This window comes from Streptomyces sp. AA1529 (assembly GCF_000280905.1).
Classification (GTDB): Bacteria; Actinomycetota; Actinomycetes; order Streptomycetales; family Streptomycetaceae; genus Streptomyces.
This window is the reverse complement of record NZ_ALAP01000103.1, coordinates 56,765-114,435: the sequence shown is the minus strand read 5'-3', so window position 1 is coordinate 114,435 and position 57,671 is coordinate 56,765. Positions and strand designations below refer to the sequence as shown.

46 protein-coding genes and 1 pseudogene are annotated in these 57,671 nt (G+C 70.1%); 15 read left to right on the top strand and 32 right to left on the bottom strand.

The features are described from left to right. Positions 1-293: 293 nt before the first annotated feature. The 3 genes from A949_RS0130575 to A949_RS0130565 all read left to right on the top strand — a co-directional run bounded on the left by A949_RS0130575 (position 294) and on the right by A949_RS0130565 (position 3,725). Entirely contained in the window at positions 294-1,016 is a 723-nt protein-coding gene (locus tag A949_RS0130575) for a class I SAM-dependent methyltransferase (RefSeq protein ID WP_051019703.1), read from the top strand. Between the two features lie 54 nt (positions 1,017-1,070). Beyond that, entirely contained in the window at positions 1,071-2,303 is a 1,233-nt protein-coding gene (locus tag A949_RS0130570; protein ID WP_019359874.1) for a cytochrome P450, read from the top strand. 249 nt (positions 2,304-2,552) lie between these two features. Next, positions 2,553-3,725, top strand: coding sequence for a nitric oxide synthase oxygenase (locus tag A949_RS0130565; protein ID WP_019359873.1), 1,173 nt, complete (start codon positions 2,553-2,555; stop codon positions 3,723-3,725). Between the two features lie 123 nt (positions 3,726-3,848). Here A949_RS0130565 and A949_RS0130560 read toward each other — a convergent pair whose 3' ends face one another. Continuing rightward, complete coding sequence (locus tag A949_RS0130560; protein ID WP_019359872.1) at positions 3,849-4,424, bottom strand: rhodanese-like domain-containing protein; 576 nt, start codon at positions 4,422-4,424, stop codon at positions 3,849-3,851. Between the two features lie 79 nt (positions 4,425-4,503). On the opposite strand from A949_RS0130560, the gene A949_RS0130555 reads away from it, so the two are divergent. Continuing rightward, positions 4,504-4,791 carry a metal-sensitive transcriptional regulator gene (locus tag A949_RS0130555; RefSeq protein ID WP_019359871.1) on the top strand — a complete coding sequence of 96 codons (288 nt, stop codon included), beginning with the start codon at positions 4,504-4,506 and terminating at the stop codon, positions 4,789-4,791. 77 nt (positions 4,792-4,868) lie between these two features. Here the strand turns inward: A949_RS0130555 and A949_RS0130550 are convergent, their stop codons facing one another. The 8 genes from A949_RS0130550 to A949_RS0130510 all read right to left on the bottom strand — a co-directional run bounded on the left by A949_RS0130550 (position 4,869) and on the right by A949_RS0130510 (position 12,254). Then, the gene (locus A949_RS0130550; RefSeq protein WP_019359870.1) at positions 4,869-5,612 is read right to left on the bottom strand and encodes a sulfite exporter TauE/SafE family protein; all 744 of its coding nucleotides are present in this window, start codon (positions 5,610-5,612) and stop codon (positions 4,869-4,871) included. Then, positions 5,609-5,974: a rhodanese-like domain-containing protein gene (locus A949_RS0130545; RefSeq protein WP_019359869.1), complete on the bottom strand. Its 366-nt coding sequence runs from the start codon at positions 5,972-5,974 to the stop codon at positions 5,609-5,611. The genes A949_RS0130550 and A949_RS0130545 overlap by 4 nt, the downstream gene beginning before the upstream one ends. Positions 5,975-6,073: 99 nt before the next feature. Then, entirely contained in the window at positions 6,074-7,432 is a 1,359-nt protein-coding gene (locus tag A949_RS0130540) for an MBL fold metallo-hydrolase (protein ID WP_019359868.1), read from the bottom strand. 319 nt (positions 7,433-7,751) lie between these two features. Then, a complete protein-coding gene (locus A949_RS0130535; RefSeq protein ID WP_019359867.1) occupies positions 7,752-8,339 on the bottom strand; it encodes a class I SAM-dependent methyltransferase in 588 nt (195 codons plus the stop codon). 550 nt (positions 8,340-8,889) lie between these two features. Further along, positions 8,890-9,255, bottom strand: coding sequence for a hypothetical protein (locus A949_RS0130525; RefSeq protein ID WP_019359865.1), 366 nt, complete (start codon positions 9,253-9,255; stop codon positions 8,890-8,892). Between the two features lie 623 nt (positions 9,256-9,878). Beyond that, positions 9,879-11,150 carry a sigma-70 family RNA polymerase sigma factor gene (locus A949_RS0130520; RefSeq protein ID WP_019359864.1) on the bottom strand — a complete coding sequence of 424 codons (1,272 nt, stop codon included), beginning with the start codon at positions 11,148-11,150 and terminating at the stop codon, positions 9,879-9,881. A 49-nt stretch (positions 11,151-11,199) separates the two neighbouring features. Then, complete coding sequence (locus A949_RS0130515) at positions 11,200-11,571, bottom strand: YciI family protein (protein ID WP_019359863.1); 372 nt, start codon at positions 11,569-11,571, stop codon at positions 11,200-11,202. Between the two features lie 41 nt (positions 11,572-11,612). Further along, positions 11,613-12,254: a DUF998 domain-containing protein gene (locus A949_RS0130510; protein WP_019359862.1), complete on the bottom strand. Its 642-nt coding sequence runs from the start codon at positions 12,252-12,254 to the stop codon at positions 11,613-11,615. Positions 12,255-12,403: 149 nt separating this feature from the next. On the opposite strand from A949_RS0130510, the gene A949_RS0130505 reads away from it, so the two are divergent. Further along, positions 12,404-12,829 (top strand): hypothetical protein, encoded by a 426-nt coding sequence (locus A949_RS0130505; protein ID WP_019359861.1) that lies wholly within the window; start codon positions 12,404-12,406, stop codon positions 12,827-12,829. A gap of 210 nt (positions 12,830-13,039) precedes the next feature. Here A949_RS0130505 and A949_RS39425 read toward each other — a convergent pair. The 5 genes and pseudogenes from A949_RS39425 to A949_RS35130 form a co-directional block, all read right to left on the bottom strand. Next, positions 13,040-13,303 (bottom strand): annotated as a pseudogene (locus A949_RS39425) (IS5/IS1182 family transposase); the annotation flags it as partial. A gap of 118 nt (positions 13,304-13,421) precedes the next feature. Further along, positions 13,422-13,931 carry a phenolic acid decarboxylase gene (locus A949_RS0130495; protein ID WP_019359859.1) on the bottom strand — a complete coding sequence of 170 codons (510 nt, stop codon included), beginning with the start codon at positions 13,929-13,931 and terminating at the stop codon, positions 13,422-13,424. Between the two features lie 42 nt (positions 13,932-13,973). Then, positions 13,974-15,008, bottom strand: a complete 1,035-nt coding sequence (locus tag A949_RS0130490; RefSeq protein ID WP_237735946.1) for an acetylserotonin O-methyltransferase — start codon at positions 15,006-15,008, stop codon at positions 13,974-13,976. Positions 15,009-15,035: 27 nt separating this feature from the next. Continuing rightward, complete coding sequence (locus A949_RS39420; RefSeq protein WP_019359857.1) at positions 15,036-16,442, bottom strand: O-methyltransferase; 1,407 nt, start codon at positions 16,440-16,442, stop codon at positions 15,036-15,038. Between the two features lie 212 nt (positions 16,443-16,654). After that, positions 16,655-18,202: an HAL/PAL/TAL family ammonia-lyase gene (locus tag A949_RS35130; protein WP_432106774.1), complete on the bottom strand. Its 1,548-nt coding sequence runs from the start codon at positions 18,200-18,202 to the stop codon at positions 16,655-16,657. Between the two features lie 887 nt (positions 18,203-19,089). On the opposite strand from A949_RS35130, the gene A949_RS0130475 reads away from it, so the two are divergent. Further along, positions 19,090-19,461 carry a hypothetical protein gene (locus A949_RS0130475; protein WP_037708295.1) on the top strand — a complete coding sequence of 124 codons (372 nt, stop codon included), beginning with the start codon at positions 19,090-19,092 and terminating at the stop codon, positions 19,459-19,461. A 139-nt stretch (positions 19,462-19,600) separates the two neighbouring features. Here the strand turns inward: A949_RS0130475 and A949_RS0130470 are convergent, their stop codons facing one another. Beyond that, positions 19,601-20,311, bottom strand: a complete 711-nt coding sequence (locus A949_RS0130470) for a TetR family transcriptional regulator (RefSeq protein ID WP_019359854.1) — start codon at positions 20,309-20,311, stop codon at positions 19,601-19,603. An 83-nt stretch (positions 20,312-20,394) separates the two neighbouring features. On the opposite strand from A949_RS0130470, the gene A949_RS0130465 reads away from it, so the two are divergent. From A949_RS0130465 to A949_RS0130455, 3 genes are read left to right on the top strand one after another with little or no spacing between them, the layout of a single operon-like run. Continuing rightward, a complete protein-coding gene (locus tag A949_RS0130465) occupies positions 20,395-21,351 on the top strand; it encodes an ABC transporter ATP-binding protein (RefSeq protein WP_019359853.1) in 957 nt (318 codons plus the stop codon). Continuing rightward, positions 21,348-22,976, top strand: coding sequence for an ABC transporter permease (locus A949_RS0130460; protein ID WP_019359852.1), 1,629 nt, complete (start codon positions 21,348-21,350; stop codon positions 22,974-22,976). Before A949_RS0130465 ends, A949_RS0130460 begins: the two co-directional genes overlap by 4 nt. Before the next feature lie 21 nt (positions 22,977-22,997). Continuing rightward, a complete protein-coding gene (locus tag A949_RS0130455; protein ID WP_019359851.1) occupies positions 22,998-23,480 on the top strand; it encodes a nitroreductase family deazaflavin-dependent oxidoreductase in 483 nt (160 codons plus the stop codon). 80 nt (positions 23,481-23,560) lie between these two features. Here the strand turns inward: A949_RS0130455 and A949_RS0130450 are convergent, their stop codons facing one another. The 12 genes from A949_RS0130450 to A949_RS0130395 all read right to left on the bottom strand — a co-directional run bounded on the left by A949_RS0130450 (position 23,561) and on the right by A949_RS0130395 (position 44,279). Further along, positions 23,561-24,025: a hypothetical protein gene (locus A949_RS0130450; protein ID WP_019359850.1), complete on the bottom strand. Its 465-nt coding sequence runs from the start codon at positions 24,023-24,025 to the stop codon at positions 23,561-23,563. A gap of 319 nt (positions 24,026-24,344) precedes the next feature. Further along, entirely contained in the window at positions 24,345-25,310 is a 966-nt protein-coding gene (locus A949_RS0130445; RefSeq protein WP_019359849.1) for a 1-acyl-sn-glycerol-3-phosphate acyltransferase, read from the bottom strand. A 152-nt stretch (positions 25,311-25,462) separates the two neighbouring features. Beyond that, complete coding sequence (locus A949_RS35125) at positions 25,463-26,815, bottom strand: aromatic ring-hydroxylating oxygenase subunit alpha (protein WP_078565576.1); 1,353 nt, start codon at positions 26,813-26,815, stop codon at positions 25,463-25,465. A 95-nt stretch (positions 26,816-26,910) separates the two neighbouring features. Then, positions 26,911-29,619 (bottom strand): PEP/pyruvate-binding domain-containing protein, encoded by a 2,709-nt coding sequence (locus A949_RS0130435; protein WP_019359847.1) that lies wholly within the window; start codon positions 29,617-29,619, stop codon positions 26,911-26,913. A 19-nt stretch (positions 29,620-29,638) separates the two neighbouring features. Further along, entirely contained in the window at positions 29,639-30,727 is a 1,089-nt protein-coding gene (locus A949_RS0130430; RefSeq protein WP_019359846.1) for an SAM-dependent methyltransferase, read from the bottom strand. A gap of 11 nt (positions 30,728-30,738) precedes the next feature. Beyond that, positions 30,739-31,560 (bottom strand): thioesterase II family protein, encoded by an 822-nt coding sequence (locus A949_RS35120; protein ID WP_051019701.1) that lies wholly within the window; start codon positions 31,558-31,560, stop codon positions 30,739-30,741. Beyond that, the gene (locus A949_RS0130420) at positions 31,547-32,620 is read right to left on the bottom strand and encodes an NAD-dependent epimerase/dehydratase family protein (protein WP_037708258.1); all 1,074 of its coding nucleotides are present in this window, start codon (positions 32,618-32,620) and stop codon (positions 31,547-31,549) included. Before A949_RS0130420 ends, A949_RS35120 begins: the two co-directional genes overlap by 14 nt. A 2-nt stretch (positions 32,621-32,622) precedes the next feature. Then, positions 32,623-39,408, bottom strand: a complete 6,786-nt coding sequence (locus A949_RS36975; protein WP_019359843.1) for a type I polyketide synthase — start codon at positions 39,406-39,408, stop codon at positions 32,623-32,625. Positions 39,409-39,423: 15 nt separating this feature from the next. Then, the gene (locus tag A949_RS0130410) at positions 39,424-41,022 is read right to left on the bottom strand and encodes a D-alanine--poly(phosphoribitol) ligase (RefSeq protein ID WP_019359842.1); all 1,599 of its coding nucleotides are present in this window, start codon (positions 41,020-41,022) and stop codon (positions 39,424-39,426) included. A 26-nt stretch (positions 41,023-41,048) separates the two neighbouring features. Next, the gene (locus tag A949_RS0130405) at positions 41,049-42,953 is read right to left on the bottom strand and encodes an aminotransferase class I/II-fold pyridoxal phosphate-dependent enzyme (protein WP_019359841.1); all 1,905 of its coding nucleotides are present in this window, start codon (positions 42,951-42,953) and stop codon (positions 41,049-41,051) included. Beyond that, a complete protein-coding gene (locus A949_RS0130400) occupies positions 42,950-43,213 on the bottom strand; it encodes an acyl carrier protein (RefSeq protein ID WP_019359840.1) in 264 nt (87 codons plus the stop codon). The genes A949_RS0130405 and A949_RS0130400 overlap by 4 nt, the downstream gene beginning before the upstream one ends. 64 nt (positions 43,214-43,277) lie before the next feature. Beyond that, positions 43,278-44,279 carry a beta-ketoacyl-ACP synthase III gene (locus tag A949_RS0130395; protein WP_019359839.1) on the bottom strand — a complete coding sequence of 334 codons (1,002 nt, stop codon included), beginning with the start codon at positions 44,277-44,279 and terminating at the stop codon, positions 43,278-43,280. A gap of 352 nt (positions 44,280-44,631) precedes the next feature. Between A949_RS0130395 and A949_RS0130390 the strand changes: the two genes are divergently transcribed. The 6 genes from A949_RS0130390 (at position 44,632) to A949_RS0130365 (ending at position 50,012) form a co-directional block, all read left to right on the top strand. Then, on the top strand, positions 44,632-44,877 hold the full coding sequence (locus tag A949_RS0130390; protein ID WP_019359838.1) for an acyl carrier protein: 246 nt from the start codon (positions 44,632-44,634) through the stop codon (positions 44,875-44,877). Beyond that, complete coding sequence (locus A949_RS0130385) at positions 44,874-46,103, top strand: beta-ketoacyl-[acyl-carrier-protein] synthase family protein (protein WP_019359837.1); 1,230 nt, start codon at positions 44,874-44,876, stop codon at positions 46,101-46,103. Before A949_RS0130390 ends, A949_RS0130385 begins: the two co-directional genes overlap by 4 nt. Before the next feature lie 45 nt (positions 46,104-46,148). Continuing rightward, positions 46,149-47,039 (top strand): DUF6206 family protein, encoded by an 891-nt coding sequence (locus tag A949_RS0130380; RefSeq protein ID WP_019359836.1) that lies wholly within the window; start codon positions 46,149-46,151, stop codon positions 47,037-47,039. Further along, positions 47,026-47,811 (top strand): 4'-phosphopantetheinyl transferase family protein, encoded by a 786-nt coding sequence (locus tag A949_RS0130375; protein ID WP_019359835.1) that lies wholly within the window; start codon positions 47,026-47,028, stop codon positions 47,809-47,811. Before A949_RS0130380 ends, A949_RS0130375 begins: the two co-directional genes overlap by 14 nt. 17 nt (positions 47,812-47,828) lie before the next feature. After that, a complete protein-coding gene (locus A949_RS35110; protein ID WP_019359834.1) occupies positions 47,829-49,001 on the top strand; it encodes a hypothetical protein in 1,173 nt (390 codons plus the stop codon). 360 nt (positions 49,002-49,361) lie between these two features. Then, a complete protein-coding gene (locus A949_RS0130365; RefSeq protein WP_019359833.1) occupies positions 49,362-50,012 on the top strand; it encodes a helix-turn-helix transcriptional regulator in 651 nt (216 codons plus the stop codon). A gap of 90 nt (positions 50,013-50,102) precedes the next feature. Here the strand turns inward: A949_RS0130365 and A949_RS0130360 are convergent, their stop codons facing one another. The 5 genes from A949_RS0130360 to A949_RS0130340 form a co-directional block, all read right to left on the bottom strand. Beyond that, on the bottom strand, positions 50,103-50,420 hold the full coding sequence (locus tag A949_RS0130360) for a hypothetical protein (protein WP_019359832.1): 318 nt from the start codon (positions 50,418-50,420) through the stop codon (positions 50,103-50,105). 57 nt (positions 50,421-50,477) lie between these two features. Beyond that, the gene (redW, locus tag A949_RS0130355) at positions 50,478-51,644 is read right to left on the bottom strand and encodes an L-prolyl-[peptidyl-carrier protein] dehydrogenase (protein ID WP_026005183.1); all 1,167 of its coding nucleotides are present in this window, start codon (positions 51,642-51,644) and stop codon (positions 50,478-50,480) included. Beyond that, the gene (locus tag A949_RS0130350) at positions 51,634-54,489 is read right to left on the bottom strand and encodes a beta-ketoacyl [acyl carrier protein] synthase domain-containing protein (RefSeq protein ID WP_019359830.1); all 2,856 of its coding nucleotides are present in this window, start codon (positions 54,487-54,489) and stop codon (positions 51,634-51,636) included. The genes redW and A949_RS0130350 overlap by 11 nt, the downstream gene beginning before the upstream one ends. 40 nt (positions 54,490-54,529) lie before the next feature. Continuing rightward, the gene (locus A949_RS0130345; RefSeq protein ID WP_272944217.1) at positions 54,530-55,282 is read right to left on the bottom strand and encodes an AfsR/SARP family transcriptional regulator; all 753 of its coding nucleotides are present in this window, start codon (positions 55,280-55,282) and stop codon (positions 54,530-54,532) included. Between the two features lie 742 nt (positions 55,283-56,024). Next, entirely contained in the window at positions 56,025-57,533 is a 1,509-nt protein-coding gene (locus tag A949_RS0130340; protein ID WP_106428952.1) for an FG-GAP-like repeat-containing protein, read from the bottom strand. Between the last annotated feature and the right edge of the window lie 138 nt (positions 57,534-57,671).

Genomic DNA, 57,671 nt, shown 5'->3' with positions numbered 1-57,671 from the left:
AGAATGACCCCGGGGCGCCTGCGGTGCCCTGACCCGCTTCCCGCCGAAGCCGACCCGCGTGTGATCTACCTCATACGCCCGGGTCGGAGATTTCGCATAGCGTGTCCAGCCGGTGACGGCAGATGCCGACGTTCGGTGCCTATCCGCCCTGTTCTCGCTCCGTTTCCGCCTCATTTCCATCCCACTCCGGCCTTCGGGAGCCGTACTCCTCCCACTCGACCGATTCCGCGCGGCCAGCGCACCATCCGAAAGCGGAGCGTCTCCCGTCCGACCCTGAGGGACGTGCAAGGTTCATGTCAGAAAGCAATGCCCGGCACAGCGCTCTCGAGATCCTGGAAAAGCAGCGGCAGTTCGACCTCACCCTGGCGGAGATCGACGACATCGAGGGGTTCGATGCATCCCTCGGGGTGGAGACGGGCAAGCCGGTTGAGCCCTGGGAGGTTCTGGAGGCGGACGACCGCACCCTGGAGAACAATTCCCGCTATTCCCCGACGCCGGTCCGGACCGTGCGCGCCGCGCTCGCCGCGACCGCTGTCCGGCACGAGGAGATCTCCTTCGTCGACTTCGGCTCGGGCAAGGGACGCGTGCTGCTCATCGCCGCCGAGCATCCCTTCAAGCGGGTCATCGGGGTGGACTTCTCCTCCGAGCTCTGTGCGACGGCCAGGGAGAACGTCGAGCACACCGTCCGGAACCCGCCGGCGCACCGGAGCCCGATCGAGATCCACCACCAGGACGCCCGCGAGTTCGCCATCCCCGACGACGCAGGGTTCTTCTACTTCTACGAGCCCTTCTCGGCGGCCGTCGCCGCGGCAGTACTCGACAACATCGAGGCGTCACTCGCCCGGCTCCCACGCGACGCGGTGCTGTGCTTCGTGGGATCGAGCCTCCTGCCCGAGGTGGAACAGCGCGGCGTATGGGCGCAGTCGGGCGACACCCTCGCCTCACCGGATGCCGACTACTACAGCACCCGGCTCTACACCTACACGAACGGCTCCGCAGGAGGGCGCCCCGGGTAGGGGCCTTCCGGCGCAGCTCCGCAGCACCTCCGTACCGAAGGCGAGTCACCCTGCATGTCCAGCCTCATCACGCCCGATTCCGGTGCTCTGGACACACTGGATCTGGCCGATCCGCGCACGCACGCCGAGTATGACCTCACCCAGGTGTGGCAACGGCTGCGGAAGGAGCAGCCCTTCTACAAGCACCGGCCGGTGGGCGGGTCGGAGGGCTTCTGGGTCGTCACGCGGTACGAGGACGTCTCCACCCTCTACCGCGACACCGCGCGCTTCACCTCCGAGAAGGGGAATGTGCTCACCACGCTCCTCATGAGCGGTGACTCGGCGGCGGGCATGATGGCCGCGGTGACGGACGGTCCGCGCCACAACGATCTGCGCAGGATCCTGCTCAAGGCGTTCTCGCCGCGGGTGCTCACCGGGGTGGTGGAGAACATCCACGCGGCCGCCCGGCAGTTGCTGCTCGACGCCGTCGCGCGGGAGGAGTGCGACTTCGCGCGGGACGTGGCCGCGCACATCCCGCTCAACGCGATCTGCGACCTCATGGCAGTGCCCCAGGCGGACCGTCCCTTCGTACTGGAGTGCACCGAGGCGGCGCTGGGATCGGACGGGGCGGCCCAGTCCCCCGCTGTCGCCTGGCAGGCACGCAACGACATTCTCGCCTACTTCGAGAAGCTGGCCACCGAGCGCCGGAAGAACCCCGGTACGGACGCGGTCAGCATGCTCGCCACCGGCACCCTCGAGGGCAAGCCGCTCACGATGGACGAGATCGTCGTCAACTGCTACAGCCTCATCCTCGGCGGCGACGAGACCAGCCGGCTCTCGATGACGGGTGCCGTAGCGGCGTTCCTCGAACACCCGGATCAGTGGCGTGCGCTGTTGAAGGGCGAGGTGGAGGTCTCCACCGCCGTCGAGGAGGTCCTGCGCTGGACGACGCCCGCGATCCACTTCGGCCGGTCCGCGCTGGAGGATGTTCCGGTCGGCGACCGGGGGCAGGAGATCAAGGCCGGCGACATCGTCACTCTCTGGAACAACTCGGCCAACATGGATGAAGAGGTCTTCGCGGACCCGGGCCGCTTCGACCTGGCCCGTACCCCGAACAAGCACATCGCCTTCGGCTACGGGCCGCACTTCTGCCTCGGCGCCTACCTCGGGCGCGCCGAGATCGCGGCCATGCTCACCGCGCTCCGCGACATCGTGGCCACGATCGAACCGAACGGGGAGCCCCGCCGGGTCTATTCGAACCTGCTGTCCGGCATGACCAGCCTTCCGGTGGTCCTGCGCCCCGCCTGACCTCCGGGGGATGCGCCCCGGCCGCCCGCCGCCCACGAGGGCGTCCGGCGCCTCCGGGGCACCCGCGGCGAAGCCGCGCGCCGGCGACGGCCCGGTGCGCGGGAACTGAACACCGACATGTCGGTTTCCGGGACCTCCGGCCTCCCGGCCCGCTGGACAGGGGCGTTAACCTCTACCTTTGCTCCCCGAGGCCGCAGTCGGCCGGCTTCGCCTGCGACATGGGCGGCCTCCGCCCCCTGTGAGGTACCCGTGCACTTCGATGCCTGTCCCGTAGCGGCGTCCTCCGCCGCCTCCGGCCTCCCCGGACCGTCCGGGGGCCCTGTCGCCGACCGGGACGAGGCGGAGGAGTTCCTCCACCAGTTCCACGCCGAGCACCCGGCACTGCCGATTCCGCTCGGCACCCGGCTGCAGCAGGTCCGGGCCGCCATCGACGCGACCGGCAGCTACTGGCACACCCCGGAGGAGCTGACCTGGGGAGCTCGGGTGGCGTGGCGCAACTCCGCCCGCTGCATCGGACGTCTGTACTGGCAGAGCCTGCGGGTGCTGGACCGCCGGAACGCGCACGCGGCCGAGGAGATCCACCACCACCTCACCGATCACCTGCGCCAGGCCACCAACGGCGGCCGCATCCGCCCCGTGATCTCCGTCTTCGCGCCCGACACGCCCGCACGTCCCGCGCCTCGGGTCTGGAACGACCAACTCGTCCGGTACGCGGGCCATCGCCGTGCGGACGGCAGCGTGCTGGGCGACCCGGTGAGCGCCGACCTGACGGCGGCGGTGCGGCGCCTGGGCTGGCAGGGCCCGGAGGGGATGTTCGACGTGCTGCCGCTCGTCGTGGACACCCCCGGCGACAAGCCCCGGCTCTTCGACCTCCCGCCCGACACGGTTCTGGAGGTCCCGCTGCGGCATCCGGACTGCAGCCGGATCGACCAACTCGGCCTGCGCTGGTACGCGGTTCCGGTGATATCCAGCATGCGGCTGCGGATCGGCGGCGTCGACTATCCCCTCGCCCCGTTCAACGGCTGGTACATGGGCACCGAGATAGGCGCCCGCAACCTCGTCGACGAGGACCGCTACAACCTGCTGCCCACGGTGGCCGCCTGTCTGGGCCTCGACACCAGCAGCGAGGCCACGCTCTGGCGGGACCGCGCGGTCGTCGAGATCAACGTCGCCGTACTGCACTCCTTCCAGGCCGCGGGGGTGCGCATCAGCGACCACCACACGGAGTCCCGCCGCTTCCTCGCCCACCTCGCGAAGGAGGAGCAGCAGGGCCGTACCGTCACCGCGGACTGGAGCTGGATCGTTCCTCCGGTCTCCGGTGGCCTCACTCCGGTCTTCCACCGCTACTACGACGAGGTGGAACAGCGCCCCAACTTCCATCCGGGGGCCGACCTCTCCGCCCGGATGCGGGACACCGCCTGAGGGGACGTCCGGTCTGCCGGCCGCCGACCGGGCCGGCTCTCCTCCGGTCCGTCCGCCGGCCTGCTCGCCCGGCCCCTGCCGGTTCCCCGCCGGGCCGGAGGCGCCGTGGCCGCGGAGCGCGGCTCAGCGGTTGCGGAGTTCGGCCAGGGTGGCGTCGAGGTCAGCGGCGCGGGGGCGGTTGTGGGGCAGCTTCGCCAGCAGGGCGGCCATGCCGCAGGTGTTGGTGAGGGCCGAGAAGACCAGCCCGGCGGCGATACCGGCGGAGAGCAGTTGGAAGGCCGGGTGGACCAGCAGACCGAGGAGGAGGCCGAGGAGGACGACCGTTCCCGCGGTGAAGCGGACCTGCCGCTCCATGCCCCAGGTGGCGCCGCCGGCGCCCTGCGGGCGGTGCAGGTCGTGGCCGTCGGCGGCCCAGGCGCCGGTGCCGCCGGAGAGGGTGGCGGTCTCGATGCCGTTCTCGGCGAGGATCCGGCAGGCGTTCTCGGACCGGGCGCCGGACGCGCAGACCACCAGGATGTCGCCGCGGTCGGCCGCGTGGCGGATGTCGGGCAGGGCCCGCGGGATCTGGTCGAGGGGGACGTTCAGCGCGCCGGGCAGGTGCCCGCCGGCGTATTCGCCGGGGGTGCGGACGTCGATGACGGTCAGCTCGTGCAGCCGGGTGCGGGCTTCTCCGGTACCGAGGGCGGTGGGCGTGGTCATGGCAGATGTCATCCTTTTCTTTCGGTGTGCCCCCTCGGGGCAGTATATTACCCGTGGGGGTATTTTATGAGGAGTGCTGATGGAGCTTGATCTGGCGGCAGCGGAACTGAAGTCGGTCCTCAACCGGCTGCGCCGGGCGCAGGGCCAGATCTCCGGGGTGATCCGGATGATCGAGGAGGGGCGGGACTGCGAGGAGGTCGTCACGCAGCTGGCGGCCGCGTCCCGGGCACTGGACCGGGCCGGGTTCGCGATCATCGCCACCGGGCTGCAGCAGTGCCTGACCGACATGGAGGACAGCAGCCGCTCCGGAGAGGACCGGGACGAGATGCGCGCCCGGCTGGAGAAACTCTTCCTCTCCCTGGCCTGACCCGACCGCCCCGGGGCCGCCGCCCCGGGCCCGTGGGTGCCGAGCCGTCCACCCCGGATGCCCGGCGGCCCACGCGCTCAGACGATCACGTCCACGAGCATGAAGGCCGCCACCGCCAGCAGGACGAAGGCGAAGATCCGTTGCAGGGAGCGGCCGGTGATCTTCGTGGCAAGGCGTTTGCCGTCCCAGGCCCCGAGGATCGCGGCTCCGGTGAACGGGGCGATCACCTCCCAGCGCAGGTCCCCGCCGCCGCCCGCCCGCGCCGTCAGTGCGGCCAGCGAGTTCACGGTGATGACCAGCAGGCTGGTGCCCACGGCCTGCTTCATCCGCAGCCCGAGGACCCCCACCAGCGCGGGGACCGCGAGGAACCCGCCGCCGACGCCGAGGAATCCCGTCACGGCTCCCAGACCGGCGCCGGCCCCCGCCGCTCCGGCGGGACGTGTCCGCTCGGGCGGCTCGGAGTCCGAGGGCCGCAGCATGCGCAGGGCGGCCAGCGCGGCGACGACCGCGAAGGCGGTGGTGAGTGCGGCTGCCGGGAGGCGGCCCGCGGCGGCCCCGGCCAGGAACGCCGGCACGATTCCCGCGGCCGCGAACAGCGTCCCGGTCCGCCACACGACGTTGCCGTCCCGGGCGTGGACGTACAGGGCGGTGGCCGAGGTCGCGGTGACGATGATCAGGCTGGCGGTGGTCGCGGACGCCGGTGAGAACCCCAGCAGATAGATCAGCGCCGGGACGGCGAGCACGCTGCCACCACCGCCGAGTGCTCCCAGGGCCAGGCCGACGACGGCCCCGGCGATCAGGGCGACGATCAGGAGGCTCACGCTATCGAGCCGGTGTTCCCGCGTTCGTCGACGACCGGGAGCCCGGCGGCGGCCCACGCGTTCATGCCGCCCTCGACGTCCACCGCGTCCGAGTTCCGCTCGGTGAGCAGCTTCGCGGCCTGCTGGGAGCGGTGCCCGCTGCGGCAGATCACCACCAGCGGACGGCGCTGTGCGGCCGCGGGCAGGTCCGCACCCGCGGCCAGCCCGGTCAGCGGGGCGTGCACGGCACCCGGGGCGTGCCCCGCCTTCCATTCGGACTTCTCGCGCACGTCCAGCAGAACCGCTTCAGCCCGGTCCCCGGCGGTGCGGGTACGGGCCTCGTCCACGGACAGGCGCGGTGCGCTTCTGCGGAAGAGGAACATCGTCGATGTCGCCTTTCTCGTTCGGGTTCCCGGTCGGGTTCTCGCCGGGCTCTCGTTTCGGGTGCGGAACGGGGCCGGGCCGTCCGAGCCCTGCGCGTCTCAGCCGCTGACGACGGCCAGTCCGGCCTCGACGGCCGCGTCGAAGCCGTCGTCCACGGCAACGACCCGCCGCCCCGCGGCGTCCAGCAGCGAAGCTGCGACACCGGCGCGCATGCCACCGGCGCAGTGCACCCAGACCGTTCCGTCGGGCACCTCACCGAGCCTGTTGTGCACCTCGTGGATCGGAATGTGGACCGACCCGGCTATCCGTCCCGCGGCGCGCTCGGAGTCGCGGCGCACGTCGAGGACGACGACGTCCCCCTCGTCCCGCGCCGCCAGTTCCGCGAACGTGGCCCGGGGGAAGGAGGCGGGGCTCTCCCCGTCGCGAAGCCAGGCCGCAGGGCCGCCGGTCGCCGCGGAGGCGGGCCGGTCGATGCCGACACGGACCAGTTCCCGCTGCGCGGCGGCCAGTTGCTCCGCCGATTCCGCGAGCAGGGTGACCGGCTTGCCCCACGGAATCATCCAGGCCAGATACGTGGCGAGCTTGCCCTCCGCCTCGAAGTTGAACGAGCCGGCGACATGGCCTTCCGCGAAGGCGACCCGGTGGCGCAGGTCGACCACCCACTCACCCGCCGTGAGCCGCGCGGCGATCTCCTCCGGGTCCGCGACCGCGGGCCGGGTCAGATCGACGGGGGCAGGCCCCTGGGCATTGGCGGGGCCCATGTGCGCGTAGTAGGCGGGCACGTCCTCCAGCCCGGCGAGCAGCTCGGCGACGAAGGTGTCCGCGTCGGAGGTGAGGGCCGTGTTGGCGGCCTTCTCCGTTCCGATGGTCGTGGTGTCGCCGTCGGCCTGGGCGGAGGAGCAGAAGCTGCCGAATCCGTGCGTGGGCAGGACCGCGGTCTCATCGGGCAGGGCGTCGGCGAGACGGTGGGCCGAGGCGTGCTGGGCGTGCGCCAACTGCTCGGTCAGTCGCGGCTCGACGAGGTCCGGGCGGCCGACGGTGCCGATGAGGAGGGAGCCGCCCGTGAACGCGGCGACCGGGCGTCCCGCTTCGCCGAGTACGTAGGCGGTGTGGTGCGGCGTGTGTCCCGGTGTGGCCACGGCCGCCAGCGTCAGGTCCGGGTCGATGTCGACGGTGTCCCCGTCGGCGACCGGGATCCGGGGGAACGAGACCCGCGCACCGGCCGGGACGAGATAGTCGGCTCCGGTGATCCGGGCGAGCTCCAGGCCGCCGGTGACGTAGTCGTTGTGGATGTGCGTCTCCACCACGTGGGAGATGCGCACTCCCCGCCGGGCGGCGGCCGCCAGCACCTGGTCGATGTCGCGAGGCGGGTCCACCGCCACTGCCGTTCGCGTCCCACCTGCGAGGTAGCTGCGGTTGCCCAGGCCCTCGATCTCGATCGTGTCGACGAAGAACACCGGGGTACTCCTTTCCCGAGAAAATTACCCCCGTGGGTATGCCGATCAGCGTAACACTCGTACCCCCCCGGGTATATTCCGCAGCGGCCCGGCACCTCCGCCACCGAGCGGCACGGCCGCCGGGTACCCGGGGTGAACCGGAGAAAGAGGCCGGGCCGGGACCGCCCGCCGGCGGCGGGGCCCGGTGACCCCGGAACGGCACCCACACCCGCCGGCGGCGACACGGGAGGAGCGACTCACCGCAGACATTTCATGCTCATGTCAATCAATGACCGGGCCCGCCGAGAGGCGGCGGGCGCGGCGGAACTTTCGGGCCACCTCACCGGCGGACGGCGCGGACCACCGTGTCCAGGGCCTCGGCCCCGCCCACCGGGCGGCGTGCGACCTCCGACGTCACGACATCGGCGCACGGTTCCCAGGCGGCCTCGACTCCCTCCACGCTGGACAGCACCTGCGGATCCTGCGGTCCGCCCGTCCCGTGCTCGAGATTGGCCACGTCGTGGCCGACCAGCAGCAGGGTGCCGCCGCGCCGGGCGGCCCGGCACGCCAGGGCGAGCACCGGCGCCATGTCCCGCGGAGGCAGTTGCAGGTAGGAGAGGAGAACCAGGTCGTACGCGGCCTCTTCGGCCGCGTACCGGGTGACGTCGGCCTCCACGGCCCGCACCTGCGCCCGCCGGCGGTCCGCTGCCTCGGCGATGCGCCGGACGGCGACAGGCGAGAAGTCGACGGCATCCACCCGCCACCCGCGTCCGGCCAGCCACAGGGCATTGCGGCCCTCCCCCGCGGCCAGATCCAGCGCCCGGCCCGGCGCCAGCCCGGCCGCCTCCCGGGCCACCCACCGGTTGGGCTCGGCCGGCCACAGGCGCTCCGCCGCCCTGTACCGCTCGTCCCAGGCATTCGCGTCCACGTCTCTCCTCCTCCCGGCGACCGGCAGCCGGCCCCGAGCCACGCTGTCCGCCGGGCGCGCCCGCCTCCTGCCGCCACGTTACGTGTGCCGCCGCCGGACGACGCCGGCACCACACGCCGACGGCTCCGGCGCCCACCCGGTGCGGGCCGGTCGGCACGGACTGCCCCGAACGCGTCGGCCGGTGGTGAACGCGCGGCTCTCGCGCGCCACGGCCTCGGGGTTCTCCTCCGTCGGCCGGTGCCCCGCTTCGGGGATCTCGACGGCGCGGGTGACGCCGGTCAGCATCGGCGACAGGGTCGGGCGGGTGGCGGCGAGCGAGCCGGTCGCGGTGAGGAGCAGCGTGGGGGGTGCGCGGGAGCGGCTGCGCTGTTGTCGCGCTCGTCCCGGTCCGCCTGCGGCGTCCGCGCCGCAGGCGGACCGGGTGGGACGGGGCTGCCGGGGGGCCGGGCGTCACGACGTCCGGGAGGGCACCGGGGCTCCTCCGGCCCGGGTGGGCGGCACCGCCGGTGACCCGCCCCCGCGGGCCGGGCCACCGCCGCTCTCGGACTGGTCAGCCGACGAGCAGATAGCTGGTGCCGTAGCCCTGCGGATTGCATGGGCCCCGGTAGCGCCGGTCGGTGTCGGTGTACGAGAAGCCCGACGGGACGGTGCAGGCCCAGATACCGGTGCGGGGCTCGCGCAGCCGGTAGGCCGTTCCGTAGCCCTGCGGGTTGCAGGCTCCGCGGTAGCGCCGGTCGGTGTCGTCGTAGGTGAATCCCGAGGGCACCGTGCACGCCCAGATACCGTCGGCGGGGTCGACGACGTAGTAGCTGGTGCCGTAGCCGCTCGGGTTGCAGTCCCCGCGGTAGCGCCGGTCGGTGTCCGTGTAGGTCTTGCCCGCGGGCACCGTACAGGCCCAGAAACCGGACGCGGACACCCGCGGCGCCTCAGCACCGGCGGACGGCGCGGACGCGGCGGCTGCCGCAGGTGTCGCCGCGAGCCCCGCGAGAGCCATTGCGGCCACACCGGCGGCTGCGGTGACGGCTCTGCGTAATCTCGTTCCCATCATCGAAATCCGACTCCTCCTGATGTCGCCCGGGGAGCACGACCGGCAGCTCGGTGCACTGTGACGGGGTGTCGCAGTCGCCGGTCGCCGAGCGCGCTCATCGTCACACCGCGGCACGGGGCGGACAACGCACCGCCTGCACCCACCCGGCCGGTCCGGCCATTCTGCGAAGGTCCGGTGAAGGACTCCTGTGCACAGCGTGACGGCGGCACCGTGGCTCCCCCTCGCCCCGGAGGGAGCCGACGGGGTCAGAATCCGGCCACCCGACGGCGCGCAGGACGGCCCCAGCAGCCCCCGCATCCGGCCGGAACCCGCTCGCGACCGTCTCGGCACTCTTGACCCGGCTTCCGGGCGGTCGCCATGTCACGGGAAGGCGCCACCGGCCATCCGGGGGCTCGTGTCACGGCGCCGCTCCGGCTTCGGGGACCGCGCGCCGTGCCCGGCAGCGCCGAACCGGTGCCGACGGCGGCGGGAGACTCGGCGGGTCGGACCGGTCAGATCAGCTGGTCGGCCTCGTCGAGCAGGTAGCGGCGCTCGACCTGGTTGTCGGTCAGGGCTGCCGCCTCGCGGTACAGGAGCGCGGCAGCGGCCGAGTCACCTGTCATCTGCACCAGGTGTGCGCGCACCGCGCGTTCCCGTTGCCGGGTGAGCGGAGCCCGGTCCAGCCCGTGGCGCCGGTTGAGATCGTCGAGCAGCGCCAGCCCGCGGGCCGCGCCGAAGGCCCGGGCCACCGCGACCACCCGGCTCAGCCGCACCGGCGCGGTCGGGGTGAGGCGTTCGAGCCACAGATACAGCATGGCGATCTGCGGCCAGTCCGTGCGCTGCGGAGCCGCGGCGGCGTGCAGGGCGGCGATCGCCGCCTGGAGCTGGTACGGCCCCGTCTCGCCACGGCTCCAGACTCCGTCGATCAGCTCGGTGCCCTCCTGGATCAGAGAGCGGTTCCATCGGGTCCGGTCCTGTGCGTCCAGCGGCAGCAGCCGGCCGTCCTCGCCGGTACGGGCGGCGCGCCGCGACTCGGTGAGCAGCATCAGCGCCAGCAGCCCGGTCACCTCCGCGTCGTGCGGCACGGTGGCCGCCAGCTTCCGGGTCAGCCGGATCGCCTCGGCGGTCAGGTCGAGGCGCGCGAGTTCGTCGCCGGCGGAGGCCGCGTACCCCTCGTTGAAGATCAGGTACAGCACCCGCATGACAGCTTTCATACGGGTGGGCAGGTCGGCGGCGGTGGGTGCGGTGAAGCGCGCTCCGGCCCGGGTGAGCTGCTGTTTGGCGCGACTGATCCGCGTCCCCATGGTGGCCTCGGAGGTTCCATGGGCGTGCGCGATCTCGACGGTCGTCAGGCCGCCGACCGCGCGCAGGGTGAGTGCCACCTGCGAGGTGTGGCTCAGCGCAGGGTGGCAGCACAGGAGCAGCAGGGTGAGGCTGTCGTCGGTCTCCTGCGGGGGACCCTCCCGGCGACCGGTTTCCCCCATGGCCAGTTCGGCCCTGCCCGCCTCCCGCTCGCGGCGGTGCCGGGCCCGCTCGGAGCGGAGCAGGTCGACCATCCGCCGGTAGCCGATCCGGATGAGCCAGCTGCGCGGATCCTCCGGTACGCCGTGGGTCGGCCATGTCCGGATCGCCGCCAGCAGCGCTTCCTGTACCGCGTCCTCGGCCGTGTCGAAGCGGCCGAAGCGCCGCACCAGTGCACCGAGGACCTGGGGTGCTTCGGCACGCAGCAGGCTCTCGACGTCGGTGGCCGCGTTCGGCCCACCGTTCACCGGGCCGCCGCCCATCGGCCCGGCCCGGCGCGCTGACGCACCGGGCGAGGCGGGGACCCTCCGGTCATGCCGTGAAGTCCTCGCCCATGACCGGCCGGATCTCGATCGGCTCGCCCAGTACCTCCACGATCCGCGAGGCGATCTCCACTGCCCGCTCCCGGTCGACCACGTCGATCACGGCGAAGCTGGCCAGAACTTCCTTCAGCTCGGCGAACGGCCCGTCGGTCGCCGTCGTGCCGTCCGGTGTCCGGTGGACCGTGGTGCTGACCGCCGGGTGGCCCAGGCCCTCGGTGCTGAGGAGTTCACCGGTGTCGAGCAGCTCCCGCTCGAATCTCCGGTAGACGGCGAACGCCGCCAGGGCCTCCGGGGACGGTTCCTCCGCGGTCGCGGCATCCCAGGCGGCGGCCGACGTATAGCCGAGCAGCAGGTACTTCATCGCGGTTGCCTTTCGCTCTCGTCCAGTGATGGTAGAACGGCTCACGGGGTGCGCCGCAGTGATGTGGCGACGACGGTCGTCCAGGTGAAGGCGACCAGGCCGTTCACGGCGATCTGGACGCTCATGTGCTCCTGTGACATGGGCAGGAACAGAATGAGTGCGGCGACGGCGTTCAGCACGGCCGGAAGTGCCGCACGGCGGCGCGCGCACCGCACCGCCAGCACGGCGGCGGCGACGGCGAGCGCGGTGAAGGCGACGGCGGCCGAGGCCGAGTGCGCGATGCTGTGCCAGGACATCTCGGCGACCGGCCGGTCCGGGGTGCCCGGCGGGAAGCCGTTCTCCGGGTCCATGGTGAAGGCCCCCGCGGCGATCAGCCCGGCACCGAAGATCCCGACGCAGACCGGCACCGCCCGCCGCCCGACTCCGTCGTGGAGCGTACGTCGGATGCCGACGGCCAGAGCGAGGCCACCGAGGCCCGCGAGCACGAACGTGGCGATCTGGATCCAGCCGAGACCGCCGGTGGCGAGCTGGCTGATGGGGTGCCGGGTGATGTCGAAGCCGGTACGGGTGAGCATCTGGATGACGGCGGACGCGGCGAAGACCGGCCCGGCGAGGGCTCCGGCGACCAGCAGACGGTCCGGGTTGCGGGCGGTGGTGACAGCGGGGGCGACGGGGGCGGTCATGGCTTCCTCCTTGACGGGTCTCGCGGACACCTCGTCGCCGGGGGCGGGATCTCGACACGGCACTCGTGTGACCTACCTCACCGGCGCTCGGCGTCGAGGACGGAGGGGCGGCTCCGAGGTGACCGCAAGACCCCATCGAGGAGGACGAGATGTCTGAGACCATTCCGCCGAGCGCCGAGCTGCGGGCCCTGGACCGCCTGGTCGGCACCTGGGCGGTCACCGGCGGAGCAGAGGGAACCGTGCGGTACGAGTGGATGCCCGGCCGGTACTTCCTGATCCAGCACGTGGAGCTCACACAGTTCGGCGAGCCGGTCACCGGCATGGAGCTGATCGGGAACCTGCGCCCGTTCGGTGAGCCGACCGGTGCGGACGTCGTGTCGCGGTACTACGACTCGACCGGCAACACGTTCGACTACGTCTACGAACTGGTCGGCGACAAGCTCACCATCTGGGCCGGCGCGAAGGGCAGCCCGGCCTACTTCGAAGGAACGTTCAGCGCCGACGGCACCACCGCGACCGGCGACTGGGTCTACCCCGGCGGAGGCGGATACACCTCGACCATGACGCGGATCTGACCCCCGGCACTCCGCACGAGCGGACCGGTGCATCGGCGACGCTCCCGAGCGGACCGTCGTCATGCGCCGCGCTCGCCGAGGTCCCCTCGATCCGGTCGGCCTGCGGCCCGCAGGCGGAGCCGACCGCATCCGGAATCGTGGAGTTGCTGGACCCGCCCCGTGGGAGCGTGCGGCTCAGATGTCGTGGACCGTACCGGGCAGCTCGGGTGAAGCCGAGACGGGGACGAGAGCGGGCAGGCACTCGACCGCCTCGGTGACATAGCGGTAGGCCCTCGTGGGGCCGACGCCGAACCCGGCCGCGAGCTGTGCATACGTGTGGCCCATCCATGGATGAGCGAGAGTGGGCGGGGTTCGGCGGCCGGCGCTCAGGTGCCGCCACCGGCAGCCGGTCGCACGGCGGTGCCGCCGCAACTGCTGCATGAGGAAACGGAGGGTGGAACTGGACGCGTCGACTCCGGACGGGTAGACAAGCACGTGAAGCCTCTGGTGAAGATGGTTCTCTTGGTCGAAAACCCATCTGCCAGGGGCTTCACCCGTCTGTCAGCCCAACTGGTCGACACTGCCCGCGGGCTGGGAAAGGCTCACCGGCTGATCACGCCGGATTCGCGGCGTCAACGGGGCCAGTGATAACGGCCTCGTTGTTCGCTCCCACATTCTCGATGGTCGTTATCCGGGCGAACTCGGATACGACGTGAATGGGGTAGGTGGGCCCCTCGTCGCGATAGGCGAACATCCGAGCCAGATGGTCGTTCTGGAAGAGAACGGTGCGCTGGGGGTACTCTCGTACCCAATGCGGGAAGAAGATGACACCGTGTGAGACACGCTGCTCAGGTACCAGGGTGACACAGACGGATGTACCGGTGGGCTCATTCCAGGAAATCTTGTAGATCCCTTCGGCGAGAGCCACCAGATCGACTTCCTGATCCTTGACCCATCGGCCTCCGACCATACCGCTGTGGACCCGGTAATCGATGGTCGTCTCGTTCTTCACGTACATCTCGTAGCACCATCCGTTGGAGTAGGTGTACACGAGTCGCCGGCCAACGATGCTGTCGACGGCATGGGTGAGCTGCGCATCAGCAGAGGGCATCATTTCCTCCATCGGTACCTGTCCTCGGCCCACTCCGGAGAGCGGATTTCGGGTCTATGGCTTGCGTGCGACCACTCCTGCGTTGGCCGCCGGTGCGCTGATGCGGATGACTTCGACATCCGCGAAGCCGATGCCGATGAGCCACCGGGTGAGCTCGGAAGCCGTGAAGCCGCGCCCCCAGGTCTCCACCTGCATGGCCAAACCCATCAGCGCCGCGTCCAGGGGACCGTCCTCGGAATCGTTGATCAGCAGTTCCGAAATGACAATTTTCCCGTTTGGCGGGAGAGCGGAAAAACACTTGCGCAGAAGCCTGCAGCAGTCAACATCGCCCCAGTCATGCAGAATCGAGGAGAGCAGTACGGTGTCGAATCCGCCAGGAAGTTCCGAGTCGGCGAAGAAATCACCGACGACAGTGTTGATGCGGTCACCGAAACCGGCACGTGCGATCTTGTCTTCGGTCAATCGGCACACGTGGGCCAAGTCGAACACTGTCGCGCGCAGATGCGGATTCATACGGCACAGTTCGATGTCCCATGCCGCGCCACCTCCACCGATGTCGAGCAGAGCATGCGAACGGGTGAGATCGATCCAAGGGCCGAGTTCGCGGGCGGTAATGGTGGAGACGGCTGTCATGGCTTCCCAGAACGATTCCAGCATCACGGGATCGCCATTGTCGAAGAGTGAGCTGTTCTGGTCGGGATCCCAACAGGTGGGACGGTTCTCGATCAGAGCCGTCTTCAGTTCCATCCAGCCCTGGTAGTCGTGCTTGTCGACCATTTCCACCCAACCGCCGAAGTACGTGGGTCGGCTGCGTACCAGATACTGGTCCGAGAGCGCGGTGTTGAAGCATCGCTCTCCATTGCGGTCCACCAGGCCGAGCGCGGCACACGCAATGAGCAGGGACCGGGCGGGTCGCGGTGGGAGATCGAGTCGACGGGCCAGGTCGGTGGTGGTGCTGCCCGGGTGGGCGGCAAGATCTCCGAAAATATCCAGTTCCAGTGCAGTGCTCAGAGCCTTCGAGGCCCAGAGGCCCGAGCTGAGTTCCATGATGCGCTGCGGCCCTGCGGCTTGGTTCGGCTGGTCGTCCACGGTAGTCCCCCGGTAGGTCAGGAGGCGTCAGGCCTCGCATTTTCGGGCGAGCGTCAGGCCGTCGGCGATGGGAAGCATGACGTTCTCGACGCGGGTGTCCGCTTGCACGTGTGCGTTGAAGGAGCGGATCGCCTGCGCGTTGCCGGTGGCATGCGGATCGGCGGCCTCGCCGGTGTAGAGAACGTTGTCTGCCATGAGTAGACCGCCGGGACGCATCCGGGGGACCAGCTCATCCCAGTAGTCCCGGTAAGAGGGCTTGTCGGCGTCGATGAAGGCGAGATCGAAACTCGGACCGTTGGGAAGTGCTCGCAGGGTGTCCGAAGCAGGCCCCAGGCGCAGGTCGACACGATCGGCGACTCCGGCTTCCTCCCAGGCCCGCTGCGCCACGTCGGCCCATTCCCGGGAGATGTCGCAGGTGGTGACCCGACCGCCGGAACGTGTCCCCAGAGCCAGCGCGAGAGTGGAGTATCCCGTGAAGGTTCCCACCTCCAGGATGTCGCGGGCCTCCGTCAGCCGAGCGACCAGCGTGAGGAACGTGGCCTGCTCATGGGGTATCCGCATCTCAGCAGCCGTGCCCAGGGCGGCCGTACGGTCGATGAGGCTTTGCTGGGTCTCGGTGGGGGGAGTCGTGTGAGCGACCAGATACCGCTGAAGCCGAGGGGTTATGGTCACGGTCTTGCTGCCGTTGCCGGTAGAACTCATTGCCTCTCCCAACGGAGTACGACCAAGGATCGGACGGCTGTGTGGCCTGATGAGAAAGTGGGCCAGTTCTTCCAGACGGTCGGTTCCGGCAGCCGAGAGGGCTTCTCCTGCCTGCCGGAAACGCGGGGGCAGATGTGGGGGCGATGTACCGTCGTGCAACCCGTGATGAGCGATGTCACAGAGAACTTGAGCAAGCCGCCGAACAGCCTGGGCAACGAAACCTTCCCAGCACACAGGCCGACGTCGGACTTGGAAATAGGCATCGATGAGGTCGCGTTCGTGATCCGTGGGATCCTCGCCCGCCTGCTTGCCGGCTCGTTGCAGGAGCGACTGCCCATCAGGGACAAGTTTCTCGGCCACGCCCATGTGAACGGCATGGTTGAGCTTGACCGCCTTCGTGAGAGGTGCGGAGAGCTGAGTGGTCTGACCGGTCCGCATCTTGCGCACCAGCTGGGGAAGCCTGATGTGGTCCCGGTGCCATTCGCCGCTGAGCGCCGGGTGCCAGGCGGCCATGTCGGCCCGCACAGTCGCCGCGTAGCGTTCTGCCGAGCAACTGCCGGTGTACAGGAGCAACAGAGTGTAGATGTCATACAGCCGTGCTGCCCGGTCAAGCATGTCGGCGTCCGGAACGCAGAGGGCGTCCTCCAGCGTCTGTCGCAACAGGCGCCACACGACGAAGGCCAGTTGATGGCCGACAAGCCAGCGGTAGCGGATGCGATCATCGGGGGCCACGGGTGGTGGGAACCTTTGAGGAGTGCATCCGCGCGATGCGTCGGCGACGGTCTGAAGGTCGCCCTCGATTCGCTCTGCGGCCCGGCCGCAGGTGGGACCCGGACAAGGACGACACTCGGAAAAGTCCTCCTCGGGCATGGGCAGAACCAGCAAGTCCCTGCCGCTGGGCCTGCGGCCATGGGCCGCCTGGGCACCGATGGGCCCCTTGAGCGTCAGATCTCGCATGACACGAACTCCTCCTCGCGCAGGTATTCGTGGCCGATGTCGTCGAGGAGAGCAGCAGCACGACGCACGTCCTCGTCCAGGGGACGGTCGGACGTCACCGGCGGAATCTCCTCACAGACCCGGGTCAGAATCTCGGCGCAGGCTGCAGCAGTCGGCCGACGGCCGCCCACATCGACCGCTTGACGCAGGGCGACAGCCACCGAGCCGTGCAGCAGGCGCAGCATGCCCACCGTCTCCAGTGCGTTCAACGCTGCCTGCGTACCGAAAGGGATCACGTCCTGGTTGTGGAGATTGGTCGGTAAGCTCTGGACCGATGCCGGCGTGGCGGTGCGGCGCATCGTGGCAACCATCGCCGTGGCAGCCAGCTGCACGCCCTGCAGCCCATGCTGGCGGCCTGGTCGGTGCGCCAGCATGGGCGGCAAGTTGCCGTTGCGCTGGGGGTCCACCAGCAGATCCAGCTGCCGCTCTGCGAGGTTCCCGAGCTGAACGGCTGTCAAGGTGAGGAAATCGGCGCTGAATGCAGCTGGTTGGCCGAAGAAGTTGCCGCCGTGGGCCACCATGTCCTGCTCAGCGAAGAACAACGGGTTGTCACTGATGCTGTTGATGTCTTGCTGTGTGACGGCCGCGCAGTGCTCCAGGCCACTGGCTGCAGCACCGATGAGCTGGGGAGCGCAGCGAATGCTGTAAGGCTCCTGCAACGCCCGGGTCCCGCTGGGCACCAGGCCTTTCAGCAGGCGACGCAACTGGTCACCGACCAAATCGGTGCCCCGGTGACCGAAGGCGTCCAGCAAGCGAGTGTCGACGAACGCCGGGGAACTCCCCAGGACGTCCACAAGCAGCGCCACCAGCATCAATGCGTTCCGAAGTGACCGCCGCATCGACGTGACAGCAAGGCCGCAGGCCGCCGCGGTGAGGGATGTGCCATTGACCAGCGCCAGTGCATCCCGACCGTCGAGTTCCAGAGGCTCCAGGCTCATGCGCGCGAGGCCGTCTGCAGCACCGACGCGCTCGCCCCCCGTGTAGAGATAGCCGTGCCCTTGCAACGCACGGGCCACATAAGCAAGCGGAATCAGATCACCGCTGGCTCCGAGCGATCCCACGCGAGGTACTGCCGGAGCAACGTCCGTCGAGAGAGCGTTGACCAAGCCTTTGACAACGTCCAGGGAAATCCCGGAACGGCCTTGGCTGAGCGAGCGCAACCGCACCAGCATCGCCGCTCGCACCACCGGTGAATCCAGCTCAGCGCCCTGTCCGGCGACGAGGTGGTTGAGCACGTTCTCGCACTGATCCACGGTGCTGTCCTGCCCCGGAAAGCGAACAAGCGGTCCGAAGCCAGTTGATGCCCCATACACCGGCCGGCCACTGTGCAGGCAGCGGAGGACGAACTCGCGACATGACAGAATTCGGTCACGAACTGCGTCGTCGAGTGTGATCTCCATGGGCTCGCGCGCCCGTTCCAGATCGTGTAATTGAAGCTGCGAGCCGATTACCAGAGGCAGTTTCCCGGACCGAGATCCATGTATGTCCGTCGTCACACAGACTCCCTTCACGAGGTATCGACGCCTTGGCCCGAGTGCAGTGGCTGCGCGAAGCAACACACGCTGGAAATTCATCTCATGGCCTCGTGGACAGGGGCCCGATTCCAGCGGATCTCTCCTCACCCGAATGCGATCTCGGAGGGATGAGAATTGGCGCACTCTTCCCGAGGCACTCCCATCAGGAGGAGTCACCCGGCGGCGTGTCTCCTGACGTGTTGTGGCCATCGTGTACAGATCGGCGGTCGACAGGAAGAGCGGTAGAGCTGCTGCGGTGTGAACGCGTTGAACGCATTCCTTCACCGGGGCTGCGCCTTCCGGGCCGCGAGCGCCTTCGAGGACGCCGTGCAGGAGGTCCGACACGCGGGCAAATCCTCGCGCCGTTTCGTGCGCGTCACGGAACGCCCCGCTGTCCGGGGTCGGTTCTTGCACCTCAGAAGCAGCTTCTACCGGCCGATGCGTGGCTTCCTCTTCACCGCCTCTGCGGAAGCATTTTCTCCCCGGATGGGCATCCGACGCTGCAGTGCCGCCGAGGCCCCTGTGAGCCGAGAACACCTCCACCGTCGACTTGCCGAAGGGCGCCTTCGGCAAGGGCTGTCGTCCTGCTCACTGCGATGCTCTGACCGGCGGAGGCGGATACACCTCGACCATGACGCGGATCTGACCCCCGGCACGCCGCACGAGCGGACCGGTGCATCGGCGACGCTCCCGAGCGGACCGTCGTCATGCGCCGCGCTCGCCGAGGTCCCCGTGCTCGGCCCGATCGGTCCGCGGGCCCGGCCGAGGAGGCGGGAGCCGGCCACATCCGGAAGCGTGCGGCTGCCGCACCCACCCCGTCGACTACCGTGTGGGCCGCCTTGATCGATACACCTCAAGAGGTTGATGTCATGCCCACCGCCAGGTTTTTCTTCGACGCGGGATCGGGCGGTGCCCTCTGGGCGGCCACGCCCGAGGACAGGGAATCGTGGGGGTACTGCATCGAGCTGGACCGCCTGCCGATCAGCCGCGATCTCCGTGACGACCTGAGCAGGCTGACAGCGCGCTACGACACGTCGCTGAACTGGGACCGCCCCACGGCCCCGGGGCCGTGGCGGGAAGCGGAGTGTCAGCACTTCAACGAGGCGGTGCACCGAGCGCTCGGCCGCCTTCGCACCGAGCTCGGCCCGGAGTGGGAGATCCACGACGCGTTCCTCGCACTCCACGAGGATCCGGACCTCGACCGCTACCTGGCCGACCCTGCCGGATTCGCACGCAGCTGACCCCGCGGAACGCAGATGCGACACCTCGCGGATGCACGTCCCCGGTACCGGTGCCCCCGACGCCACGACGGGGCGGTGCTCCCTCCCCGCTCCGCACGACCACTCTCCACCGTCTCAAAACTATCTCATAAAGAGGTCTTTACTTTTTGAGATGCCGGTACACCGTGGCGCGGGACACACCGAGCCGTGCGGCGATGGAGTCGACCGTGTGCTCACCGGATGCGTGCAGCCGGCGGGCCAGGGCGGCATTCGCCTCGCTCACCGCCCTGGGGCGCCCGCCACGTGCCCGTCGGGCGTCGGGCGCGGCCTCCGGGAGCAGTCGCCAGGCGCCGGCGAGCAGGTGACCCCGAAGCTCCTCGTTGGAGAGCTGCGGCATGAGCGCGACAGGGTCGGTGACGGCCGAGACGGCCTGCGCGACGGCGATGCGCTCGGGGATCCCCGCGCCTGCACCGGCCCCCACCTCGATGCCGTACTCCATCGTCCGCAGCAGCCGGCTGAAGGAGTCCGAGGGCGTGGCGGGCAGCTCCCGCAACAGGGTGACCAGGGTGTTCCGGTACCGCAGGAACACTTCGAGCCACCCCGTCACCAGAGTGCCGCGCACGGCCGCGATCCCCCCGGCCTCCTGCTGGTCGAGCGCGTCGGCCAGCACCTGCTCCAGTTCGCTGGTCATGGGATCCAGCAGGTCACCGAGGATCTGCGCCTTCGAGGAGAAGTGGTAGTACAGCGCCGCCTTGGTGATCCCCACGCGGTCGGCGACCTCCTGCAGCGCCGTCGCGTGGTAGCCGCGCTCGACGAACAGCTGTTCCGCCTCGTGCAGGATCCGCTCGCGCGTGGTCGTCCGCTGGTCCATTTTCCGTTCCCCTGCTTACCTCTGGTCAGTTATACGCTACGCTCCACTTACCAGAGGTAGGCAGAACGGCAAGGAGCTTTGCAATGCTGACCAACGTCCCGTCGCCGGGTGGTGATCCCGGTGTCGCGATCAGTATCCGCGACCTGGTGAAGACTTTCGGGGACACGACGGCCCTCGACCGTCTCCGGCTGACGGCCCGCTCCGGGGAGGTCCACGGCTTTCTCGGGCCGAACGGTGCCGGCAAGTCCACCACCATCAGGGTTCTGCTCGGACTGCTGCGCAAGGACTCCGGCCAGGCCACTCTGCTCGGTGGCGACCCGTGGAACGACGCGGTCGAACTGCACCGGCGGCTGGCGTACGTGCCCGGCGACGTGAATCTGTGGCCCAACCTGACCGGTGGCGAGGCGATCGACCTGCTGGGGTCCCTGCGCGGCGGGCTGGACGACAGCCGCAGGCGAGACCTCCTGGAGAAGTTCGCGCTCGACCCGAGCAAGAAGCTGCGGACCTACTCCAAGGGAAACCGGCAGAAGGTCGCCCTGGTGGCCGCGTTCTCCTCCGACGTGGACCTCTACATCCTGGACGAGCCCACGTCCGGACTGGACCCGCTGATGGAGGCCGTCTTCCAGGAGTGCGTCCAGGAACTCCGCCGAGCCGGCAAGACCATCCTGCTCTCCAGCCACATCCTGGCCGAGGTCGAGAAGCTGTGTGACCGCGTGAGCATCATCCGGGAGGGCCGCACGGTCGAGTCGGGCACCCTCTCCGAGCTGCGTCACCTCACCCGCACCTCGCTCAAGGTCGAGACCGAGACACCCCCTGCGGACCTCCGGTCGCTGTCCGGGGTGCACAAGCTCACCGTGGCGGGACACCACGCCGAGTTCGAGGCGGACACCGCCCGGCTCGGTGAGATCCACCGCCATCTGGCCTCGCTCGGTGTCCGCTCGCTGACGAGCGCTCCCCCGACACTCGAAGAGTTGTTCCTGCGGCACTACGGCGACCAGTCGGCCGACCAGCCCGCCGAGACGGCGGTCGGTGCACGATGAGCGCGCTCACGGGTACCGGTGTACTGACCCGGCTGGCGCTGCGGCGTGACCGCCTCCGGCTGCCGCTGTGGGTGGCGGGCCTGGCCGCACTGTTCGCCTCCATCGGCAACAGCATCTCCGGCCTCTACGACTCCGACGCCGCACGTCTGGAGAACGCCCAGGTCCGCGCGGACAACGTGGTCACCCGGGCATTCACCGGGCCGGCCCCCGGCAGCAGCTCCGGAGCGTTGACCGTCTCGGAGGGCCTCGTCTTCACCTGTGTGCTCGTCGCCCTGATGAACATCCTGCTCGTGGTGCGGCACACCCGGCAGAACGAGGAACTCGGGCGCGCCGAGCTGGTCGGATCCGCCGCGGTGGGAAGGCACGCCGGTCTGGCCGCCGCGCTGCTGCTCGCGGGGCTGGCAAATGCCGCACTCATCGTGCTCAGCACCCTCGCCCTGCTCGGCATGGGGATGCCGGCAGGAGGGTCCGTGCTGGTCGGAGTGGCGCTCGGCACGGTCGGCATGGCCTTCGCGGGCCTCACCTCGATCGCCGCCCAGCTGACCGAGAGCGCCCGGGCCGCCAGCGGACTGGGCGGGCTCATCCTGGCCACCACCTTTCTGCTGCGCGCCGCAGGTGACGCCTTCGGGAACACGGCGTCGGACAAGGTGACGGTCGACCCCGCCTGGCCGAGCTGGATCTCCCCGCTGGGCTGGGGGCAGCAGCTGCGCCCCTACGGAGACAGCCGGTGGTGGCCCGTGGCCCTGCTGCTGCTCTGCTTCGCCGTCAGTGTGCTGATCGCGGTACAGCTGAGCCTCCACCGGGACGTCGGCACCGGAATGCTTCCCGCACGGCGCGGTGCGGCCCGTGCGCGTTCCTCGCTGCTCAAGCCCATCGGGCTGGTCTGGCGCCTGCAGCGCGGCCTGCTGCTCGGCTGGATCGTGGGCATCGCCGTGTTCGGCGCGGTCTTCGGCGGTATCGGCGACCAGGTCGAGGACCTCTTCAGCAGCGAGGAGAGCGCACAGTTCGTCCGCGACCTGGGGGGCGAGGGCGACCTGGTGAACGCGTACTTCGCGGGGATGATGGGACTGCTCTCGGTGGTGGTGGCCGGATTCACCGTCCAGTCGCTCATCCGGCTGCGCTCCGACGAGGAGAACGGACCGACCGAGGCCGTCCTGGCCACGGCCGTGAGCCGGACGCACTGGGTGCTGGCGCACACGTTCGTCGCCCTGCTGGGCACGGCGCTGGTCCTGGCCGCGCTCGGGCTGAGCACGGGGCTGGCCTACGGTGCCGTCTCGGACGACCTGACGGGCGCCCTGGGAGACCTGCTGGAGACGACGCTCGCGCAGCTCGCCCCCACCGCCGTCCTGGCGGGCTTCGCGCTGGCGGCGTTCGGAGTGCTGCCGCGGGGTGCGGCGACCGTGTCCTGGGCGGCGTTCGCCGTCTGCCTGGTGATCGGGCAGTTCGGCACCCTGCTGGAGCTGCCGGACGGCCTGATCGACATCTCGCCCTTCACCCATCTGCCCAACCTTCCGGCCGAGTCGCTCACCGCGGCTCCGGTACTGGCCATGTCGGCACTGGCCGCGGTACTCGCCGCGGTGGGCGTGGCCGGCTTCCGCCGGCGCAACCTCGAACTCGGCGGCTGAGCAGCTCGGGAGGAGAGTCCGATGAAGATCGTCAAAGAGGTGAACCATCCCACGGGCGTGACCCTCATGGTGCTGAAGCTGCCCGTCCACCTCTACCGGCTCGGCCTCGGCGGCCTGCTGGGAGGTCGCATGCTCATGATCAACCATGTCGGCCGTGTGACGGGCAAGCAGCGCCGCACCGTCGTGGAGGTGATCCGGCACGACAAGGGAGACGAGAGCTACCTGATCGCTTCCGGATGGGGGCCGAAAGCCGACTGGTACCGCAATCTGCTGCGCCGTCCGCACGCCACCGTCCAGATCGGTGGCCGGACGAGGCAGGTGAGAGCGGAACAACTGCCCTCCGAAGAGGCCACGGAGATCATGGCCGACTACTACTGGCGGAACCGCCGGGCGGCAAAGCATCTGCTGCCCCGGCTCTACGGCTACGCGGTCGACGGTTCGATGGCCGACTACTACGCGGTGGCCGAGCGTGTGCCCGTGCTGAGGCTGGTACCGGTCCGGTGACCCGAACCGTGCGGCCCGCCCGGCCCCCAACGGGCGGGCCGCACTTCCTTGCCGCCTCTGCCCCCACGGGGGCGGGGCGCTCAGGAGAGAAAGAGCGAGATGGTGTCCGCAGTGCAGGCGGGAGGCAGCTGACGGTCCTCGAGCTGCACTGTCATCCGGACCGACACCAACCAACCGCCGGGGACCCCGAACGCGCCCGAGAGTTCGCCTTCGCCTCGGATCCGGGAGCCGATCCCGACCGGTGTGCCGAACCGCACCTGTTCCAGTCCGAAATTCACCGCGGTCCGGCACCGCTCGACAGCGAGGATCTCCCGCATCATCACGGGCAGCAGACCCGGCAACAAGGGGCCGCAGTCGACCGGTCCGGCGCCGGACCGGTCGCCGGCGTCGGCGACCTCTTCGGCGGCCGGGAGACGAGCAGGATCAGCACTCGATGCCGCCGCGAATTCGCACACCCGGCGCGGAGTGATTTCCAACCAGTCGCTGTGACCGAGGTGCTCCCCTTTTGCCGACACCAATTCATCCAGCCCGGAGAATATTCGCATGCTCCGATTCTGTGCACCGCGGAGTGACCGAACAAGGGCCCGAACGCTTCGCCCGACACCCGTCAGCGCCCGGTCAGTGCCCGGTCAGTGAAATGTCAGCGGGACGTCCCCGCGAGGTGGGCGCCCCGGAAGAATCCGAGGGGAAACGGACTTCGCCGCGGACGGCACCGGTCCGTACCCGGCGGTGCCGGTGACCGAGGCGCCGCCGGCCGTGGGCGGGAGAGCCGGGGCCACGCACCGGAGTCGGCTGCTGTCCGAGGGGGCGGATCTCCGCGCCCTCGGACAGCAGCCGACCTCGGCTCTCCCCGCGGAAGCGCCCTCAGGAAAAGAGCGAACCGCGACGCCCGGCTGTCTCGTTGAGGGCGTGCTGCACCGTGTCCTTCACCTCTCCTGCGAGTTTTCCCACGAGCCGTACATCCTCCGCCGCATTCACCGGAAAGGTGTCCGTGCGCACAGGCGGGTGGAAGCGGATGGTCCACTTCGTCGGCATCGGGACCAGTCCCAGCACGCCGAAAAGCGGGAAGGTGGGAGTGATGGGAAAATAGGGCAGCCGCAGCATGCGGGCCAGGGTGCGGGACTCACCGATCATGGGGTAGATCTCCTCCGCCCCCACGATCGAGCAGGGCACCATCGGAGCCCGGGTGCGCAGCGCGGCGGCGGCGAAGCCACCACGTCCGAAGCGCTGAAGCCGGTAGCGCTCCTCGAAGGGCTTGCCCAACCCCCGGTACCCCTCCGGCATGACCCCCACGAGCCCCTCGTTCTCCAGCAGCCGCTGTGCGTTCTCGGGGCAGGCACGGACATGGCCGAGCTTCCGGGTGACGTCTCGCAGCAGCGGGTAGGAGAACGCCAGATCAGCCGCGAGGAGCCGCAGGTTCCGGTGCGTGGTGTGGTGATCGCGGATGGCCATCTGGAGCATGAGCGCGTCCAGGGGCAGCGTCCCGCTGTGGTTGGCCACCACCAGAGCGGCACCCTGCGCCGGTATGTGTTCCAGCCCCGACACCTCGACTCGGAAGTACTTCTCGTACAGCGGGCGCAGGGCAGGCAGCAGCGCCTCGTCCACCAGGGCGGGATCGAAGCCGAAGTCGTCCACAGCGCCCTCGTCCGACGTCAGCCGACCGTAGAGTTCCATGCCGCCGGCCACGAGTTCCTTGAACACGTCGGCCATCAGGGAACTCTGCTCGCCGGCGCCGGAGGCGTCCCTCCCGCTCGTCCGGCGGTCGTCCCGCGGGCCGCTCGGGCCGCTCGGGCCGCTCGACGGATCGGGCCGTTCCTCGTCCGGTGCCATGCGCTCTCCTCATCGAGTGGTTGCTGACCCTGTGGGCTGTCGGTGCTGGGCGGACGGACCGCGCGGCGAGGGCGCCGTCGCGGCGCCGCCGGGGGTGCGGCCCCGTGTCGCACAGGACCGCACCGCGCCGCCTCCGTCCGGAACTGCCGTGCTCAGGACCGCGCTGCCGCGCGGTCCTCGGACCAGTTCCTCACCTCCTCGGACTCGGGTGCAGCCGATCCGTTGTTCGCGCCGTTCCCGTCGCCGGTGACGTGGCCGTTCCGGTTGGCGCCCCCGTTGCGCGGGGAGCCGCCGTTCCGGCCGGCGGACGTGCCGTTGCGCGACCGGCCGTTCGAGCGCGCAGGAGCGCGGCTCTTGGTCTCGGCCGCGGTGGACTGCTGTCCCGCACGGGCCTCGTCGGTCGCCATGTCCAGCTCGCCGACCATGCCGTCGGACACGTCCGCGGCCCCGGCGGTTCCCTCGCGGCGCTCCCTGGCCTCCCGGAGCAGCCTGGCGCGGGTCTTGATGAACTTGGCGTTCATCTCGTCCACCGGGATGAACTTGTTCACCCCGCCACCGCTGATCCGGGGCTCCTGCTGCGCCATGATCTTGAAGTCCTGCGGGTCCTGGACGAACTTCTCCAGGTAGCACTGGAGCGTGGACATCGCACGCCGCAGTTTCTCGTGCCGCAGGATCGGCTTGAGCTGGGGGAACTCGTAGACCCGGAAGATGTGTTCGGTGTTCTCCTCGTCGATGGGCGAGAACCACGACGTCGTCGCGAACGCCTCCGTCTCCACGTGCACCATGCACGGGAAGGAGAAGGTGATGACGTAATGGATGCTCCGCTCGGGGTTGTCCTCCTCCCCGTGGTCGAACGAGTACCGGAAGGTCATTCCGTCGTCGTCCGTCTCCACGTGGTGGTTGTGGATCATGGTGGCCTTGAGATAGTTCTCCTTGCCGTCCAGTCCGAACTTCTTCTTCGTCCCGTACAGGAACATGAAGTCCAACCAGTTCAACCAGTGATCCCGGTGCACGTAGGTCACGTGGTAGAACTCCTGGACGCTTTCGATGTACCGGGTGTAGTGCACCGGCTTGTCCCAGGAGATCGTGTCGTAGACCCGGTCGTTCTCCTTGATCTCCCGGGGCGCGATGATCTCCGGCAGTTCGTTCTCCGGACGGTCATCGCCCCACCACACCCAGATGAGGCCGTGCTTCTCGCGGACCGGATACACCGGCACCTTCAACGAGCCGGGAATGCGGGCGTCCCTGCCCATCGCCGGGGTCAGCGTGCATGTGCCCTCGGGGTTGAACAGGAAGCCGTGGTACGGGCACTCGATCGCGTTGCCCTTCATCCGGCCGTCGCCGAGCCAGGCCCCCTTGTGCGGGCACCGGGCCCCCTGACACACCACTTTCCCGTCGATGTCGCGCCAGAGGACGATCTCTTCACCGAGTCGGCGGATACCCTTCGGCTTTTTGTCGGTGACATCCCCGGATATCGCCACGGGATACCACATATCGGGAATCATGCAGTCCCTCTCTCCTACGATTGCCCCACCGAGTACCGGCGGGTGATCCTGACCTCGGCACCGGGCCCGCTCACCGCTGACCCGCCGCTTCTCGGTCAGGGGTTCTCGACGACCTCGACCGTGCCGGCGTCCCCGTCGACCACGATCAGGTCACCGGTGCGGATGACCTGCGTCGCGTGTTTGGTGTTCACGACCGACGGCACATTGAATTCCCGCGAGACGATCGAACTGTGCGAGAGCATCGATCCGATGTCGGTGACGACGCCGCCCGCGATGGCGAACAACGGAGTCCATGTCGCATCCGTGTAGCGGGTGACCAGAATCTCTCCGGCCTGGAATTCATCGGCCTGCCAGACGAGTTCCTCGATCACGCGGGCCCTGCCCACCACGCGTCCGGGACTGGAGCCGAGCCCTTCGAGACGTTCCCCGTCGGGGACGGGCCGGACGGCGGCGGTGGGATCGCACTCCCCCACGAAGGTCAGCGGTGGTTCCGGCAACCGCTTGTGGTATTCGTGCAGCCGGCGGGCCTGTTCGATGCGGGGCCGGCCGAAGGCCTCGGATTCCGGCGCCGTACCGGCGAGATAGCCCCGGATGTCCTCGAAGTCGAGATACGCCACCTCGCTCATGGAGTGCAGCACGCCCGCCTCCAGCAGCCGCCTGCCCACCTCGTACACCACGTTGCGCACCAGCCAGATCGAAGTGATCATCGACATCCGGGTGATCTCGCGCAGTTCGCTGTAGGTCCGGTACATCGCGATCACCGTCTCCACGGCCTTCCGCTTGGGCAGCGAGAGCCGCTCCAGCGCCGTGTGCGAGGTGATGTCCTGGTGGCCGCCGCTGCGCCGGAGGATGTCGTCGCTGGAGTAGCCGTCCGCGGCATAGCGTCTGATCATCTGGAAGACATACGACGGGTCGTCGATCCAGCGGGGGTGGGTGATCTCCATTTCCTGGGGCCCCCGGGTGCCGTGGTCCCGCAGGAAGGGATCCACCCACTCCTCCCAGAACAGCGCCCCCTCCTCGTCGGCACGCAGCTCTGCCGCCACGCTCTCCAAGGGGGTCTCGGCGATGATCCGCAGCACCCGTGGGCGGTCCTTGGCCGCCTGGGCCACGGCCCAGATCTCCTTGGCCGACTCCACGGTCCGCAGATTCGACATATCCGTCTTCACGCGGTTCTGCAGGTTGTCGCCCTCGCTGCCGAGCCACTGCTTGCACAGTTCGGCCAGCACCGCGTAGAAGCCGAAGGCGTGGATGTAGTACGGCATGTATCCCACGTGCATGTCGTGGAAGTACGCCAAGCGGCGCCGGAGTTCCGCATCGAGCTCGCGGCGGCTCATCCGGGTCAGATCCAGAGCCCGGTCGCGGTCGAATTCATAGGTGCGCGAGGACGACATCCGCTCGGCCCGCGCCTTCATGTCGGTGGCCTCGTTGGCGGTCGACCGCAGCCAGAAGAGGATCGACAGCGCGTCCGCGACGCCTCCCGGGAACTCACCGAACGGGTTCTCGTAGCCGGTGAGATCCACCTCCTCGCTCACGAACCTGCTGGTGAATCGCCACTGATCGCGCGTCGGCAGGCACTGGGCCATCACATGGGCGCTGTAGGAGATGTTGAGGTAGACGTGTCCCTGCACATAGCCCATCGGCAGGTCCGGGTCCCCGGTGACCCGCGCGCCGAGCGCCGAGGTGCAGTCCAGATGGACATGCTGCTGGTAGTAACGTGCGAAGCTCTGGCCCAGCGGGGTCATCAGCCCGACGAAGATCTCCCCGATGTCCATCCGCGACCAGAGAGTTCCCTGCTCGACCCGCTCCTGCTGCGGAGTCACATAGGGGGTGGCAGGGCCCGTGTGTGTGCCTCCGCCCTCCCCCTCGGGACCGGTGGTGATCGGCCTGGTCTGGAAGAACCAGAGCTTCCCGGCACGCATGCCCCACTCGATGTCCTGTTCGCAGGCGTACCTGCGGCGCAGGAACAGGGCGTGCTCGCAGAGTTCGGCCAGTTGCTCCGCATTCAGACACGGGACGTTGCGAGCCGCCGCCTCGACCCTGGTCATCCCGATCTTCCCGGATCCGAGCGGCGCGCATTGGGTCACCTTGTGGCGGACACGCTCCTCGACGACCTCCAGGGTCCGGTCGTCCACCACGAAGTGGTCGCTGGAGACCCGGCCGGACACCAGCCCCTCCCCCAGCCCCCGGCACGCCTCGACGACGATCCGGTGCGGGCGGGCGCTGACCGGGTCCACGGTGAAGGCCACACCGCTCACGTCGGAGTGCACCATCTCCTGGACGACGACGGCGATGCCCCCGGCCAGGCCGTCGGCCGCACGGTAGGCCGTGGCCCGGTCGGACCACAGCGAGCCCCAGCAGGTGCGGACCGCGTCCAGCAGCGCTGCGTCGTCGGCCACGTCCAGAACCGTGTCGTGCTGGCCCGCGAACGACTGCTCCGCCGAATCCTCCCGCGGCGCCGAGGAACGGACGGCCACGCGGCAGCGCCCCAACCGGCCGTATCCGGCGAGGATCGCATCGGCGATCGGCGGGGGGATCTCGGTGGCCAGCACCCGCTCCCGCGCCGAGCGACCGTCGAGCACGCGCAGTTCGTCGGCCAGACCGCTCTCCTCCAGGAACGCGGTGAACAGTGCCGTGGAGAGGCAGAGGGCGGGAGGCACCGGCAAGCCGTCGGCGAGCATCTCGCCGAGCCTGGCGGCCTTCCCGCCGAGGAGGGCGGGATCGGGCGGTGGCCCCTCGCCGAGTACCACCACGTGCTGGGCGTACGGGCCGGTCTCCGGGGCGCCGGTCTTCGGCTGTGTCGTCATCGTGAGGTCTCCTGACTGCTCAGTTCGGCGCGAGCCGCGCGTTGGTGCCCGTGCAGGCGCGGAACTGCTCGCCCGGAATCACCTGGGTCACCACGACATCGGTGAACCCGGCCTCCTGGAACTGCGCCGTGAGTTCGCCCTCCTGCGGAAGCGGACCTCCGAAGTCGGAGAAGTGGAACCAGAGGTTGAGCGCTTCCAAACCGGCGTTGCCGCCCTGGCAGGAGGTGGTCAGCAGGAGCTTGCCGCCCGGTGCGAGCAGCCGACGGGCCCGGCGGAGCGTCTCGACGCGCTCGTCCGGCGGGAAGTAGTAGATGTTGTTGTGCATCGTGATCAGGTCGAACTGCGGCTCCATATCCAGTTCGCGCAGGTCTCCCTGCCGGGTCTCGACCTGGTCGGCCAACCCCCAGGCGCTCATGTTGGCGGCCGCCTGGTCGGCGACGCTCTTCTGCATGTCGATGGCGAGTGCCGTGAGCCTGGGATTGCGCCGGGCGGCATGGCGCACGTAGGTCCCGCTGCCGCAGCCGACCTCCAGCAGGCGCACGGGAAGCGAGCGTTCCAGGTTCTGGTCCACGGCCGCCTCGACGAAGGACTCCACGACGCGGGTCGAACGGGCGATGACGGCGCCGTCCTGGTCGTCGAGCGAGAAGCGCTCGCCATCCCGCAGCATCCGGGGTCCGTGCAGCAGAGCGGGCACATGGAAGCGGATCACCTCCTCCAGCGCGGCGGCCACGGCATCGTTCTGCGGCTGGGCGAGGAACTTGGCGGGCAGGCTGGCGAGCTGGTAGCAGCCCTCGCGGGTGCCGAGGTCGCCGAGCTTGACGCCCATGTCGAGCCAGGCCCGGAGCCGGTGCTTCTCCGCCGGGCCGACGGCGAGCCGTTCGGCCAGCGTCTCCAGGTCGCACGGGCGCGACGCGAGGCAGCGCAGCACCCCTGTGTTGGACGCGGAGGCCAGGAACGCCAGCCGGTAGGTGGGTTCGATGAAGCCCTTGGACAGGGCGAGGAGCACCGGCAGCCGGGGATTGCCCAGGACTTTCAGTATCTGCAGAAGCCCGGTGACCGGCTCCTCGATGCGGTTGCGGGCGGCTGTGGCGAGGTTCAGAACATCCATGGGGATTTCCTTCACGCAGTGGCGGACTGGGGCTCGGCGGCCGGAGCGTGCAGATCGGCGCCGGCTCCGGCGAGCTCGTCGTACAGGCTGCGCAGCAGCCGCTCCCGGGTGTGCCCGCCGTCGAGGAAGAAGTGGCCGCCCTCCAGGTGGTGGCGGAGGAAGGAGCCCGTGGTGTACTCGCGCCACGCCTCCGTCTGCGGGGCGGAGGCGAGGGCGTCCCGGGAGGCGGAGAAGGCGGTCATCGGACACCGCAGCGGGAGGCGGGGCCGCCATCGGTAGGTCTCGCACACCCGCAGATCCGCACGCAGGACGGGCAGTCTGCGCTCGAAGTAGGCCGCGTCGACGGCCCGGTCCCGCTCGAGACCGCCCAGGTCCTGGACGAGTGCGCGGAGTTCGTCATCGGACAGCAGGTGGTCCGCGCGCCTCCCGTACAGATGAGGCGCTCTGCTGCCGGAGACGTACAGGTGACACGGTTCCTGGCGGCCCCGCTCCCGCAACTCGCACGCCAGCTCGTAGGCGAGGAGGGCGCCCATGCTGTGGCCGAACAGTGCGTAGTCCCGGCAGAGTCCGGCTTCCTCGAGCGCGGAGGCCAGATCCGACACGAGCGGCGCCGTCGCCTGGTACGGCTCCTCCCGCATCCGCAGGCCGCGTCCCGGCAACTGGACCGGTACCACTTCGATTCCGGGTCCCAGATGCCGCTGCCACTCCCGGAAGAGCGATGCCGTGCCGCCCGCGTACGGAATGCAGACCAGCCGCACCGGTGCGGGTCCGCCTTCCGCGGCAGGACCGGGGAACCAGGACGGTGTGCGGGGAGGGATCTCAGCGGACGACATGTTCACGTCCCTCGGGCGAGTCGAGCCATGCCAGGGTCCGGCGCATGCCCTCGGCGAAGCCGACCGGGCTCTCGAACCCGAAGTCCCGCTGTGCCTGCTTGATGCCGTAGGACTGATCACGGTCGAACAGGTGGACGGTGTGACGGGTCAGGACTGGCCGGGAGGTGATCCGCAGCGCGCCGTAGATCTTCTCGGAGAGGGTTGCGGCGGCGGTGGCCACGGGGGCGGGCAGGTTGAGCCGCGGGGATTTGGCCCCCAGTCCCTCCGCGAGCGCCTCCACGTACTGGCGCCATGTCGTCCGCTCGGGGTCGCGGAGGTTGTAGGCCTTGCCGACCGTCTCGTCCGAGGTGGCCGCGGCGATCATGGCGTCGACCGCGTTGTCGACGTAGAGCAGGCCGGCGGGGACGTTCCCGCCCCGGATGTAGAGCATCTGCTTCTGCAGCAGCAGATTCCCGATCTCGATGACGAAGTCCTTGCTGCGGGGGCCGTAGACGGACACCGGACGCACGATGGTCACCCGCATCCCGGTCTCACCCGCCGCCTTGCGCACGGCCCGCTCGCCCTGGAGCTTGCTGCGGTTGTACGGCAGACCGATGTCCTTGCCGCCGGCCGACTCGTCGCACGGCTGCTTCGGATAGCCGTACACGTCGGTCGTGCTCACATGCAGCACCCGGGATACCGTGCCCGCCTGGTGAGCGGCCTCGACGACCCGCTTCGCGCCGACGACGTTGACCCGGTGAAAGTCCTCCCAGGGCCCCCAGTCGGCGGAGACGCCCGCGCAGTTGTAGACCGTGGTGACCCCTTTGGCGGCACGGCACAGGCTGTCCGGATCGTCGAGGTCGCCGATCTCGGTCTCGATCTCGTCGGCGACGTCGGCGAACCCGGAACGGTCGCTGCCGGACCGCACCAGGACCCGGACACGGTGGCCACGTGCGGCCAGGCGTCGGGTGAGATGGCCGCCGATGAAGCCGCTGGCACCGGTGACCAGCACATCGGCCGCGCCTTCGGAGGGGTCGTGAGCCGTGTCGGCCGCGGAGAGTTCAGTGTTGTGGTTACCCATGATCACACCAGAAGGTCGAGGGAACGGTCGAGGTCGGCTTCGCTGTGGTCGGCGTTGATGAAGAAGCGGAGACGGCAGGCGTCCCGCGGCACCGCGGGGTAGCCGATGGGCATGACGTTGACGCCCTGCTCCAGCAGCGCGTCGGACAGCGCCATGGTCTTGTTCCAGTCGCCCACGATGACCGGGATCACCGCCGATGCCCGGGAGACGCCGATGTCCAGACCGAGATCCCGGGCCCGGGACCGGAAGTGCTCGGCGAGCTGCCGCACCCGCGTCACGCGCTCGGGCTCGTCGCGGATGACCCGGAACGCCTCCAGGGCGGCCGCGGTGTTGGCCGGTGAGATCCCGGTGCTGAAGATGTGCAGCGGCGCGGTGTACTTGAGGTACTCGATCAGCGGACGGCGCGCCGCGATGTAGCCGCCGAGACTTCCGATCGCCTTGCTGAGGGTGCCCATCCACAGCTCGACGTCGGCCCGCCGGACGCCGAAGTGCTCGGCGACCCCGCGGCCGGTGGCACCGAGCACGCCGAGCGAGTGCGCCTCGTCGATCATCAGCATGGCGCGGTGCCGCTGCTTGACCTCGATGAAGCGGGGAAGCTCCGGGATGTCCCCGTCCTGGCTGTAGGCCCCCTCGATGACGACCAGCGCACGACGGTAGCGGTGGCGGCTCGCCGCGAGGATGCGGTCCAGCGCCTCCCAGTCGTTGTGCGGGAACGGCCTGCGCTGCGCCCCGGAGAGGATGCACCCACGCACCGTGCTGTCGTGGCTCCACTCGTCGTGGACGATCAGGTCCTCCGGGCCGAACAGATGGCCGACCGTGGCCACGTTGGTGGCGTGTCCGCCGGCGAAGACGATGGCGTCGTCGGTGCCCAGGAACGAGGCGATCTCGGCGTCGAGTTCGTGGTGCAACGGGGTCTCCCCGAACAGCAGCGGTGTCGCCGAGCTGGAGGTCCCGTAGGTGTCGATGGCGTCCTTGGCCGCCTGGCGCACCCGCGGATGGTGGGAGAGCGCGAGGTAGTTGAATGCGGCGAAGTTCACGGCCTCGCGGCCGTCGACGGTGACGATGCCGGAGTTGAACCCTTCGTGCGTGCGACCGTAGGGGTTCTCCCCGTGCGCGACGGTCTGCCGAAGCCGGTCCTGGAGCTCCGCGTACTCCTGCCACTCCTCGATCGCGTACTCCTGCCGCACCGGGAGCTGCGGCTCCACGGCCGGGTGCGACGGGAGGTCGCCCGGGGCCGCGGCTCGCCCCGGACCTGCCGCGGACGGATCCGCCGGGAGTCCCGCCACGCTGCCCCCGGCGCCCGCGGACAGCAGCAGGTCGATCACGTCCCGCACCGTGGGCTCGTCCGGAAGGCTGTGCCGCAGTCGCTCCGCCTCGAGAGGGAAGCGGGCGGAGATCCTGCGCTGGAGATCGGTCCGCATCAGGGAGTCGAGACCCAGGTCCAGGACGAGCCGGGCATGCAGGGGTATCTGCGCGGCGGGAAATCCGCACACCCGGGCGACGCTGTCGAGTACGACCTCGGCGACTCCCGAAGTGGCGCCGTCCTCGGCAGCCACCCCGTCGCGAGCCAGGCGCATCCCGGCGGGGTCGCCGGACGACGGCCCGGACGAGGCGGCCGGCGGCGAAGGGGCACGGCCGGTGGCACCGGGGAACTCCCCTCCCCCGGGCAGTCCCGCCCCGTCGTGCCCGGCGGTCTCCGGGTGCCGCGGGCCGCCACCGGCTGCCGGTTCCGCGGCCGACGGCGTGAACCAATACGCTTCACGCTCGAAGACGGTGTGCGGCGCGGGGACCGTCGGCTGCGCGTCCTCCGGGTCGAGGCCCCGCCAGTCGATGTCGCCGCCCGCGCAGTGCAGCCGGCCGAGCGACCCGAGGAGTGTCGCCCACTCGCCCCTGTCCCGACGCGCGGACGGCAGCCACAGCAGCTCTCCGGAGTCCGTCGCCCGATCCTGCGTCAGAGCCCGGCCCGAGGAGAGCAGCGCAGGATGCGGCCCCACCTCGACGAACGCGTCGTACCCCAGCCCGCGCAGCGTGGCGAAGGCATCGGCGAACCGGACGGTGCCCAGCATGTGGCGCACCCAGTAGTCGGCATCCACCTCGCCGGCGAGTTCGCCGGTGGCGTCCGACACCCAGGGGATGGCCGGCCGGTCGAAGGCGAGACCCTCGAGCGCCTCCCGCAGCGGTGCCGCGGCCCCGTCCATGAGCCGGGAGTGGAAAGCATGCGAGACGGTCAGCATGCGCACGTCGGTCTGCTGTTCCTCGAGCCGCTCGCGCACGGCCCGGATGTCGTCGGTGGGCCCCGAGAGAACCAGATGCCGGTCGGCGTTGACGGCCGCGACCGAGACCCACGGGAAGTCCGCTGCCGCGGTGCGGACGGCGTCGCTCTCGCCCAGGCAGGCGACCATGCGCCCTTCGCCGGGCTGCGCCCCCATGAGCCTGCCCCGCTCGACGGCGAGGGTGAGCGCGTCCTCCAAGGAGAGCACACCGGACACGCAGGCCGCGCCGATGGCGCCGACGCTGTGGCCCAGCACCGCGCCGGGCCGTACTCCCGCGGATGCCCAGACCCGGGCCAGTGCCACGGAGAAGGCGACCAGGGCGGGCTGGCAGTACTCGGTGCGCCGGAGCCGCTCTCCGCCGTCCTCGTCGAAGAGGAGGTCGCGCAGCGAGACGCCGAGCAGCGGCCGGGCGATCCGCTCGGCGCGGTCCAGCGTGTCAGCGAAGGCGCCATGGCACTCGTACAGTTCGCGCCCCATGCCCGGATACTGGGTGCCCTGGCCGCTGAAGAGGAACGCCACCCTGGGCACCGGGCGCCCCGCGCCGCCCCTGGCCACCGCCGTCGAAGCTTCCCCGTACGCCAGCGCCGAGAGCCCGGAATCGAGTTCGGCGGCCGTGCCGAAGGTCACCGCGGCCCGCTGCCCGAGGTGCGTGCGGCCGGTGTTCGCCGTACGGCACAGGCCGGCGAGGGGCGCGTCCGGGTGCGCCGCCACATGGGTGCGGTACCGGTGGGCGAGAGTGGTGAGGGCCGAGGAGGTGTGCGCGGACAGGCACAACGTGTGTGCGGGGCGGGGGACGGTCACCGGCTCCTCCTCCCGCGCTGCTCCGGCCGTGGACGGGCCCGCGGGCGGCGCTTCGACGATCAGATGGACGTTGGTGCCGCCGAAGCCGAACGAGCTCACGCCGGCCCGGGCGGTGTCCCGTGACGGCAGGGACCGGCGCCGGGTGGGCACGGACAGTCCCGAGGCCTCCCAGTCCAGCAGCCGGTTCGGCTTCTCCAGGTGCAGCAGCGGCGGAACCTCGCGACGGCCGACGACCAGCGCCGCCTTGATCAGACCGGCCACGCCGGCGGCCGCCTCCAGGTGTCCGATGTTGGTCTTGACCGAACCGACGAGACACGGCTCCTTGCGCTCGGTGCCGCCGTAGACCTCGGCGAGTGCTTCCCATTCGACCGGGTCCCCCAACGGGGTGCCGGTGCCGTGCGCCTCGACGTAGTCGATCCGGGCGGGCTCCACCCCGGCCTGGGCGAGCGCGCCGGTGATGACCGTGCGCTGGGCCGAGCTCCGCGGTGCGGTCAGGCCGTTGCCGCGGCCGCCGTGCGCCAGGGCCGACCCGGTGACGGTCGCATGGATCCGGTCGCCGTCCGCCAGCGCGTCCGAGAGCGGCTTGAGGCAGAGCAGGCCGACGCCCTCGCCGCGCACATAGCCGTCCGCCGCGTCGTCGAAGGTGCGGCAGCGACCGCCCGGCGAGAGCATCTCCCCGTCGAGAAGCGCTGCCGACAGACCGGGAGCGAGCAGCAGATTGGCTCCCCCGGCCAGCGCGATCCGGCTCTCTCCCCGCCGCAGGCTCTGACAGGCCATGTGCACCCCCGCAAGGGATGCCGAGCAGGCGGTGTCCACGACGAAGCTGGGGCCGCGTAGGTCGAAGAAGTAGGAGAGCCGGTTCGCCGCCATCGCGGGAGCGTTGCCCGTCGCCGCGTAGACATCGGTCTCGCGGGGAGAGGCGAGTTGCAGCTGCCCGTAATCCTGGCTGCTCACCCCGACGACGACGGCGGTGTCGCTGCCGGCCAGCCGGTCGGGCGCGATGCCCGCGTCCTCGAACGTCTGCCAGGCGACCTCCAGCAGCATGCGCTGCTGGGGATCCATGCGGAGTGCTTCGCGCGCCGAGATGCCGAAGAACCGGGCGTCGAACTCGTCCACCGCATCGAGAAAGCCCCCCTGGTCCGAGGTGCCCGCTTCCCGCGGGTTCCACCGTCCGGGCGGTATCTCACCGACGGCGTCCCGGCCGTCGAGCAGCAGCCGCCAGTAGCTGTCCAGGTCCGGGGCGCCGGGGAAGCGGCATCCGATGCCGACGATGGCGATGGGCTCGTCCGGGTCGGCCGGCCCGCCACGCCGCGGGACGGCGGAAGCGTGCGCGGGGTGTCCGGTACCGAAGCGTGCGGCCAGGTCCCGGATGGTGGGGTGGTCGAAGACGGCCCCGGTGGGCAGTCGGCGGCCGAGCCGCTCACCGAGCTCCGACGCGACGGCCACCGCCTGCTTGGAGTCGAGCCCCAGCGAGGAGAGTGTCCGGGTGGGGTCGACCACCGAGACCGGGAGACCGAGACGGTGGGCCACCCGCTCGTGCAGCCAGGCTTCGAGTTCCTCTCCGTTCGTCTCCCGGCCGGCGCCGGCGCCCCGCAACGCGGCCTGCCGGTCGGAGCCGCCGGGCGCGGGCTGCTGCCGGGCGCCGCGCAACTCGTCCAAGCACAGCTCGACCAGCGTGTCCACCTCCGGGGCGACCAGCAGTTCGCCGACGGCGACCCGGACCCCGAGGCGCTGTTCGAGGACCGCCACCAACTCCAGCAACCGTGGGTAGTCGAACCCGAGGGAGGCGAGATCGCCCTGCTCCGGTCCGGCTTCGGTCGCCGAGCCGCCGGCTTCCTCGATCGCTTCCCGGACGAGCGCGGTGATCCGGGAGCGGCGGGCCGTGACGGACAGTCCGGAAAGTTCCGGGCTCCGCGGCGGCACACCGGTGTCCCCGGTGGGCGCTCCGGCGTCGCGGGCCACGCTCGCGGCCACCACCGACATCCGCAGGTCGAGGAAGTCCCGCCGGGTCGTCTGGCGCTGGACCTTGCCGCTGGTGGTCTTGGACACCGAAGAGTGCCGCACCAACGCAAGCGTGTGCGGAGAGATCTCGTGCTCCTCGGCAAGCGCGGTGCGCAGCCGCGCCAGTACCGCGGCGAGGTCCTCGGTGCCGCGGCCGACCTCGTAGACCAGGGCGAGCTGTTCCCCGCCGGGAGTCGGCAGCCCGAATGCGGCGCCGCAGTCGGGGCGGGCGGCTTCACTCGCCTGCTCCACGGTGAGCTCGACGTCGTGCGGGTACACGTTGCGTCCCTGGACGACGACCATGTCCGTGGTGCGGCCGACCAGATAGAGCTGGCCGTCCTGCTGGAAGCCCAGGTCACCGGTGCGCAGCCAGCTCCGTCCCGGTTCGTCCGCCAGCTGTGCGCCGAACGTCTCGGCGCTCAGTCCGGGACGGTTCCAGTAGCCGAGGGCCACGCTGGGTCCGGCGAGCCAGACTTCACCGATCCGGTCGGACTCGACGCGCTGCCGCTCCGCGGGATCGACGACGGCGACCCGGGCGTCGGGAACGGCCGGACCGCAGCCGACGACACGGGTGACGCGGTCGCATTCCGGCCCGGCGTCCAGCACCGCGCCCGTCGCCAGCGCCCGAGCGTCGACGGACCGCTCGGTGGGTGGCTCCCCCGGTCCGATACCGGTCGCCATCAGGGTTGCCTCGGCGAGGCCGTAGCAGGGCACGAGGGCCCGGCGGTCGAAGCCGGCGGGACCGAAGTAGCCGGCGAACCGCTCCAGTGTGTCGGCGCGGACCGGTTCGGCTCCGTTCAGCGCCAGCCGCCAGTCACGCAGGTCGAGAGCATCGCGCTGCTGTTCGGTGATCCGCCGGAGGCACTGCTCGAATCCGAAGTTGGGTGCCACGCTCATCGACGCGCGGGTCTCGGAGAGGGTTTCCAACCACAGCAGGGGCCGCTGCACGAAGGTCATGGGGGCCATCAGATGGGAGCTGAACCCTCCGTACATCGGGGTGAGCAACCCTCCGATGAGCCCCATGTCGTGGTACGGCGGCAGCCAGGAGACCATGCCCGCCGCGGAGTCCAGTTCCAGTCGCAGATGGGAGGAGCGCAGATTGCGGACGAGGTTCCCGTTGCTGACCATGACGCCCTTGGGAGCGGCGGTCGAGCCGGACGTGTACTGGAGGAAGGCAAGCGACTCGCTCGTGGTGGACGGCTCGGCCCACCGGTCGGCCTGGGCGTCGCGCAGTTCGTCCTCGGTCACCCAGCACAGCCGGTCGAGTCCCAGCCGGGCCGCCTCCTCCGGTGTACCGTGCGCGGCGTCCCTGACCGCGCGGGTGGTGAGGGCGTGGGTGGCGCCCGAGTCGCGGGCGATGCCGGCCAGCCGCTGCACGGTCTGCCCGAACCTGGCGCTCTGCGGCGGGTAGGCGGGCACGGCCACGGCGCCCGCGTACAGGCATCCGAAGAACGAGGCGATGTAGTCGAGCCCCGGCGGGTGCAGCAGCAGCACCGGCTCGCCCTCCAGGCGCGCCTGCTGGAGGTGTGCTGCGACCGCCCGTGCGCGGCGGTCCAGTTCGGCGTAGTCCCAGGACTCGCTCGTACCACCGGTGTCGGAGAGAAACCGGTAGGCGACCGCGTGCGGCGTCAGTTCGAGACGTCGGCGCAGCAGACCGGCGACGGTGGCCGGCTCCGCTCCCTGCCAATGCGTCTCGATCGGTTCTGGAGTCACTGTCGTTCGTCTCCGTCACTGTCGAGCCGCGCCGGTCGGCGCCGCGATGGGCCGTGCCGTCCCGTTCGCCAACCGGCGGTAGTCGGCTTTGCCGTTTGCGTTGCGGGGCAGTTGGTCGAGACACGTCGCGGTGTGGGGCAGCATGTAGGTCGGCAGCCACCGCGCGCAGTGCTGCTTGAGCTGGACCAGGCTGGGCCTGGGCGCGCCCGGGCGGAGCGTGTAGTAGAGCGCGAGGCGGGCCTGCGGACCCTCTCCGGCCAGGAGCACCGCCGCGTCGGCGATGTCGGGATGGTGCTGTGCGGCGGCCTCGATCTCCCCCAGTTCGATCCGGTAGCCGGAGAGTTTGACCATGCGGTCCTCCCGGCCGCGATAGACCAGTCGGCCGTCCTCCTCGTAGCTGACCAGGTCGCCGGTGGGATGGCGGCCCGCGCAGTGGAAGGCGGTGGCCGGGTCCGCGGTGCGGCGCCAGTAGCCCGGGGTGACACAGACCCCCTCCACGACGAGGTGGCCGATCACACCCGGCTCCGAGACGGGCGCCCCGTGGTCGTCCTCCACGCAGAGCCCGGCACCGGTGACCGGTCCGCCGATGGGGACGGGGGTGCGGCGCTCCAGGTCCTCGGGGCGGACCCGGTGGAAGGCGCAGACGTTGGTCTCCGTCGGCCCGTAGAGGTTGTAGAGCGCGGTCTCCTCCGGCAGCAGCTCCGCCAGAGCCCGCAGCCGGGGTATCGGGAAGACCTCGCCGGCGAAGAGCACATAGCGCAGGGAGCGGGCATCGGCGGGGGTGAGCGCTCCGGACGCGGTGAGCAGGCCCAGTATGGAGGGAACCGAATACCACACGGTGACGCCGTGCTCCCTGATCCCTGCCGCCAGTGCGGTGACGTCCCGGGCCGCCGAGTCGTCGACGATCCACACGGCTGCGCCCACGGTGAGCGCGGTGAACAGGTCGAAGGTGCTCAGATCGAAATTGAAGGAGGCGTGGTTCGCGAACACGTCCCCGGGCCCGACGTCCAGTTCGGCAGCCGCCCAGCCGACGAAGTTGGCGAGGTTCCGATGGGAGAGGCGCACCCCTTTCGGGGCCCCGGTGGATCCGGAGGTGTAGAGGATCGCCGCGAGGTCGGTGGGACTGAGCGAGGGCAGCAGGGTGATCCGGTGCGCTGCGGCCTCGGCGAACTCCCGCCAGGAGCGCACGGGAACGCCGCCGACCGCTGTCGGGGGTGCCTCGTCGTCGACGACGATCAGCCCGAGCGAGGAGGGCAGTGGTTCGTCGTGCAGGGCGGCCAGGTGCCGCGCGTCGGTGAACAGGACGACCGGTTCGGCGTCGGCGAGGATGGTCCGCACCCGCTGCCCGGGCTGCCCCCCGTCGAGCGGCACGTAGGCGCAGCCGACGTCGAGTGTGGCGAGGATGGCCTCCGCGTAGCGGGGCTGCTTGTCCATCCAGACGGCTGTCCGGTCGCCGGGCCGGACGCCGAGATCGAGCAGCCGGACGGAGAGGGCGTCGACCCGCGCGGTGAGCTCACCGTACGTCAGCTGCTCGGTACCGACGAGGGCGGGGCGCTCGGCGTGTTCCTGGGGGAAGTCGCGGCGCAGGCGGATCACCGTGGGAGGTGTGTCCATGGTTGTTCCCCATCCCTCCTGTTCGCTCACCGGTCGGCCCGCAGGACGCCGGTCTCCCGTGCCGCATCGCGGAATATGTCCGCGGCGAGGTCGAGGTCCTCGGGGGTGTGTTCGCAGGTCACGCTGACCCGCAGCCTGGCGTCCCCGAGCGGGACGCCGGGGAAGACGACGGTCTGGCAGAACAGCCCCCGGGCACGCACCGCGCGCCCCATCTCCATGGCCTGCCGTTCGTCACCGATTCGGATGGGCAGGATGGCGCTCTCGGAGTTCTCCAGGTCGAACCCCGAATCGAGCAGCCGGGTGCGGAGCGCGCCGATGTTGGTCCACAGCCGTTTGACCCGTTCGGGTTCGGCTTCCAGCACGTCGATCGCCGCGATCAGGCCGGCGGCGACGCCGGCCGGGATGTTGGCGGCGAAGACGTAGGAGTTGGAGTAGTAGCGGAGGTACTCGACGACCTCTTCGTCACCGACGACGAAGCCGCCCATGCCGGCCAGTGCCTTGCTCATGGTGCCCAGTTCGAGGTCCACTTCGCCCTTGAGGCCGAAGTGTTCGCTCGTGCCCGATCCGCGGGCGCCCAGGACGCCGGTGGCGTGTGCGTCGTCGATGAGTACGCGGGCACCGTAGGTCCTGGCCAGCCGGAGGATGCCGGGCAGGTCGCAGATGTCGCCGTGCATGCTGAACACGCCGTCGGCGACGATCAGGGTGCCGCCGGACGACTCGGCGCCGCGCTCGAGGACGCGTTCCAGGTCCGCCATGTCGTTGTGCCGGTAGATCCTCCGGGCGGCGCCGGAGAGCTTCGCGCCGTCGAGGATGCTCATGTGGTTGAGCTTGTCGACGACGAGCGTGTCGTAGCTCTTGACCAGCGCGGAGATCGCACCCAGGTTGGCGGCGTACCCGCCCGGATAGACGATGCAGGCCGGCCGTCGCTTGAAGGCCGCGAGCCGGCGCTCCAGTTCCTTGTGGAGCATGTTCGTGCCGCCGATGAAGCGGGACCCCGTGTGCGTGGCCCCGTAGCTGCGCGTGGCCTCGCAGACGGCCTCGATCACCTCGGGGTGGTTGGCGAGCCCCAGATAGTTGTTCGAGGCGAACATCAGGAACTCGCGCTTCCGGCCCGTCAGTTCGTCGAAGATGACGGCGCGGTTCGCACACCGGGAGTGCAGCGGCATGCCGTACCAGTAGAGCTGGTCGTCCTCGCGGCGGCGGAGGTAGGCGCCGAAGCTCCGGGTCTTGGCGAACAGATCGGAGTCGCGCTCCTCCAGGAAGTCCTTCATCGAACGGCTGTCCCAGCCGTCCTCGGATGCCACCGGCGCGACCGGCTCCCGCGCGGCACCGTCGGTACCGGGTATCGGCGCATCGGCCCCCTTCGCCCCCGGGTGCCCCGCGGCGGGTGCGGTGCGGTCGGATGCACCCGGCAGCCAGGCCGCTGTCAGCCGGGTGCTCAACTCCCGCAGGGTGGTGGACTCCTCGCCGCCCGGCAGGGCACCGGGAACACCCAGTTCCTCGGCTGCCTCGGCGACGATCGCGGTGAGGACCACGGAGTCGACGCCCAGGTCCCGTTCCAGGTGGGCGTCGAGGTCGAGTTGGTCGCGTCGGTACTGCGTCTGCCGCATCGCCGCGGACACGAGAGCGGTCAGGACGGTGTCGGGGCCGTCCGCCCGGAGTGCCTTGTCCGCGTCCACTTCGGCAGCCACCACGGAGACGAGTTCGCGGAGCGTGGTCGCCCGCCCCCCGAGTCCGCCCGGCAGGCCGAAGTGCTCCCTGAGCGAGGCGAGGATCGATTCGAGGATGACGGAGTCGATGCCGAGGTCGGCCTCGAAGTGCAGGTCGGGCTGGAGACACGACGCGTCGTACAGGGTGCACTCGGCGACGATCCCGACCACCTGCGAGTGCAGCGCGGCGCGCGCGGAGTCGTCACTCTGCAGTTCCGTCATGCGGCGTTCCCTTCCTCGTCCTGCCGCAGCCGGTCCACCATCGCGGAGATCGTGCGAACCGATCGGAAGTTCTTCAGCGTCACGTCCCGCATGGGCACGGTGATGGAGAATTCCCGCTGCAGGAATCCGACGAGGTCGAATATCCCCATGGAATCGATGATGTTGAGTTCGGTGAGCGGCGTGTCCGGTTCCAGACTTTCGGCGTCGCCGCCCATCCAGACATCGACGATGTAGTCGTTGATGAGTTTCTGAGTTTTCATTGCCGTCCTCGGTTCGGTCGCAGTGGCATTGCCGGTCCGGCGGCGCCGCTCACGGTCCGTAAGGTCAGCTCGTCTCGACAGCGGGCCAGACGAGCGTCGTCGCGCCCCACGTGAGGCCACCGCCGAACGCCGTCAGCAGCACCCGATCGCCGGGCCTCAGCGTCCCTGCGGCGTGGGCGTGGACGAGCGCGAGCGGAACGGAGGCAGCGGCCGTGTTGCCGACCTCGGCGATGTTGCTGACAGCCCGTTCGCGGGGCAGCCCGATCTCGTCGGCCAGCCGCTGGGTGATCCGGTGATTCGCCTGGTGCGCGACAAGGTGATCCACCTCGTCGGCCCGCCAGCCGGAACGGTCCAGGACCGCCTGCGCGCTCTGGCCCATACGCTGGACCGCCAGCCAGAAGACCCGCTTGCCCTGCATCGTGAAGTAGTAGTCGTCCGGCACCGGGTCCGGCCAGGCACCCTCCGGAGGAGGCCCACCGGCCGGCACCGTGATCAGGTCCGCCCCTTCGCCGTCGCTGCCGAGGTCGAACGGGCCCAGCGCGCCCTCCTCCGCGGTGCTGCCCGCGCGCAGCACCGCGGCACCGGCCCCGTCCCCGAAGATCACCGAGGTGGAGCGGTCGGCGGGGTTCAGGATCCGGGAGAACGTCTCCGCTCCGATCACCAGCACGCGCTCGGCGATGCCGCCCGCGATCAGGCCGGCGCCGGAGGCCAGACCGTAGAGAAATCCGGAGCAGACGGCGGATACGTCGAACGCCGCGGCATGCCCGAGTCCCAGCTTGCCGGCCACGGTCGGCGCGGTGGCCGGACAGGGCCGGTCCGGCGTGGTGGTCGCCACGACCAGGGCATCGACGTGCGGGTCCCCCGAGGACTTCAGCGCCCGCGATCCCGCACCGACCGCCAGGTCGGAGGTGAGCACGGACGGGTCGGCCAGATAACGCTGGGAGATTCCGGTCCGCGAGCGCACCCATTCGTCCGAACTGTCCAGCCGCGCCGCGAGTTCCGCGTTGGTGACCAGCCGAGGCGGGAGGCAGGCTCCGATACCGGCCAGCACTGCCGCGCGGGTCATCGGACACCGCCCGCCGGGCGGAGATGGACAGGTGCCGCTGGGGACACCGGGTGCGGCCGGGTCGTACGGCGTCGGCAGGGAACCACCGTGAGCTCCTCCCCGTGGATGACAGCCCGTGGGCTCGGGTCGCTGGCAACGTACGGGCCGCGGCTGACACGACGCTGACCGATTGCTGACCCCCTGCACCGTCAGGCATCGGTCAGCGCGCCGTCAGCCGCGCCCCTCATAGTTGCCGCCACGCAATCCATCGCCTTCCAGGCGGTGGAGTACCGATGGGCACTGCCTCGTCTTCCAGGAAAGCCTCGGCACGACGAGTGGGCCGACCCGTTCCCCGGAAGGGAAGATCACAGGTATGAGCGCGATGTACGAGAAGCTGGTGGACATTCTCGGCGATCACTTCGCCGTCGACCGCGCGAAGATCACGCCGGAAGCAACTTTCGAGGACCTGAAGATGGACTCGCTTTTCCTCGTCGAGTTCCTTCTGGTGGTCCAGTCGGAATTCGACGTCAAGCTCGACGACGACGTGGCCGCCCTCACCGACACCATCGGGCAGGTGGCGGACCTGTTGGAGGACCGGACCAAGGCCACGGCCCGGTGACAGCCTCCGCACCCGTCGCCGTCACCGGCCTGGGCCTGATCACCGCTTCCGGCATCGGGGCGGAGGAGACCTGGCGAGGCGTCTGTGCGGGACGCTCCGCAGCGGCGCGGGACCCCCGCCTCGAAGGACTGCCCGTCGACATCTCCTGCGCGGTTCCGGACCTGGACCCCGTCCGGCACGTGGGCAGGCGCAGCCCCCTGATGCACGACCGCTTCATCCAACTGGCGATCGTCGCCGCGCGGGAGGCCGTCGCGGACTGCGGCCTGGACCCGCTGACCTGGGACGGCGCCCGCGTCGGCGTGGTCGTCGGCTGCGGGCTCGGCGGCATCGGGACGATGGAGACACAGCACCGGCGCCTGCTGGAGAAGGGCCCCGAGTCGGTCTCGGCGCTGCTGCTGCCGATGCTGGTGCCGAACATGGTCGCCGGGCACCTGGCGATCGACCTGCATGCCACCGGGCCGAATTTCGTGACCGCGACCGCGTGCGCGTCCGGCGGCACCGCGATCGGCACCGCCGCGAGTCTGCTGCGCGACGGATCCTGCGATGTCGTCCTCGCCGGGGGCACCGAGGCGAACGTGACTCCGCTGATGGTCACCGGCTTCAACCAGATGGGGGCGCTCTCACGCAGGGTGGACGAGCCGGAAGCCGCCTCCCGCCCCTTCGACCAGGACCGCGACGGGTTCGTCATCGGGGAGGGCAGCGGTGTCCTCGTCCTGGAACGGGAGGCCGACGCCGCGGCCCGCGGCGCCCGGGTCAGGGCCAGGCTGGCCGGGTACGGTGCCTCCGCCGACGCCCACCACATCACCGCCCCCGAGCCGGAGGGGGCCAGCGTGCTGCGGGCCGTCGAGAACGCACTGGCACAGGCGGACGTCGGCTCCGGCGAGATCGGGCACGTCAACGCCCACGGCACCTCCACCCCGCTCAACGACGCCGTCGAGGCCCGGATGCTGCGGCGTCTGATCGGCGACGGCGCCGCGGTGACCTCCACCAAGGGGGTGCTCGGCCACACCCTGGGCGCGGCGGGAGCGATCGAGGCGGCCCTGACGGTGCTCGCCCTCGAACGGTCCACGATCCCGCCGACGGCCAATCTCGGCTCCCAGGACCCCGCGCTGGAACTGGACGTCGTCACCGGCCGGCCCCGCGAGGAGAAGGCCGAGGTGGCCATGAGCAACTCCTTCGGCTTCGGCGGCCAGAACGCGGTCCTGGTCTTCACCTCGGGCGACTGAGGTCCACAGAGCGGAAGAAGTTCCACCGAGAGGAGGTGGCGCCCCATGACGTTCACCGTTCCCGACAGCGAGCTGGCGGCGCTTGAGACACGCGTGCGGACCGCGCTCCGGAAGCCCGGCGACACCGCCCTGCCGCTGCTGGGCCACGGCGAAGTGACCCTGGTTCTGGAGCTCGACACCCCGCACGGTTCCTTCGCCTGCAAACGGCTCCCCGTCTTCCCCGACCGCTCCAGGTTCCTCGCCTACGAGCAGGTTCTCGACACCTACTTGCGACGCCTGCGGGAGGGCGGCGTCCGTGTCGTGGAGACCCGGCTCTGGCACGAGCGGCAGGCCGAGGGGGGCGGCATCACCGGATACTGCGTCCAGCAGACCCTGCCCCGCAAGCGGTTGTGCTCGTCCTTGCTGCACAGCGAGGGACCGGCCTGGGCGGAGAGCTTCTTCACCCGGTTCCTCGACCAGGTCGACGGAGCCGTGTCGCCCACGCTCGGGCTCGATGCGCAGGCGTCGAACTGGGTCGATCTCGACGGCGAACTGCTCTACATCGATGTGACCTCACCGCTGATGCGGGACGCAGGGGGCGACGAACTCCTGGATGTGCGGCTCTTCTTCGCCTCGCTGCCCTGGCTGGTGCGGGACCTGGTCCGGGTGGCCACCGCCAGGTCCATCTTCGACAAGTTCTACACGACCCGCGGCGTGGTGCTCGACTTCCTGGGCAACCTGCACAAAGAGCGGTTGGCCGGGCTGATACCGGGCTTCCTCGAGCAGGCCAACGCACGACTGGCGACCCCGCTCACCGAGGACGAGGTGGCCGGGTACTACCGGGCCGACGCCCGCTCCTGGGCCCTCATCCAGCGGCTCCGCAAAGCCGACCGCTTCTGGCACCGAGTGCTGCGCCGCCCGTATCCGTACCTGCTGCCTCCCGATGTCGACCGGTGAAAGGACTCCGCGCGCCGCCGACGGCACCGGGCACCCGCTCACCCTGGACCCCCGCCGGCCACTGCGTATACACCACTTCGGGCCCCGGCTGACCCTCGCGGTGGTGTCCATCGCCCGGCTGCGCGGAGCAGGCGACGGGGCGCTCCGGCAACTCTCCGACCGGCACCTGGCCCCACAGGAGGCCGCGCAGGCCGCCACGATCCCGCTGGCACGCCGGCGGTGCGAGTGGCTCGCGGGGCGGCTGGCCGTCAAACAGAGCGTCTGCGCCTACCAGTTGCGCCACTGGGGCAGCGCCGTGCGAAGCCGCTCGATAGCCGTCGACACAGTCGCCGGTGGAATGCGGGCGGGCAAGCCGGTGGTCGATGCTCCGGTGGAAGTGGGGCTCTCCCACTCCGCCGACCTGGCGGTGGCGGCCTGCGGGCCGCACGCGGTGGGACTCGATCTGGAGCACGAGCGTGTGGTCCCGCCGCTGCTGGCCCGGCTCCTGCGTGTCGACCACGAGCCCGAGCGCGCGGATTCCGGTCCCTCGCGGCTGAAGCGGATGCCGCTGCCGTTGCGCTGGGCCTGCAAGGAGGCCGTGCTGAAGCACTACGGATTCGGGCTCCGGATCGACGCCGGTCAAGTGCGGCTGACCGGATGGGCCCCGGACGGCCGCTTCTCCTGGCGTGCCGGGCCCCACCTGTTGCGGCACGCCCCGGCTTCCGGCGGTGGGCTCGGGGAGAGCTGGGCAATGGAGATCGACGGCTATTTCCTGGCCGTGGTCAGCGCATAGGAACCCAGGGAGGACGGATGCAGCCGACGGACGAGAAGGAGCACGCCCCGGCGGAGGAGTTCGGTGCCGCGCTGACCGCCGCGACCGCGTTGGCCGCGCACGCGCCCTCCTCGCACAACTGCCAGCCCTGGGGGATCGTCCGGCTGGCCAGCGCACCTGCTCGGGCGGTCGCGGGTGACGTGCTCGGTATCGAACCCCGACCGGACGAGGAGTACGTGGCGCTCGCACTCGACCATGCCCGCGAACTCTCGGCTCTTCCCGCGCACGCGACCGAGATGCGGGTCAGTTGCGGAGCCTACTGGCGCATACTGCTGCGCGGGCTCGCCGCGCGGGGCTGGTGCACCACTCGGGCGCGCACGCCCTCGGCCGATGCCGAAGCCGCTCCCGTGCCCGGCTGGCCCCACCAGTGGTCGCTGCTGTGCACAGCAGCGCTGCGCAGAACCACGAGCTTCCGGGAGGATCCCGCGCAACTGCACAGTGCGGTCCGCAATCGCCGCACCTGCCGCGGGCCCTACCGGAGCGAGCCGCTGGATCCGGCTGTCCTCACGTCATTGGGCCGCGCCTCCGAGGCCCCCGGCCCGGCGCCCGCAGACGTGGTGACGGTGCAGCACATCACGCGGCATCAGCACATCGCACAGTTCGCGGACTTCTGCGCCGAGCACGCCGGGCGGGACTTCAGCCATCCGGAAGCGTGGCGGGAGACCCACTCCTTCCTGCGCTGGAGTTCGGCACACGCCCGCAGCCGGGGCGACGGATTCACCCTGCCGCAGCTCTTCGGTCCGCTCTCACCTCTGCAGCGGTTGCGCACGCGGGTGTTCCTCAACCCCGGAGTGCTGCGGTCGCTGTGCCACCTGGGATATCACCGCAGGCTGGCCGACGGGATGGCGACGCTCGTCCGGGACAGCACCCCCGGGCTGTCGGTCATGGGCTTCGCCGACAGCCGGCCCGGGCTCGCCGACATGCTGGCCGGTGGCGCCCGGGTCGCGGACTACTGGCTGGCGGCGACGGAGGCGGGGCTCGCCCTGCATCCGCTCAGCGTCGTCGTCCAGCACGAGGATCTGCGGCAGGCGCTGGAGGAGCGTCTGGGCCTCAGCGGCCGCACCTTCTTCATCAGCCGGCTGGGCAGCCCCGAGGCGCCGGGCCCACCCACGGTCAGGCGCCGGGACTCCACGGCACACCACCCCCTGTGACCGGTTCAGGAGAGCCGTTTCTCCGGCATATCCCCTGCATGGTGCAGACAGCTCGGAGCCAGCGCTGCCGGCTCCGAGCTGTCTGCACCATGCACGCGTCCTGGCCGGAGCACACCGGAAAACGCTCATTCTCTGTTGATTGAGCATTCGGATCATCCTTATAGGGATTCCTGGATCCCGACTCATTGGCGTGCTAAAGTTGCGCAATCCAGCAAACAGGGGATGAGTGCATAGGGGTGTGAGAATGTTGACGTACCACCCGGTCAACAGAATGCGCACCAGACTCCTCGCCCGGCGTGCGCAGGAAGCTCATCCACACGGACGTCCCCCTCGGCCGGAAGGCGCCAAGGGGGACGCGCCATGAGCACGGACATATTGATGTACTGCGACAAGCTGATCATGTGCCAGGGGATGCACGCCCTGCTGGGCCAGCACAACCTGCAGGTCACGGCGGAGATGTCGATGAGCCGCGTGATCGCGCTCGCGACGGAGCACCCTCCCGAGGTGATCGTCGTGGTGAGTCCGGCCCTCACGGTGGACGACCAGCAGGAGCTCGCCGATCTCGCGCGGCTGGGAAAAGTGCTCATGCTCGCCAAGGCGGAAAATCTTCCCCGAGCTTTCGAGGCATTAAGAGTCGGAGTGCGCGCCGTATTGTCGGTGGAAAGCTCGGTCCATGAACTCCTGCATGTCATCAAAACACTGATCGAAGTCGACGCCATTGTAATTCCGGTAGCGGCCCGGAAATCCGTGGAAATGCTGGCACGACCCTGCACTCCACCCATGGCCGGCAATACATTGACGGTGCGAGAGAATGAGGTCCTGCTGCTGCTCGCTCAGGGGCTGGTGAACGAGGAGATCGCCGCTAAGCTTTCGGTTTCCAGCGCCACGATTCGGTCCCACGTCCACAACCTGCTGCACAAGCTCAACGTCCGGTCACGGGCGCAGGCGGTCGCTCTCGCTTACGAGACCGGACTGATCAACACGATCGGCCGGAACGCGCCGCAGCACTGAGCGCCGGCGCACCCCCCGGGGCCGGGCCCTGGACCGGCGGGCCCGGAGACACCCGGGGCGGCGACCCGAACCGGCCGGATCATCCCCGGATCATCCCGCGGCATAGCCCGGACCCACGCGTTCACCGGCCAACTCGTCCACCACCTGCGCCAGTCCGTCGAACTCGGCTGCCAGCTCGCGGAAGACGTCCCCCTCCATGTCCTTCCGGAACGCTTCCCGGCTCCGCACCGAGATCACCTCGAAGTAGCCGCAGGACGCGGTGTCGCCGGCCGGAACACGCTGTACGCCGAAGGCGATGACGCTGGGCAGTCGGGGGCAGGCGGCGTAGTCCGTCTCACGCACCCACCTTTCGAACGTGGCAGGATCCACGCCCTCCCGCAGTCGGATCCGATGCACGATCACATCCATTCTGTGCTCCCTCCTCTTCGGGGGCGTGGCTTCTCTCCAGCCTCGCCCGAGTACCGGTCAGCGGCTTCCCCCAGTGGCCCGGCGCCGGGTTCCGAGACCGAGCGCGCGGGCCACGTTGTTCTTCTGGATCTCGTTCGTCCCGGAGAAGATCCTGGCCGGCAGGGCATCCCGCAGCAGGCTCTCGGCCTCGCCGTCGAGCACTCCCAGAGCACCTCGCAACTGGATCGCGTCCAGGCCGATCTGCACCGCCGCCTCACTCACGGCGATCTTCGCCAGAGCCGGAGCCACCTCGTCGTCGGCGCCGTCGGCCAGCCCCTTGGCAGCCTTGTACAGCAGCAGCCGAGCCGATTCGTGCCGTGCCATCATGTCCACCACTCGATGGCTCACGGCCTGGAAGCCGCCCACCGGAGTGCCGAACTGCTCCCGTTCCCGTACGTGCGCGACGGTGGAGTCGAGGACCCGCTTCATGGCGCCGAGATAGACGGCGAACAGACAGATGCGCTCCCACTTCATCGAGCACGAGAACACCGCCACGCCCGAGCCCTCCGCCCCCAGCAGGTGGGTGTCGGGCACGAGGCAGCCGTCGAAGTGGACATCCGCCATCGGGGAGCCGCGCAAGCCGATCTTGTCGTACCGGCGTCCCACGGTCAGGCCGGGGGTACCGGCCTCCACCAGGAAGGTGCTCAGCCCGAAGAAGCCGCCGCCCGGGTCGGTGGCGGCCTGTACCACGAACACGTCCGCCACCGGGGAGTTGGTGGTGAAGCACTTCGATCCCGTGATCCGGTAGGTGTCGCCCTCGCGGACGGCACGAGTGCGCAACCGCAGTGCGTCCGAGCCGGCCTCCGGCTCGGTGATGCAGTGCGCCGCGATCCGTTCGCCCGAGCCGAGGGCGGGGAGCCAGCGCTTCTTCTGCTCCTCGGTACCGAACTCCGCGATGGGTGTGGCAGCGGCGAACAGGTGGGCGGCCACCGAGAAGGCGAACCCGACATCCGTGCAGCTGAGTCCGAGGGCCTCCATCATGGCCGCACACGTGAGCGCGTCCAGTCCGCTCCCCCCGTAGGCGGCGGGCAGACTGCTGCCGACCAGCCCCTGTCGGCCCGCCCTGGACCAGCGGCGGCGGAAGTCCTCGGCATCGAATTCGGCAGGGGCGGCCAGCTCACGATGTGCGAACCGGGTCACCATGCCGCGCATCTCTTCCGTCTCTGCGGAGAAGTCAAAATCCATGGCTGTCGGTGTACTCCTCGAGGAGCAGGTGGTAGTTGATGCCGCCGGTGCCGAACGAACTGACGCCGGCCCGCCGGGGCCGGCCGGGGCCGGTGCACCAGGGGCGGGAGTGCGTCGAGATCCGTGCCGGTATCCGGTCGAGTTCCAGCCCGGCCGGGCTCGACCGGAGGTTGGTGGTGGCCGGCAGGGTTCCGGACCGCATGGCCAGCAGGGTGCGTAGCAGACCTGCCGCGCCCGCGGCCGCGAACGTGTGCCCGAAGAAGGATTTTCCGGAGCCGATCTCCAGGGGTCTCCGGCCCGGTTGCCCGTAGACCTGTCGTACGGCGGCGGCCTCGACCTGGTCGCCCACCCGGGTCCCGGTTCCGTGGGACTCCAGGTAGTCCACCGCTTCGGGACCGAAGTCCACCTGTTCGAAGGCCTGTTCCATGGCGCGCACCTGGCCTGCCACGTCCGGGGCGATGAGGGATTTGGCGTCGTTCGAGGCGCCCACACCGCGCAGCAGGCCGTGGATCGGATCGCCGTCCCTCCGAGCGTCCCCGTACCGCTTCAGCAAGAAGAGCGCACAGCCGTCGCCGGGACTGAAGCCGTCGGCGGACTCGTCGAACGGAGTGATCTTTTCGTGCGAGAGCAGGCCGAGTGCCGAGCAGAGCACCATGTCCCGTGCGTTGCACGGGAGTTCCACGCCACCGGCGAGCGCGTAGTCCACGCTTCCCGTTCTGAGCCGGCTGACGGCCAGATCCACGGCAGCCAGCGAGGAGGCGCAGGCCGCCTCCACCGCCACGGGGACAGCGGCGATGCCGAACTCGTTGGCGACCAGTGCAGCGATCCCGCTCGCCAGGCAGCCGTCGAGCCCTCCCGGTGAGTCCAGTTGCTGTGCGCCGCCGTTCGGCTCACGAAGCGACTTCAGCAGCGGTTCCAGCTCCTGCCCGGACCACCCGGCCAGCGCGTCGAGGGATCCCACCAGCTCCTCGAAGAGGTCCGGACACAGTGCGGTGTTCAGATGCCGCTCCCGGGAAAGTCCCAGGTTGCTGCCGACCGCCACCAGCCCGGCTCCGGTCAGCGTTCCGGCCGACAGGCCGGGCCGGGCGAACAGCTCTGCGGCCACCGTCAGTCCGACACGCTGCGTGGCGTCCAGTTCACTGAACCGTGCGGGAGGGATGCGCAGCCCGGCCGGGGGTGTCTCGGGCACCTCCATGGGCGCCCCGTACTCCGCGTAGCTGCGGTTGAGGCTGAGGGCGGACGGACTGTGGTACAGATCGCGTTCGAGCAGCGCTTCGGGCACCGGCCGGATCCGGTCCCGACCGGAAAGCGTCACGTCCCAGAAGGCGCCCGCATCGGCGGTGTCGGCGAACCTGCCGCCGAACCCTACCACGGCGACGGGTTCAGGAGCGTTCCCCCTCCACCGCGGCCGCCCAGATGCCGGCACGGCGGTCACCGTTGCTGCCGGCTCCGCGGCCTCCCGGTGCTCCTCCATGATCAGGTGGCAGAGCCCGCCCGTGAGCGACGCCCCACTGACCACGGCGCGGCGCGGTGAGCCGTCCGGAGGCGGTCGCCACTCCTCGGAATCCCTGGGGGCGCGGAGGGACGGACCCGGGGCATCGGGCTCTTCTCCCCAGGCCGCCGTGCGCAGTGGCGGAATCGTGCGATGGTGCAGCGCCAGGGCGACTTTGCTGACAGCGGCCAGCCCGATGTTCGCGAAAGTGTGCCCCAGCCGGTCCCGGACGCTGCCCACAGCCACGGACGGTGCCGCGCCGTCCTGCGCGTCGGCGCAGGCTCCGGCCGCCAACCGCGGATCGTTCCCCGTGCACTCCAGGTACTGGGCTGCGGCACGAGGCCGGTCCACACGGCGCCAGCTCTCCGCGGCCGCTTCCCGGTACCGGTCGGCCGAAGCCGAGTAGCGGAACACCCCGCGGCGCGTGTCATGACGCAGGGTGCAGTCGAGGAGCTTCGCATAGACGCGGTCACCGTCCTGCGACGCCGAGGAGAGGCGCTTCAGCAGCAGCGCCCCGACGCCTTCGCCGAGCGCCGCCGGCGCGGAGGCGTCCGCGCCGGCCGCTCCGGCCGGGAGCAGTCCTTTGGCAGCGAGCGCGTACGGTGGCAGGCGTCCCTCGCGGCACTGCCCGGTGAGCACCAGGACGGTGTCGGTCACTCCGGTACGCAGGCTGTCCATCGCATGTGCGACGGACAGGTAGGAGGTGGCGTCGGCAGCCTCCAGGGCCAGTGTGCGTCCACGGAGCCGGAACGCGGCCGCCACCCGGGCCGGGATCGTACTGGCCATCTCCCCGATCCGGTCGTGGGGTGAGGCACCGAATCGTTTCAGGGCCGCAGACCGGAACTCCTCGGCTGCGGCCGAGCCGACCGCCGCCCCGGAGCCGCCCACAGCGTCGAGCGCCTGTTCCAGGCTGCGTGCGTATCGGCTGCTCTCCACCCGAGCGGCGTTCGCGTACTGCCGGTCGAGCCCGAAGCAGGTGCCGGTCACCACGTCGGTGCGCGCGGAGGGCAGCGGGCGCTGTGCGTACCCGGCGTCGCTCAGACACTGGCGCGCTGCCTCCAGCATGAGAAGCTGCATCCGTGCCATGGATGCCGCCTGGGCCGGCGGGATGCCGAAGCGCGCGACATCGATCTCGATGTCGCCCAGCCCTTGGCCCTCCGGCTCGGCGGGCAGGTCGGTGCGCAGCCGACTCTCCCCGGCCTGTTGCTCGCCTTGCGTGAGCAGCCGCCAGTAGTCGGCGACCCCGCGCGCGGCCGGGTAGAGAGCCGCGATGCCCACCACGGCGATCGGCTCGTCCTGCTGCGTCCGGGGATTCTCCTCGGTGCCCGTGCCCCTGGCCGGTCCCGCGTGCATGCGAACTGCTCCTGTTCCCCTTGCGAGATGGTCGTCTGCTTCAGCCGAGTGGCAGGCCGTCGCGTCCCGGCTCGCGTCGGCCCCAACGGCCGCCGGCATGGCCGAGCGCGGGATCATGGCTGAGGATCTCGGCGTGGAGACGCTGCAGCGGCGCCGCGGGCCGGATGCCCAGTTCGTCGTCGAGCCGACGCTGGGTGAGGCGGAAGAGTTCCAGCGCGTCGCTCTGTCTCCCGGACCGGTACAGCGCCAGCATCAGAAGCTCACAGAAACGTTCCCGCAGCGGATACTGGGCCGTGAGCTGACGCAGATCGGCGATCACCCGTGACTCGTCCCCGAGTATCAGCCGGGCGCTCGCCAAGTCCTCGAACACCGTCAGCCGTCGCTCCTCGAAGAGCGTGCCGGCGCTGCGGCAGCGGAGTCCGTCTCCGGCATCCAGCAGTGCCGGGCCCCGCCACAGCGCGAGGGCGGATTCCAGGTGGTGCAGCGCAGTTTCAGGCGCTCCCAGCAGAGCATCGGATCCGCGGACCGCATGATCGAGAAACCTGTTCCCGTCGACGCAGTCCCGGGAGATGTTGAGGAGATACCCGTTCGGAACAGCACGCAGCAAGGTGGCGTGCTGTTCGGTGTTGCCCAGCAATCGACGCACTCTGGTGGCGTGTGCCTGAAGCGCGTTGCGTGGATTCCCCACCGGATGTCCCGCCCACAATTCGTCGGCCAGGTCCACGTGCGAGACGACGTGCCCCGGCTCCAGCGCCAGAGTGGCGAGCATGGCACGGACCTTGCTGGCCCGCACCTCGATGGTGCGCCCTTCGCACGAGACGGAAAACGGACCGAGTATGTCAATGTCCACAGCTTGGTTCCCCCATGATGCTTGAACTCGCGCACCGGCCGCGCCGATGGAATTCGCGCATTGCTTTCTCTGTGGCCCCGGGCCGCGCGCCGCGGGACGCGCGAGTGCCTCTCGATTCCGCACTCGCCCACCCTCCGGAACGCCCCAGGGGTACGAATTTTCATCGGCATCGGACTGAAGAGGTGACGATGCGAATCCGTACGACTTCGCGTTACTCATTCCCTCATTGCTAGGGGTTGGTTTCCTGTTTCAGGCGGGCCATGTTTTCAGCAACCAGGAAGAGTGTCATCCAACAATCGTATTGATCTGCCTGTGAACGTCCTACGTAACCGGTCAACCACACTCATCGTTCTGTTGGGTTCTCAGGACGCCGCCTCAACAGATGTGCAGACAGCCGCCCCACGTCTACGTTCCTGCCCGCTGTGCACGTCACCGGGCGACGCCCCGTACCCGACCCCGTCGGGCGCGTCCTGGTTCCACCCGGCGCCCTCACCTGACCCGCTCCTCCCTGCCGCTCGGCCGCGGCCAAGCGCATGCCGTCAGTGCCCTCCGCATGCCGGAACGTCCGGCGAACCGGCCACCGACAGGTGGAAGCCCAGGTCGACCGTGTCCGACCTGGGCTTCCACCGAGTCACCTGCGGGGGACCCGCACGGGTCGTGCCGGACCTCCTCCGACACGACCGGATCAGCGCATCGAGCTTCCGAACCGCGCTCCGTTCACGGGCGCGTCGAGATCGCCCGGCCCGAAGGAGGTGGCGTTGTCCGTGGTGACGCCCGTAGCCGTGCCGCGAAGCGACCACACGGCGCCGGAGGAGTCGTTCTCCTGCGTCGACGAGACGTTGACGTCACGGTGTCCGTCACCGTCGACGTCCAGGAGCGCGCAGGCCGCGCCGAACTCGTCGTTCTCCTCGGCGACTCCGGGCACGCCCGGGGTGTCCTGGTCGAGCAGCTGGCTGCCCTTGCCCGTGACGCCCGTCTCGGCACCGTGCAACAGCGCGATCGCGCCCGCGTCGTCGGTGTCCCCGCTGTCCTTCCAGCGGATGCCGAGGGCGACCTCGGCGCGACCGTCGCCGGTCACATCCGCGACGGAGACGCAGGAGCCGAGCAGTTCGCCGGACGAAGGCGCCTCGCCGGGGAAGCCCTCGAGGCTCTGGTCGAACGTCTGCCGACGGCTGGAGGACAGGCCGTCCTTCGTGCCGAAGACGACCGTGACCTCGTCGAACAGATCGCTTCCGCCGCTCACCACGAGGTCGTCGAACCCGTCGCCGTCCACGTCGCCCGCGTCCATGTCCCCGCCGCCGTCGGTCGGCCCGGCGGAGACGGTGAAGCCGGAGGGGCTGCCGAGGAGGGCGTCGCTGCTGTACACGCCGTCGCCCTCGTACCTCCGGAAGATCAGATCCTGCCGGCCGTCACCGTTGACGTCGGCCACCCCACGGGCCGTCGAGGGGCCGCTGATCGAGGTGGCGCTGCTGTTCTCGTCGCCCCACTCGGACCGGTCCAGGAAGTCGAGCTTCTCGGCCGGGGTTCCGGAACGGGTCACGGGCCCCTTCCACAGGGCCGCGGGCTGCTCGACCGGGTCGTCTCCGCTCGTCCCCGGGTCCCCCAGCAGGGCGAGGTCGGCCTTCTTGTCCCCGTCGAAGTCGCCGATCTGCGGCGTGGTGCCGAATCCGGGTACGGCCGTGCCGCCGGTGAGCCCCTTGGCCGAACCCCACAGGATGACGCTGCCGGCCGAGGCGTCGGCCGATCCGACGACCAGGTCGGCGTATCCGTCACCGTCCAGGTCGCCCTTGCTGAAGGACTTCCCGAACTGCTGCCCGGCCGTGGCCGCCCCGGGCACACCGCTCGTCGAACGGCTCACCAGCTGCTTGTCCGAGGTGTCGAGGCCCTGGGCCGAACCGTAGGTGACAGCCACATAGCCGGCCTTCGCCCTGCCGCCGACGGTTCCTCCGGGGGCACCGCTCACCAGGTCCGCGTAGCCGTCCCCGTTGAGGTCCTCCGCCACCTCGGCCTGCTGCGCGGCCGGCTCCGCTGCTCGCTCCGCGGCAGCCGCCTGCCGCGGGTGGGCGAGCGTCCCGGTGGTCAGCCCACCGACGGTCGCCATCACGAGGGCGGCTCCGACGGTCGTGCGGCGGGCCGCCGATGTTCTGCGGGGCAGAGCCCCACCACATGCGGCCAGGCGTTCTCCAAAGCTCATCCGCTGCTTCCTTCGCATCCGGTCGGTTCCACGTCACAAGCGGTCGCAGGCCTCTACGGCCTTCCGGAGAGCCGAGTTGCTGCTCCCCCCTCCGGGAGGACTGCCGGTCGAGAACGCTGGTCCGCTGCACCGGATGAG

Bases quoted from the DNA above. Each gene is read 5' to 3' on its own strand.
- A949_RS0130575 (WP_051019703.1), top strand. From the start codon at position 294: ATGTCAGAAAGCAATGCCCGGCACAGCGCTCTCGAGATCCTGGAAAAG.
- A949_RS0130570 (WP_019359874.1), top strand. From the start codon at position 1,071: ATGTCCAGCCTCATCACGCCCGATTCCGGTGCTCTGGACACACTGGAT.
- A949_RS0130560 (WP_019359872.1), bottom strand. From the start codon at position 4,424: ATGACCACGCCCACCGCCCTCGGTACCGGAGAAGCCCGCACCCGGCTG.
- A949_RS0130555 (WP_019359871.1), top strand. From the start codon at position 4,504: ATGGAGCTTGATCTGGCGGCAGCGGAACTGAAGTCGGTCCTCAACCGG.
- A949_RS0130545 (WP_019359869.1), bottom strand. From the start codon at position 5,974: ATGTTCCTCTTCCGCAGAAGCGCACCGCGCCTGTCCGTGGACGAGGCC.
- A949_RS0130520 (WP_019359864.1), bottom strand. From the start codon at position 11,150: ATGGGCGGCGGCCCGGTGAACGGTGGGCCGAACGCGGCCACCGACGTC.
- A949_RS0130515 (WP_019359863.1), bottom strand. From the start codon at position 11,571: ATGAAGTACCTGCTGCTCGGCTATACGTCGGCCGCCGCCTGGGATGCC.
- A949_RS0130510 (WP_019359862.1), bottom strand. From the start codon at position 12,254: ATGACCGCCCCCGTCGCCCCCGCTGTCACCACCGCCCGCAACCCGGAC.
- A949_RS0130505 (WP_019359861.1), top strand. From the start codon at position 12,404: ATGTCTGAGACCATTCCGCCGAGCGCCGAGCTGCGGGCCCTGGACCGC.
- A949_RS0130495 (WP_019359859.1), bottom strand. From the start codon at position 13,931: ATGGAGGAAATGATGCCCTCTGCTGATGCGCAGCTCACCCATGCCGTC.
- A949_RS0130475 (WP_037708295.1), top strand. From the start codon at position 19,090: ATGCCCACCGCCAGGTTTTTCTTCGACGCGGGATCGGGCGGTGCCCTC.
- A949_RS0130470 (WP_019359854.1), bottom strand. From the start codon at position 20,311: ATGGACCAGCGGACGACCACGCGCGAGCGGATCCTGCACGAGGCGGAA.
- A949_RS0130465 (WP_019359853.1), top strand. From the start codon at position 20,395: ATGCTGACCAACGTCCCGTCGCCGGGTGGTGATCCCGGTGTCGCGATC.
- A949_RS0130460 (WP_019359852.1), top strand. From the start codon at position 21,348: ATGAGCGCGCTCACGGGTACCGGTGTACTGACCCGGCTGGCGCTGCGG.
- A949_RS0130455 (WP_019359851.1), top strand. From the start codon at position 22,998: ATGAAGATCGTCAAAGAGGTGAACCATCCCACGGGCGTGACCCTCATG.
- A949_RS0130450 (WP_019359850.1), bottom strand. From the start codon at position 24,025: ATGCGAATATTCTCCGGGCTGGATGAATTGGTGTCGGCAAAAGGGGAG.
- A949_RS0130445 (WP_019359849.1), bottom strand. From the start codon at position 25,310: ATGGCACCGGACGAGGAACGGCCCGATCCGTCGAGCGGCCCGAGCGGC.
- A949_RS35125 (WP_078565576.1), bottom strand. From the start codon at position 26,815: ATGATTCCCGATATGTGGTATCCCGTGGCGATATCCGGGGATGTCACC.
- A949_RS0130435 (WP_019359847.1), bottom strand. From the start codon at position 29,619: ATGACGACACAGCCGAAGACCGGCGCCCCGGAGACCGGCCCGTACGCC.
- A949_RS0130430 (WP_019359846.1), bottom strand. From the start codon at position 30,727: ATGGATGTTCTGAACCTCGCCACAGCCGCCCGCAACCGCATCGAGGAG.
- A949_RS35120 (WP_051019701.1), bottom strand. From the start codon at position 31,560: ATGTCGTCCGCTGAGATCCCTCCCCGCACACCGTCCTGGTTCCCCGGT.
- A949_RS0130420 (WP_037708258.1), bottom strand. From the start codon at position 32,620: ATGGGTAACCACAACACTGAACTCTCCGCGGCCGACACGGCTCACGAC.
- A949_RS0130410 (WP_019359842.1), bottom strand. From the start codon at position 41,022: ATGGACACACCTCCCACGGTGATCCGCCTGCGCCGCGACTTCCCCCAG.
- A949_RS0130405 (WP_019359841.1), bottom strand. From the start codon at position 42,953: ATGACGGAACTGCAGAGTGACGACTCCGCGCGCGCCGCGCTGCACTCG.
- A949_RS0130400 (WP_019359840.1), bottom strand. From the start codon at position 43,213: ATGAAAACTCAGAAACTCATCAACGACTACATCGTCGATGTCTGGATG.
- A949_RS0130395 (WP_019359839.1), bottom strand. From the start codon at position 44,279: ATGACCCGCGCGGCAGTGCTGGCCGGTATCGGAGCCTGCCTCCCGCCT.
- A949_RS0130390 (WP_019359838.1), top strand. From the start codon at position 44,632: ATGAGCGCGATGTACGAGAAGCTGGTGGACATTCTCGGCGATCACTTC.
- A949_RS0130380 (WP_019359836.1), top strand. From the start codon at position 46,149: ATGACGTTCACCGTTCCCGACAGCGAGCTGGCGGCGCTTGAGACACGC.
- A949_RS0130375 (WP_019359835.1), top strand. From the start codon at position 47,026: ATGTCGACCGGTGAAAGGACTCCGCGCGCCGCCGACGGCACCGGGCAC.
- A949_RS35110 (WP_019359834.1), top strand. From the start codon at position 47,829: ATGCAGCCGACGGACGAGAAGGAGCACGCCCCGGCGGAGGAGTTCGGT.
- A949_RS0130365 (WP_019359833.1), top strand. From the start codon at position 49,362: ATGAGCACGGACATATTGATGTACTGCGACAAGCTGATCATGTGCCAG.
- A949_RS0130360 (WP_019359832.1), bottom strand. From the start codon at position 50,420: ATGGATGTGATCGTGCATCGGATCCGACTGCGGGAGGGCGTGGATCCT.
- redW (WP_026005183.1), bottom strand. From the start codon at position 51,644: ATGGATTTTGACTTCTCCGCAGAGACGGAAGAGATGCGCGGCATGGTG.
- A949_RS0130350 (WP_019359830.1), bottom strand. From the start codon at position 54,489: ATGCACGCGGGACCGGCCAGGGGCACGGGCACCGAGGAGAATCCCCGG.
- A949_RS0130340 (WP_106428952.1), bottom strand. From the start codon at position 57,533: ATGAGCTTTGGAGAACGCCTGGCCGCATGTGGTGGGGCTCTGCCCCGC.